The 55,798-nt window shown below is 59.3% G+C and carries 51 protein-coding genes, 1 tRNA gene and 3 pseudogenes (2 of these 55 running past the window's edge); 26 read left to right on the forward strand and 29 right to left on the reverse strand.

What is annotated here, in order from left to right; all coding sequences use genetic code 11:
• The 4 genes in view from ANTHELSMS3_RS15425 to ANTHELSMS3_RS15440 are tightly spaced (at most 3 nt apart) and all read right to left on the reverse strand, a layout consistent with a single transcriptional unit that may run on beyond the window.
• Positions 1-540: the 5' portion of a heme ABC transporter ATP-binding protein gene (locus ANTHELSMS3_RS15425; protein WP_094035650.1), read on the reverse strand. 246 nt of this gene lie to the left of the window's left edge; 540 of the gene's 786 nt are visible here — the first part of the coding sequence; it begins with the start codon at positions 538-540; its stop codon lies off the left edge, out of view.
• The gene (locus ANTHELSMS3_RS15430) at positions 537-1,601 is read right to left on the reverse strand and encodes a FecCD family ABC transporter permease (RefSeq protein WP_094035651.1); all 1,065 of its coding nucleotides are present in this window, start codon (positions 1,599-1,601) and stop codon (positions 537-539) included. The genes ANTHELSMS3_RS15425 and ANTHELSMS3_RS15430 overlap by 4 nt, the downstream gene beginning before the upstream one ends.
• 3 nt (positions 1,602-1,604) lie before the next feature.
• On the reverse strand, positions 1,605-2,501 hold the full coding sequence (locus ANTHELSMS3_RS15435; protein WP_254694749.1) for a heme/hemin ABC transporter substrate-binding protein: 897 nt from the start codon (positions 2,499-2,501) through the stop codon (positions 1,605-1,607).
• Positions 2,498-3,550, reverse strand: a complete 1,053-nt coding sequence (locus ANTHELSMS3_RS15440; protein WP_094035652.1) for a hemin-degrading factor — start codon at positions 3,548-3,550, stop codon at positions 2,498-2,500. The genes ANTHELSMS3_RS15435 and ANTHELSMS3_RS15440 overlap by 4 nt, the downstream gene beginning before the upstream one ends.
• Before the next feature lie 204 nt (positions 3,551-3,754).
• On the opposite strand from ANTHELSMS3_RS15440, the gene ANTHELSMS3_RS15445 reads away from it, so the two are divergent.
• Positions 3,755-5,779: a TonB-dependent receptor domain-containing protein gene (locus ANTHELSMS3_RS15445; RefSeq protein ID WP_094037162.1), complete on the forward strand. Its 2,025-nt coding sequence runs from the start codon at positions 3,755-3,757 to the stop codon at positions 5,777-5,779.
• A 335-nt stretch (positions 5,780-6,114) separates the two neighbouring features.
• Here the strand turns inward: ANTHELSMS3_RS15445 and ANTHELSMS3_RS15450 are convergent, their stop codons facing one another.
• The 7 genes from ANTHELSMS3_RS15450 to ANTHELSMS3_RS15480 all read right to left on the reverse strand — a co-directional run bounded on the left by ANTHELSMS3_RS15450 (position 6,115) and on the right by ANTHELSMS3_RS15480 (position 11,850).
• Positions 6,115-7,011: a nickel/cobalt transporter gene (locus ANTHELSMS3_RS15450; RefSeq protein ID WP_094035653.1), complete on the reverse strand. Its 897-nt coding sequence runs from the start codon at positions 7,009-7,011 to the stop codon at positions 6,115-6,117.
• Entirely contained in the window at positions 7,002-7,610 is a 609-nt protein-coding gene (locus ANTHELSMS3_RS15455) for a DUF1007 family protein (RefSeq protein WP_157733527.1), read from the reverse strand. The genes ANTHELSMS3_RS15450 and ANTHELSMS3_RS15455 overlap by 10 nt, the downstream gene beginning before the upstream one ends.
• A gap of 47 nt (positions 7,611-7,657) precedes the next feature.
• The gene (locus ANTHELSMS3_RS15460; protein WP_254694750.1) at positions 7,658-7,891 is read right to left on the reverse strand and encodes a DUF6525 family protein; all 234 of its coding nucleotides are present in this window, start codon (positions 7,889-7,891) and stop codon (positions 7,658-7,660) included.
• A gap of 61 nt (positions 7,892-7,952) precedes the next feature.
• A complete protein-coding gene (locus ANTHELSMS3_RS15465; protein WP_368074420.1) occupies positions 7,953-8,498 on the reverse strand; it encodes a DUF1826 domain-containing protein in 546 nt (181 codons plus the stop codon).
• A complete protein-coding gene (locus tag ANTHELSMS3_RS15470) occupies positions 8,393-9,613 on the reverse strand; it encodes a GTP-binding protein (protein WP_094035657.1) in 1,221 nt (406 codons plus the stop codon). The genes ANTHELSMS3_RS15465 and ANTHELSMS3_RS15470 overlap by 106 nt, the downstream gene beginning before the upstream one ends.
• Positions 9,610-10,701, reverse strand: coding sequence for a CobW family GTP-binding protein (locus ANTHELSMS3_RS15475; protein ID WP_094035658.1), 1,092 nt, complete (start codon positions 10,699-10,701; stop codon positions 9,610-9,612). Before ANTHELSMS3_RS15475 ends, ANTHELSMS3_RS15470 begins: the two co-directional genes overlap by 4 nt.
• 165 nt (positions 10,702-10,866) lie before the next feature.
• Entirely contained in the window at positions 10,867-11,850 is a 984-nt protein-coding gene (locus ANTHELSMS3_RS15480; protein ID WP_094035659.1) for a zinc ABC transporter substrate-binding protein, read from the reverse strand.
• Positions 11,851-12,608: 758 nt separating this feature from the next.
• On the opposite strand from ANTHELSMS3_RS15480, the pseudogene ANTHELSMS3_RS26020 reads away from it, so the two are divergent.
• The 7 genes and pseudogenes from ANTHELSMS3_RS26020 to ANTHELSMS3_RS15520 form a co-directional block, all read left to right on the forward strand.
• Positions 12,609-13,060: pseudogene (locus ANTHELSMS3_RS26020) on the forward strand (transposase); the annotation flags it as partial.
• 240 nt (positions 13,061-13,300) lie between these two features.
• Positions 13,301-14,308, forward strand: coding sequence for an ABC transporter substrate-binding protein (locus ANTHELSMS3_RS15495; protein WP_157733530.1), 1,008 nt, complete (start codon positions 13,301-13,303; stop codon positions 14,306-14,308).
• Positions 14,305-15,183: an ABC transporter ATP-binding protein gene (locus ANTHELSMS3_RS15500; protein WP_254694751.1), complete on the forward strand. Its 879-nt coding sequence runs from the start codon at positions 14,305-14,307 to the stop codon at positions 15,181-15,183. The genes ANTHELSMS3_RS15495 and ANTHELSMS3_RS15500 overlap by 4 nt, the downstream gene beginning before the upstream one ends.
• 1 nt (position 15,184) lies before the next feature.
• Complete coding sequence (locus ANTHELSMS3_RS15505; RefSeq protein WP_094035663.1) at positions 15,185-15,937, forward strand: ABC transporter permease; 753 nt, start codon at positions 15,185-15,187, stop codon at positions 15,935-15,937.
• A complete protein-coding gene (locus tag ANTHELSMS3_RS15510; RefSeq protein ID WP_094035664.1) occupies positions 15,934-16,719 on the forward strand; it encodes an ABC transporter permease in 786 nt (261 codons plus the stop codon). Before ANTHELSMS3_RS15505 ends, ANTHELSMS3_RS15510 begins: the two co-directional genes overlap by 4 nt.
• A 282-nt stretch (positions 16,720-17,001) precedes the next feature.
• Positions 17,002-18,075 (forward strand): Gfo/Idh/MocA family protein, encoded by a 1,074-nt coding sequence (locus tag ANTHELSMS3_RS15515; protein WP_094035665.1) that lies wholly within the window; start codon positions 17,002-17,004, stop codon positions 18,073-18,075.
• Positions 18,075-18,890, forward strand: a complete 816-nt coding sequence (locus ANTHELSMS3_RS15520; protein ID WP_157733531.1) for a sugar phosphate isomerase/epimerase family protein — start codon at positions 18,075-18,077, stop codon at positions 18,888-18,890. Before ANTHELSMS3_RS15515 ends, ANTHELSMS3_RS15520 begins: the two co-directional genes overlap by 1 nt.
• Here the strand turns inward: ANTHELSMS3_RS15520 and ANTHELSMS3_RS15525 are convergent.
• The 7 genes and pseudogenes from ANTHELSMS3_RS15525 to ANTHELSMS3_RS15555 all read right to left on the reverse strand — a co-directional run bounded on the left by ANTHELSMS3_RS15525 (position 18,875) and on the right by ANTHELSMS3_RS15555 (position 27,184).
• Positions 18,875-19,662 (reverse strand): annotated as a pseudogene (locus tag ANTHELSMS3_RS15525) (IS5 family transposase). The gene ANTHELSMS3_RS15520 and the pseudogene ANTHELSMS3_RS15525 sit on opposite strands and share 16 nt — an antisense overlap.
• A gap of 137 nt (positions 19,663-19,799) precedes the next feature.
• On the reverse strand, positions 19,800-20,852 hold the full coding sequence (locus ANTHELSMS3_RS15530; protein WP_094035667.1) for a histone deacetylase family protein: 1,053 nt from the start codon (positions 20,850-20,852) through the stop codon (positions 19,800-19,802).
• On the reverse strand, positions 20,849-22,954 hold the full coding sequence (locus ANTHELSMS3_RS15535; RefSeq protein ID WP_198319822.1) for an ABC transporter permease: 2,106 nt from the start codon (positions 22,952-22,954) through the stop codon (positions 20,849-20,851). Before ANTHELSMS3_RS15535 ends, ANTHELSMS3_RS15530 begins: the two co-directional genes overlap by 4 nt.
• Positions 22,941-24,029 (reverse strand): quaternary amine ABC transporter ATP-binding protein, encoded by a 1,089-nt coding sequence (locus tag ANTHELSMS3_RS15540; RefSeq protein ID WP_094035668.1) that lies wholly within the window; start codon positions 24,027-24,029, stop codon positions 22,941-22,943. The genes ANTHELSMS3_RS15535 and ANTHELSMS3_RS15540 overlap by 14 nt, the downstream gene beginning before the upstream one ends.
• A gap of 57 nt (positions 24,030-24,086) precedes the next feature.
• Positions 24,087-25,025: an ABC transporter substrate-binding protein gene (locus tag ANTHELSMS3_RS15545; RefSeq protein ID WP_094035669.1), complete on the reverse strand. Its 939-nt coding sequence runs from the start codon at positions 25,023-25,025 to the stop codon at positions 24,087-24,089.
• A gap of 1 nt (position 25,026) precedes the next feature.
• Positions 25,027-26,808, reverse strand: coding sequence for a choline dehydrogenase (locus ANTHELSMS3_RS15550; protein ID WP_094037165.1), 1,782 nt, complete (start codon positions 26,806-26,808; stop codon positions 25,027-25,029).
• A gap of 16 nt (positions 26,809-26,824) precedes the next feature.
• Complete coding sequence (locus tag ANTHELSMS3_RS15555; protein WP_094037166.1) at positions 26,825-27,184, reverse strand: cupin domain-containing protein; 360 nt, start codon at positions 27,182-27,184, stop codon at positions 26,825-26,827.
• 135 nt (positions 27,185-27,319) lie between these two features.
• On the opposite strand from ANTHELSMS3_RS15555, the gene ANTHELSMS3_RS15560 reads away from it, so the two are divergent.
• Both ANTHELSMS3_RS15560 and ANTHELSMS3_RS15565 read left to right on the forward strand, forming a co-directional pair.
• Positions 27,320-28,255 carry a LysR family transcriptional regulator gene (locus ANTHELSMS3_RS15560; RefSeq protein WP_198319823.1) on the forward strand — a complete coding sequence of 312 codons (936 nt, stop codon included), beginning with the start codon at positions 27,320-27,322 and terminating at the stop codon, positions 28,253-28,255.
• Positions 28,256-28,404: 149 nt separating this feature from the next.
• Positions 28,405-29,829, forward strand: a pseudogene (locus tag ANTHELSMS3_RS15565) (IS1182 family transposase).
• Between the two features lie 282 nt (positions 29,830-30,111).
• Here ANTHELSMS3_RS15565 and ANTHELSMS3_RS15570 read toward each other — a convergent pair.
• Together ANTHELSMS3_RS15570 and ANTHELSMS3_RS15575 are read right to left on the reverse strand one after the other, a co-directional pair.
• Positions 30,112-31,392, reverse strand: a complete 1,281-nt coding sequence (locus tag ANTHELSMS3_RS15570; protein WP_157733532.1) for a tyrosine-type recombinase/integrase — start codon at positions 31,390-31,392, stop codon at positions 30,112-30,114.
• A 91-nt stretch (positions 31,393-31,483) separates the two neighbouring features.
• Positions 31,484-31,573 (reverse strand) — tRNA-Ser (locus tag ANTHELSMS3_RS15575).
• Positions 31,574-31,775: 202 nt separating this feature from the next.
• Here ANTHELSMS3_RS15575 and ANTHELSMS3_RS15580 point away from each other — a divergent pair.
• From ANTHELSMS3_RS15580 to ANTHELSMS3_RS15610, 7 genes are all read left to right on the forward strand, one after another.
• Positions 31,776-32,630, forward strand: coding sequence for a DUF2059 domain-containing protein (locus ANTHELSMS3_RS15580; RefSeq protein WP_254694752.1), 855 nt, complete (start codon positions 31,776-31,778; stop codon positions 32,628-32,630).
• A gap of 232 nt (positions 32,631-32,862) precedes the next feature.
• A complete protein-coding gene (locus ANTHELSMS3_RS15585; RefSeq protein ID WP_094035672.1) occupies positions 32,863-33,576 on the forward strand; it encodes a 50S ribosomal protein L21 in 714 nt (237 codons plus the stop codon).
• A gap of 6 nt (positions 33,577-33,582) precedes the next feature.
• On the forward strand, positions 33,583-33,852 hold the full coding sequence (rpmA, locus tag ANTHELSMS3_RS15590; protein WP_094035673.1) for a 50S ribosomal protein L27: 270 nt from the start codon (positions 33,583-33,585) through the stop codon (positions 33,850-33,852).
• A gap of 156 nt (positions 33,853-34,008) precedes the next feature.
• Complete coding sequence (locus ANTHELSMS3_RS15595) at positions 34,009-34,548, forward strand: GNAT family N-acetyltransferase (RefSeq protein WP_094035674.1); 540 nt, start codon at positions 34,009-34,011, stop codon at positions 34,546-34,548.
• Positions 34,549-34,653: 105 nt separating this feature from the next.
• Entirely contained in the window at positions 34,654-35,703 is a 1,050-nt protein-coding gene (gene obgE / locus ANTHELSMS3_RS15600) for a GTPase ObgE (RefSeq protein ID WP_094035675.1), read from the forward strand.
• Positions 35,691-36,797 carry a glutamate 5-kinase gene (gene proB / locus ANTHELSMS3_RS15605; protein WP_094035676.1) on the forward strand — a complete coding sequence of 369 codons (1,107 nt, stop codon included), beginning with the start codon at positions 35,691-35,693 and terminating at the stop codon, positions 36,795-36,797. The genes obgE and proB overlap by 13 nt, the downstream gene beginning before the upstream one ends.
• 73 nt (positions 36,798-36,870) lie before the next feature.
• Entirely contained in the window at positions 36,871-38,136 is a 1,266-nt protein-coding gene (locus ANTHELSMS3_RS15610) for a glutamate-5-semialdehyde dehydrogenase (protein ID WP_094035677.1), read from the forward strand.
• 29 nt (positions 38,137-38,165) lie between these two features.
• Here ANTHELSMS3_RS15610 and ANTHELSMS3_RS15615 read toward each other — a convergent pair whose 3' ends face one another.
• On the reverse strand, positions 38,166-38,771 hold the full coding sequence (locus tag ANTHELSMS3_RS15615) for a histidine phosphotransferase family protein (protein WP_094035678.1): 606 nt from the start codon (positions 38,769-38,771) through the stop codon (positions 38,166-38,168).
• A 28-nt stretch (positions 38,772-38,799) separates the two neighbouring features.
• Between ANTHELSMS3_RS15615 and ANTHELSMS3_RS15620 the strand changes: the two genes are divergently transcribed.
• The 3 genes from ANTHELSMS3_RS15620 to ANTHELSMS3_RS15630 all read left to right on the forward strand — a co-directional run bounded on the left by ANTHELSMS3_RS15620 (position 38,800) and on the right by ANTHELSMS3_RS15630 (position 40,715).
• The gene (locus tag ANTHELSMS3_RS15620; protein ID WP_094037168.1) at positions 38,800-38,982 is read left to right on the forward strand and encodes a DUF3553 domain-containing protein; all 183 of its coding nucleotides are present in this window, start codon (positions 38,800-38,802) and stop codon (positions 38,980-38,982) included.
• A 124-nt stretch (positions 38,983-39,106) separates the two neighbouring features.
• Positions 39,107-39,859 carry a GNAT family N-acetyltransferase gene (locus ANTHELSMS3_RS15625; RefSeq protein WP_254694753.1) on the forward strand — a complete coding sequence of 251 codons (753 nt, stop codon included), beginning with the start codon at positions 39,107-39,109 and terminating at the stop codon, positions 39,857-39,859.
• Positions 39,860-39,866: 7 nt separating this feature from the next.
• Positions 39,867-40,715 carry a lysophospholipid acyltransferase family protein gene (locus ANTHELSMS3_RS15630; protein ID WP_094035680.1) on the forward strand — a complete coding sequence of 283 codons (849 nt, stop codon included), beginning with the start codon at positions 39,867-39,869 and terminating at the stop codon, positions 40,713-40,715.
• Between the two features lie 13 nt (positions 40,716-40,728).
• Here ANTHELSMS3_RS15630 and ANTHELSMS3_RS15635 read toward each other — a convergent pair whose 3' ends face one another.
• The gene (locus ANTHELSMS3_RS15635) at positions 40,729-41,355 is read right to left on the reverse strand and encodes a thiamine phosphate synthase (RefSeq protein ID WP_094035681.1); all 627 of its coding nucleotides are present in this window, start codon (positions 41,353-41,355) and stop codon (positions 40,729-40,731) included.
• Between the two features lie 131 nt (positions 41,356-41,486).
• Between ANTHELSMS3_RS15635 and ANTHELSMS3_RS15640 the strand changes: the two genes are divergently transcribed.
• Positions 41,487-42,236, forward strand: a complete 750-nt coding sequence (locus tag ANTHELSMS3_RS15640) for an RNA methyltransferase (protein WP_094035682.1) — start codon at positions 41,487-41,489, stop codon at positions 42,234-42,236.
• 73 nt (positions 42,237-42,309) lie between these two features.
• Here ANTHELSMS3_RS15640 and ANTHELSMS3_RS15645 read toward each other — a convergent pair whose 3' ends face one another.
• From ANTHELSMS3_RS15645 to ANTHELSMS3_RS15655, 3 genes are all read right to left on the reverse strand, one after another.
• Positions 42,310-42,678, reverse strand: a complete 369-nt coding sequence (locus tag ANTHELSMS3_RS15645; protein WP_094035683.1) for an SH3 domain-containing protein — start codon at positions 42,676-42,678, stop codon at positions 42,310-42,312.
• A 248-nt stretch (positions 42,679-42,926) separates the two neighbouring features.
• A complete protein-coding gene (locus ANTHELSMS3_RS15650; protein ID WP_094035684.1) occupies positions 42,927-43,256 on the reverse strand; it encodes an SH3 domain-containing protein in 330 nt (109 codons plus the stop codon).
• A 677-nt stretch (positions 43,257-43,933) separates the two neighbouring features.
• Positions 43,934-44,263, reverse strand: a complete 330-nt coding sequence (locus ANTHELSMS3_RS15655; protein ID WP_094035685.1) for an SH3 domain-containing protein — start codon at positions 44,261-44,263, stop codon at positions 43,934-43,936.
• Between the two features lie 235 nt (positions 44,264-44,498).
• Between ANTHELSMS3_RS15655 and ctaA the strand changes: the two genes are divergently transcribed.
• Together ctaA and ANTHELSMS3_RS15665 are read left to right on the forward strand one after the other, a co-directional pair.
• Positions 44,499-45,644, forward strand: coding sequence for a heme A synthase (ctaA, locus tag ANTHELSMS3_RS15660; RefSeq protein WP_094035686.1), 1,146 nt, complete (start codon positions 44,499-44,501; stop codon positions 45,642-45,644).
• Positions 45,645-47,120, forward strand: a complete 1,476-nt coding sequence (locus ANTHELSMS3_RS15665; protein ID WP_094035687.1) for a carboxypeptidase M32 — start codon at positions 45,645-45,647, stop codon at positions 47,118-47,120.
• A gap of 110 nt (positions 47,121-47,230) precedes the next feature.
• Here the strand turns inward: ANTHELSMS3_RS15665 and ANTHELSMS3_RS15670 are convergent, their stop codons facing one another.
• Both ANTHELSMS3_RS15670 and gyrA read right to left on the reverse strand, forming a co-directional pair.
• Entirely contained in the window at positions 47,231-47,803 is a 573-nt protein-coding gene (locus ANTHELSMS3_RS15670) for a hypothetical protein (RefSeq protein WP_094035688.1), read from the reverse strand.
• 24 nt (positions 47,804-47,827) lie between these two features.
• Complete coding sequence (gene gyrA, locus ANTHELSMS3_RS15675; RefSeq protein ID WP_094035689.1) at positions 47,828-50,581, reverse strand: DNA gyrase subunit A; 2,754 nt, start codon at positions 50,579-50,581, stop codon at positions 47,828-47,830.
• A 195-nt stretch (positions 50,582-50,776) separates the two neighbouring features.
• Between gyrA and ANTHELSMS3_RS15680 the strand changes: the two genes are divergently transcribed.
• Positions 50,777-51,046, forward strand: a complete 270-nt coding sequence (locus tag ANTHELSMS3_RS15680) for an usg protein (protein WP_094035690.1) — start codon at positions 50,777-50,779, stop codon at positions 51,044-51,046.
• A 59-nt stretch (positions 51,047-51,105) separates the two neighbouring features.
• On the opposite strand, the gene ANTHELSMS3_RS15685 is transcribed toward ANTHELSMS3_RS15680, so the two are convergent.
• Positions 51,106-51,657: a YSC84-related protein gene (locus ANTHELSMS3_RS15685; protein ID WP_094035691.1), complete on the reverse strand. Its 552-nt coding sequence runs from the start codon at positions 51,655-51,657 to the stop codon at positions 51,106-51,108.
• A 126-nt stretch (positions 51,658-51,783) separates the two neighbouring features.
• Positions 51,784-52,782: a porphobilinogen synthase gene (hemB, locus tag ANTHELSMS3_RS15690; protein WP_094035692.1), complete on the reverse strand. Its 999-nt coding sequence runs from the start codon at positions 52,780-52,782 to the stop codon at positions 51,784-51,786.
• Positions 52,783-52,912: 130 nt separating this feature from the next.
• On the opposite strand from hemB, the gene ANTHELSMS3_RS15695 reads away from it, so the two are divergent.
• Positions 52,913-53,434 (forward strand): component of SufBCD complex, encoded by a 522-nt coding sequence (locus tag ANTHELSMS3_RS15695; protein WP_094037169.1) that lies wholly within the window; start codon positions 52,913-52,915, stop codon positions 53,432-53,434.
• 66 nt (positions 53,435-53,500) lie between these two features.
• Positions 53,501-55,798, forward strand: the 5' portion of a protein-coding gene (gene mfd, locus ANTHELSMS3_RS15700) for a transcription-repair coupling factor (RefSeq protein ID WP_094035693.1). It continues 1,185 nt past the right edge of the window; 2,298 of the gene's 3,483 nt are visible here — the first part of the coding sequence; the start codon lies at positions 53,501-53,503; its stop codon lies beyond the right edge, outside the window.

Consider the following 55,798-nt stretch of genomic DNA (forward strand, 5'->3'; position numbering starts at 1 on the left):
CATGACTTGCAACTGGTGAGCAATGTCGAGACTGGACACCGGCTCATCCAGCAACAGCCAGCGCGGCTCTCCTTTTTCGATCGGCGACCAGACCTGCGCCAGAACGCGGGCCAGCATGACGCGCTGCGCCTCGCCTCCTGACAGTTCCTGAAAAGTGCGGTCCGCGTAGTGCGCCAGCCCGACCCGTGCCAAAGCCTGCATCGGCACCTCGGGACGGTCGCCAGCGGTGCCCGATTGCAGCCCAAGGCGCACGACCTCGATGACCGTAAACGTAAAGGCCAGCCGTGAGGCCTGTGGCAGCACGGCGCGTTGCGCCGCCAGTTCCCAGGGCTTCAGCGTCTCAATGTTGGTTCCATTCAGATGGACCGCGCCACGATAGGGCAGGGAGGCGGTGATGGCCCCAAGCAGGGTCGATTTGCCAGATCCGTTTGGACCGACGATGGCGGTCAACTCTCCGGCCTGAGCGGTCAGGTCAACGCCGCATAGCGCCTCGCGTTGACCGTAAGAGACGCGGATGCCTTCTGCGCTCAGGGTCTTCATTCAACCAGCCCCCGACGTTTGAGCAAGATCCAGAGAAAGATCGGAGCGCCCAGCACGGCAGTGACGATGCCGATGGGTAGTTCGGCAGGTGCAATCACCACGCGGGCGATCACATCCGCAAGGATCAACAGCGTCGCCCCCAGCAGGGCCGAATTCAGCAACAGCGTCCGATGATCCGGCCCAGAGGCCAGTCGCAACAGATGCGGTACGACAATGCCGATAAAGCCGATCCCGCCAGAGACCGCGACCGCCGCTCCGGTGGCGCCAGCAACAGACAGGATGGCGATGGATTTCATCCGCTGCACGTCGATGCCGATATGTGCTGCCGTCGCCTCACCCAAGGCCAAGCCGTTCAATCCGCGCCCCAACATCAGCGCTGTCCCAATCGCGAGCGCGATCATGGGGCCAGCCGCAAGGACCTTACCCCAGCTTGCCCCGGCCAGAGATCCCAAGCCCCAAAAGGTCAGATCGCGCAACTGCCGGTCATCGGCGATATAGACGAGGATTCCGGACAGCGCCCCGGCCAGTGCCCCCAGCGCGATCCCCGCCAGCAGCATGGTTGCGACAGAGGTCCGCCCGTGCCGCGTCGACACGCGGTATAGCAGAATGGTCGATCCCCAACCGCCTAGAAAGGCCGCAAAGGGCGTCAGTTGATTGCCGGTCATGTCGATCACCCAAGCAGGCAAAAGCGTGCCCAGGACAATGGCAAGGATCGCGCCCAAACCCGCCCCGGCGCCTACGCCTACAATACCCGGATCAGCCAACGGGTTGCGGAACAACCCCTGCATCGCCGCGCCCGACACCGCCAGCGCAGCACCCACAAACACACCCATCGCAAGGCGGGGCAGGCGGATGTCGAACAGAACAACACGCTCCATCTGGCTGAGCGCTTGCCCTTGGACCAGTTTGGCAATCAGCGAAGTCAGCGTCACATCCGTTGCGCCGACCTGCAGGCTGGCGCCGCAGGCCAGCAAAAGGGCCCCCACGAGGGCCCAATGCAATTGGCGGGCGCGTGTTTGCCGGTCGGATGGCGCGACGTTTACATCGGTCATCGCCGCCATGGGTCAGGCTCCATCGCCGTACAGAGCGGCGTTCAGGCTGCGGATGACCTCGGCTGTGCGCGGCCCGAACCCCAACATCAACAACCCGTCCATTCGGATCGACGAGCGGGTCTGTGCTGCTGGTGTCAGCTTGATTGCGGGCATGGCAAACAATTCGTCATCGCTTGCCCCGTGGTCGCCGCCCCGGTCCATCGTCAGGATCACATCCGGCGCCGCAAGGCCAACCGCCTCATCGGTGATTTGCTTGTAGCCTTCGAACTCTGTCACCGCGTTCACGCCGCCCGCCATGCGGATCAGCGCATCCGCTGCCGTTCCACTGCCAGAGGCATTGATGCGGCCGCCTTGTGTCGACAGGACAAACAACACACGTTTCTTTTCACTGTCAGGACGGTCAGTATCGGCCAGTGCCGTCGCCATCGCAGTTTCAATCTCGGCGGCAAGGCCATCAGCACGCTCTGGTACGCCAAGAGCGTCGCCAACGATTTCAATCTTCTGCAAGATACCTTCGGTGGTGAATGCGTCAGGCACTTCGACAAAGTTCACATTTGCAGCGCGGATCACGTCAAGCGCCTCGGGCGGGCCGGCACCTTCTTCCGACAGGATCAGGCTGGGTCCGACTGACAAAACCCCCTCAGGCGACAAGGCGCGCATATAGCCCACATCGGGCAAGTTGGTGACGTCGGGCGGATAGGTCGATGTGGTGTCGCGTGCCTTCAAACGGTGCTGTTGGCCAAGAGCCACCACGATTTCCGTCACGGACCCACCGATGGACAGGACATCCGCATGAGGATTTTGAATGTCGGCGCTTTGCTGGGCGCTGACGGTCAGGGCGACAAACGCCCCGAACATAGCTGTCATCAGCCCCATGGTGGCCGGTTTGGGTGTACGTCGGGATGTCATGCCGGCACCTGCTCAAGCTCGGGCAGGGCGTCGACAATGGCACGCCACGCGGGGCGGGAATCCCGGCCCTCTTTGCCCACGCCAAAGACCTGAAAGATGATCGCGCCATCTGCGTCAAAGGCTTCGACCGACACAGCCGGACCGCGCTGAGTGGGTTTTTCCACGGCCCAGACCTCGGCCACTTTGTCCAGACGCAGGTGCAGGTTGAACCGGGGGTCCATGACGTTCTGCCAAGGCCCCATGGCGCGCAAGTTCTTGATCGGCCCGGTGTGGATCTGGATACAGCCACGGTTGCCGACAAAGATCATCACCTCAATTCCCGACGCCTGTACCGCCTGCAGCATCGCATCAGCGGCATCGGTTGTCAGTTGGCGGACAAAGGGCGCCCCGGCGATCCGATAGGCCCCAAGACGGTTCATCTTCAGCTTGGAACAAAGCCGCAGGAATTGATGGGTGTCGGTCAGGCGGGACCATTCTTCGCGCAGTGTATCGACCTTGTCCAAACGGGATTTTGCGCCTTCGACAGGCTTGCGCGGTTCGACGTCCTGGCCTTCGGACTGGTCGTCGACCGCAAGCTCTGCGACGATTTCGGCCCAGTCATCGTGATTGGATCCATCGCGCAGATGGATCTTGTGCATCGCATCCCCCGCCGCGTCGAAAATCTGCAAGGACCGGCGCGGACCTTTGTCCGTTTGAGTCTCTACTGCAAAGGCATGAACCCACTGGGACGGAAAGATGCGCAGATCGATGTCATCGGTCAGTGTCATCGCCGCATGTTCGCCGGGGTGGTAGTTGCCGTAGCTGCCAACCTTTTCATGTACACAGCCCGCGACACGGGTCAGGGCCATGACCTCGCCCAGCCGTTCGGCGGCGGGGATGATCTGATCGGGATGCGCTGCGATGCGCGTGACCCCATGTCCGACGCGGGCCGCAACAAGCTGCGCCTCGGCGATGCCAAGCTGTTCCGCAGCGTCGCGGGCGCGCGTCTTGGGGTTGGCGGTCTCAAACGCGCGAATTTCTGCAGGCGTAGGAATGGGGTGCTCGGTCATGGGGCATCCTCGGAAGTAAGGGGTGATGGATCCGATGGCTGCGCCCGAAAATCCCGGTGCGTGGCTGATTTGAATTACTTGACTGTTTTAGTCTGGTTGCAGTAACACTGCAACCCGTAGCGAATAGGTTTCCCTCCCTTTCGCCAATAACTGCCGCGCCAGCCTTCGCAAGCTACGGCTCAAGACGCATGAAGGATGGTGCAAATGTTAACTCCCACGTTGCGCGGTACAACCGCGCTCGTATGTCTGTCGTTGGCCGCTCCGGCCGCTGCACAGGATGATCCCGGCTTTCTCGGCACATTGATTTTGACCGCAGGTAAACGCGACCTGACCTTTGGCACCGCACTTCCCCGTACGGTGATCGACGAAGAAGAAATTCAGGATCGGCAGGCCAGCACGGTCGCACAACTGTTCGATTCCGTTCCCGGCGTTACGCTGGTCAACGGCACGACACCACAAGGCTCGGGTATCAATATCCGAGGCTTTGGGGCCAATACCACCTATGGGTCGGATCAAAAGATCGCCGTTCTTGTGGACGGAGCTGCCGTCGGTTCCGAAGAATTGTACCGCATCGGCACGCAATTGTTTACCGATCCGATGCTGTATCGCAGCGCAGAGGTCCTGCGCGGCACTATTGGCAGCTTTGCCTATGGGTCGGGCATTGTTGGCGGGGTGGTCAAACTGGAAACCAAGGACGCCGCGGATTTTACCGATGGCATGCCCGGATTTGGTGGCGCGCAAACCTTCGAGTACAGCTCAAACGGCGACGGCATGGTCAGTTCCACCACTCTGGCGTGGATGCCGACAGAGCGGGCAGAGTTTCTGCTGAACTACACGATTCGCGATCAGGACGACCTGACAGCGGGCGACGGCAGCACCATCGGCAACAGCGCCTTCCGGACGCCGTCGGGTTTGGCCAAAGCGCGGTTTACCTTTGGCGAGGATGATTCCCATTCGCTGATGTTCAGCTATTCGCGCACCTTGGCCGACGATACAGATGTGCCCTATGACCAATTCGACACCTCCGGGGGCATGTTTGGAAATGTGGACCGGGTGACCGATACCGCACAATCCGTCATCGAGTATCGGTACAACCCGGTCAGCGATTTGGTCGATCTACGGGCAAACCTGTCTTATGCGGACCAAAAGATTGACTACAGCTATGTCGCGGGCTCGTCGCCGCTGGAGGGCACTCCGACCTTTCCGTTCCTTGTCGGCACTGTGAATGCTGACCAGCGCTATCAGACGACCAAATTCACCCTGTCAAACCGGGCCTTGTTTGAGACCGGCGTGATCGAGCATGACCTGTTGGCAGGTGCCGAGTGGATCAAGCGTGATCGCAAGGACAATGACGCTGCCGGGGCACCCGGCGGGACAGATCGTCGGTTCGCCATCTTTGCGGTCAACGAGATGAGCATCGGCGCCTTCACCGTGACGCCTGCGCTGCGGTATGAAACGTCCGAAGTCACCAGCGACGGTGTTTACGGCTCCTTCACGAATGATGCTTTGATGGGTGGGCTGGCTTTGGCCTATGACTTTGGCAACGGCGTGTCGGTCTTTGGCTCTGCCGCCTATACCGAAGGGCTGCCCATCATCGACGATCTGGGCGCCAGTGCCACGGCGCTGTACCGAATGGACACAACGGAAAAGTCCCACACCTTTGAATTGGGTGCGGAATACAGCGGTACGGATCTGTTTGCTCAGGGCGATAGCCTGACGGTACGCGGCAACCTGTACAAGACCCAGCTGTGGGACATCACCAGCTTTACCGTTTCAGGGTCTACCTCTTTGAACCTTGATCGTGTTGAAACCAAAGGCTTTGAGCTTGAGGCATCCTATGGCATGGAAAGCGGCATTTATGTCGATCTCGCCGGTCATTTGGGCGAAGGGCGCGAATACAACCCTGATGGCAGAAGCTCCGTCTGGCGCAACGCGGGTGCCAGCCGTTTGCAGGTGGCCTTGGGCAAAAAGTGGGACGACAAGCTCGATCTGAGCTGGGAGGTCGTACACACAACGGACAAACGCGATTCTCTGGGGGCGGATCTGCCCGACGATACGGTGACCAACCTGCGCGCGACATGGCGGCCTGATCAAGGGTGGCTGAACGGCAGTGAGGTGCGCTTTGGCATCGAAAACGCGCTGGACGTAAACTATGTCAGCCATCTGGCGTCTCCGACCCGTCAGGCGCCGGGCCGAACGTTCAAAGTGTCGCTGTCCAAGTCGTTCTAAGCAATCTCCCGGCACGGTCACGCGGATCGTGCCGGGGGTAAAATGAACGAGGGACGGGCGGGGGGCAGATCGGTGCGATGAGGTCTCATTCGGAAACCAACGTGATCAGGTTGATTGAGGCTCTGCCGTACTGAACCGATGTCATGGGCATCCATGTGATGGCCGCAGATCCATAGACCACCACATTCGTCGGACGAAATGCCTCGGGCGACCTAGCGGTTGCGGCCCTTCCGATTGTCCCGATGTGATGGTCAGGAGAAAATGTTCCGTGGTGAGCAACTGAACGTGACCGATAAGGTAGCGTTTGGAAAGAAGCATGTTTTTACAGTTGGTTCCTAGCCAGCCAGTTCAAGCATTGTCAGGCTGCCCCAGACGATCAGCCCCCCGGCAAGGATCTGCAGCACTGGCAGCACTTGGCTGACGACCAAGAGCTTGGCCACCGGGACAAGGCTCATCCTGCGGGCGGTGACGGTCGACACCGCAACAAGACTGGTGAATACGGCCGTGCCCAGGCCCATCACAATCACAGCTGCAGCACCGGCGGTGCGGATATCCATCTGCCACGCAATCACCAGCAGAAAAATCGCGCCAGTACAGGGGCGGATCGCGATACTGGCCACAAGCACGAATGCGTCTCTGAGCGAAGATAGCTTTGCGACGTCGCTGGGTGCTGGTCCATGTGCATGGCATCCGCAATGGTCGTGGTCGTGATCGTGATCGGCCTTTTGAAGGCCCAAAGCCTCCCTCTCTCTCCATAGACTCCGCCCCCCGCGCCAAACAAGAATGACGCCTATAGAGGCAATGGCAATGTAACTTGCCGGGGCCAAAACATCTTCTGCGAGCGTTGTCATGCGACGGGCGGATATCTCGACAAGGGCGAAACCGCCATAAACCAGAAGGATTGCCCAAAATGCCTGCAGGAGGCTGGAAACCAATGAGATGACAAGAAGCCGCGCCGTCGACACCGACGAGCCAAGCCCAACGCCCCCGATAAGTGCCTTGCCATGGCCCGGGCCGACCGCATGGACGAACCCATAGCTGGCTGCGGCGAACAACAGGGTAAACAAGGCGCCGGGATCACCAGTGCGCAGGGCGCGAACCGCCCCGGCCATCTGGTTCTGGAAACCGCGTTGATGTCCTGCCGCCCAGCGCGCCACAGCGTCGAAATCCACCGCCATGGAGATCGCGACCAAAGCGGCTAAAATCAGGCAAAACAACACGATTAATCGCATTTCACCACAATCCGATCTGCGAAAAATCCTCCGACATTCTCTATATCTGAAGTTTCTTCACGGCTTAGCTTGGCCAAAACATCCAACAGAGCCTTATCCTGTGCGGTAGGGTCAAAGGGGATGATCTCTGCCGCGCATCCGGTGGCCAATCCGCGGATTTCGGGTGTGTTGGTCACGGTGAAATCGAAAAAGTAGGTCCTCTCAAAAAAGGCCGCTTCGACCGCGTGTTCTGTCATTTTGATCGGATCCTGTAAAATCCGATCGAATGTCAGTTGCAGGCGGCCGTCGACCAATTCAGCGTCCAGATTTTGCGGCCAGTCCAATGCAACCGCCTCACCGCGCGAGGTCAGATGCGCCGAGCCGTCAAAGTCCGCTGGCCAATCACTCAACCGTCGTACCAGTTCTTGTCTGTCCGTCTCATCCAGCGCGCCTTGGGCGTTCAGGTCCATCCCATGGGATGCCAGCATGTAGAGCGTTTCGAATTCGTCGTAGAGCCATGTCACCTCAATCGCTTCAAGCTCGTGACCCGGCCCAACTACGAAATTGACCCCGCCATCAATAAAGACATGGGGGTGCGCAAATGCGGCGCTTGCCGACATAGCAAAAGCCAACGCACAAGGCGTGGCACGGTGTACGAGCTGCCGCGTCATGGGGCAGGCCGTCGCGGTGCGCCGGGATGGTTCTGCCCCCAGACCTTGACTGCGTCCCGCTTTAACAGGCTTTCTTGCAGGCGATCGAGTTCGTGCAACGCGCGATCCTTATCCGATGTTTTCGCGATGGCCTTGTCATAGGCACGCAAAACGGATCGCGGTGCCCAAGGAAGAGAGGCCGAGGCAAGCCACATGCGCAATTCTTGCGGTAGACGATCATAGTCTCGCATGGCGCAGGTTCTCCTTCGCCGACATTTGAGGCTGGTCCGGCCCCGGTTCCCTTTTGCCATGCTAGTGCTCGGGTTCCGCAACAGGATCGAGTACCTGCACATGGCGCGCCTTAACGGCGTCGATGTGAAACTTTCGGCATACATTTGTAGTCACTACGTCGAACCGCAGGCGCAAATAGGATACCCGCATAAGCCCGGCGAACGATGCCGCCAGTGATGTGGCATCGTCTATCAGCCAATCGCATTCCTCGCAATCCGGGGCGCCCGCTGTGGCAAAGATCCCGAAAAGGGGTTTGCGGACGGCCGTCGGGCGCACGACCATACGCTCTGTCGGCAATCCTTCGGCAGCCCGAGTATCAATCCAATCCCGGGACGCGGGCTGTGGACGTGGATGCCAGATCGCAGCAGTGCAGTCAGGATGATGACTGGCAGACAGTGCCTCCGGTCTGTCAACGACGCGCACTCCCGAAGGCCCGCCACTTAGGGGGATGAACACTTGGGTCATGCGGCCTCCGGGCCAGACTCCGGGCGTCGCCAGACCGGAAAGGGATCTGGAAGATCGGGTAGGGTTTCCGGGCCGGGCGCAATTTCCTTTGGCAACAGACATGCATCCAGCTTTGCCTTCAACTGCGGCCAGTCGATCCCGGCGCCGATAAAAACAAGTTCCTGCCGTCGATCGCCCCATGGCTCGACCCAATGCTCCGCGAAATACGCGCGCCCGCTTGCATGGTCGGGCCAGCGCTCTTTGGGAACGGTTGCCCACCAGGTTCCAAGAGGTTGCACCGAGGACAGAGCACCCGCCAGAGAAAACTCCGCCACCCAATCGGGCCGCGTGGCGATCCAGAAATGGCCCTTGGCGCGGATCACACCCGGCATGTCGCCGTTCAGAACGGCCATGATCCTTTCAGGTTCAAAGGGTTGGCGGGCACGGTAAACGTAGCTTGCGACCCCGTATTCCTCAGTCTCTGGAACGTGGTCGGCGAAACCGTACAATTCTTTGGCCCACATAGGGTGCTCATGCGCCCTTTCGAAATCAAAAAGGCCAGTGTCCAAGATTGTGTCGCTGGGCACATCCGAATGATTGGTTTCGACGATGCGGGCATCGGCGTTCAGGCTGCGGATAATTTTGCGTGCGGCATCAACCTGATGCGGCGCAGCGTCCGCAACCTTGTTCAGGATTACCACGTCGGCAAATTCGATCTGGTCTGTCAGCAGGTGCACCAAAGTGCGCTCGTCTTCCTCACCCAAGGTCTCACCCCGGTCGCTCAGGAAATCATGGCTAGAAAAGTCGCGCAGAAGGTTTACCGCATCAACGACAGTCACCATCGTGTCTAGCCTCGCCACATCCGAGAGGCTGTTGCCGTCGGCGTCGCGAAAATCAAACGTGGCGGCGACGGGAAGCGGCTCTGAAATGCCGGTGGATTCGATTAGCAAATAGTCAAAGCGCCCTTCACCCGCCAAGCGGCGCACCTCTGCCAATAGATCGTCACGCAATGTGCAGCAGATGCAGCCGTTCGACATCTCGACCAGTGTTTCGTCCGTACGGCTTAATTTGGTATCCGCACGGACAAGGTCGGCGTCAATGTTGACCTCGGACATATCGTTGACGATGACAGCGACCCGGCGCCCTTCGCGGTTGTTCAATACACGGTTCAAGAGTGTCGTCTTTCCGGCGCCAAGAAAGCCAGAGAGTACGGTTACAGGTAGGCGTGTGTCGGTCATGGATTGAGAGCCTCATTGCGGATGTCGTCGTTTTCTAAGCCGGGTAAGCGTGCGCGCAGCATGTCGAGGCTGCGTTGAAGTTCGGGACGGGACAGATCGCGGGCAATGACCACGATGCGAGAGCGCCGATCCATTCCCTGCCAATCGTGGAGCGGCACCGGAGCGTCAAAGATGTGTTGAACGCCGTGAAAGACGAAAGGCGTATTCAGCCCCTCTAGGAACACGATTCCCTTCACGCGCAGGATGTCCGGTCCACGCAGGGCGATCAGGGTGTCGAGCCAAAGATCAAAGACCGCATCCGGAATTGGATCTTCAAGGATGATGGAGGCGGTGCCGATGCGCGTGTCGTGCGGGGTCATACGTCCGGACGCTGGTTCTGCGCGCAGCAGACCCGAAAGATTTTCAAGTGGGTCGGACGCGGTCGACGGGGGGCTGGTCCATTCCAGAACCGTGTTTGGTGTGGTCCCCGCCCGCAATCCGCTTAGACCCCAAATGCTGCCAGCAACGCCTTTGCCCTGAACCGCATGCAGGATGCGCGCGCCGGGATTGATCGCCCTCAATCGCTCCTCGAAGGGAACCCATTGCTCTGGCGGCAAGAGATCTGTCTTGCCCAATATGATCAGGTCGGCCATGGCAACCTGCGAAACAGCCTCAAACTGCGCCGTCAATGTCGTGGGCCCATTGGCAGCGTCCACTACGGTGACAATGCCGTCCATCCGTGTGGTGCGTGAAAGATAAGGGTCAGTCGTCAGGGTCTGCAGTATCGGAGCCGGATCGGCGAGTCCGGTTGTTTCGATCACCACTCGATCAAAGTCCAGTTCGCCCCGGTCGCGCCGCGCGGACAGGCTTATGATGGTGCGGGCCAGATCTCCTCTGATCGTGCAACACAGGCAACCAGACCGCATCAAGACGATCTCTTCGCTGGTGCTTTCGATCAGGTCATGGTCAAGTCCGGCTTCGCCGAACTCATTTACGATTACGGCGATACGCCCGGCAGAAGGGTCCGAAAGCACAGCGTTCAACAGTGTCGTCTTTCCGGCGCCAAGAAAGCCGGTCAAGACAGTAATCGGCAATCGCTGGTCCGTCATGCCTGCCCCCCGAAGGGAGCAGGAACCGCTGCGGATTGGAGGCCTTGGCATTGTTTGCCGGGCATCCCGGAGGCGTCATATGGGATGGTCATCGCTGTGTGCCCCTTGATGCTGAGGAGAGATCGAAAAACTGGCCTTTGTGTCAGGTGTGACGGCTGCGCCCGGTCACATGCAGTCAGTAAGAGTGGACGCGATGTTCCGGATGAGTTGCGGAAAAAGCGCGGCACCCGGTTCTAGATTGGCGCCCAACGGATCAATCACTCCGGTCTGTACTTCGGTGCCTTCGGTTACGGCAGCGACAAGTCCCGGGTTGAATTGTGGTTCCGCCAGTACGCAATCCACGCCCTCGTATTGGACGCGTTTCTTGATTTGCGAGAGCCTTGCAGGGCTGGGATCTTCTGCATCCCCAAGAGAGATCGCCCCCGAAGCCGGAAAGCCAAAATCCGTTTCGAAGTATTGAAAGGCATCGTGGAAGACGATGAAACTGCCACCTCGCACTGGGGCCAGTGTCGCGCTGATCTCGGCAGTCAGGGTTGCTAGCTCATTTCGACCAGCCGCGGCATTGGCAAGATATGCCTCGGCGTGTTCCGGATCTTTCGAAGCCAGCTCTGCCGCGATCAGGTCAAGCCAAGTTGCCGCATTTGCCGGAGATAGCCAAGCATGCGGGTCATGTTGGCTGTGAACGTGTGCGTGTTCGTCATGCGATTTGTGGTGGTCGTCATCATGATCTTCGACATGTTCATGATGGTGATCTTCATGATCGTCGTCCGCTCCATGCGCGTGCTTCTCGAACAACGCATTTTCGCGGAACTCTAGCAGAGTTGTCTTGTCCGCCTCCAGTAGCGTCAGAACCGCGGCGTCTTCGGCCAATGTTTCCACCGCTCCTTCCATCCAAGGCGCGAGGTCCGCGCCCATCCAGACGACAATATCTGCATCCTGCAATGCTTGGGCTTCGGAGGGACGCATGCTGTATCCGTGCGGCGATGCGCCTGAAGGCAGGATCAGGTCCGGGTGGCCGACTCCTTCCATGACGCGGGCGACAAGGGAGTGGACCGGCGCGATGTCGACGGCCACGTTTGGCACATCGGCGATCGCGGTTCCGCCTATCAGTGCGGCGAAGGCGGCAAGTGAAATCGACTTGGTGGTCATCGGATATGTCCAGTTATGTTATAACATAACTTACACCATACTAAATGGAGTCAAGGATGACAAGAGGCCGACCAATTGCGTATCTGAGACCGTTTGGACGCATGACATTGTCAGAGAGGCCTTGCCTCGTCGTTTTTTAGTTGTTGATCCCAAGTCAGTGCAGCCGCCCAGCGTGGCAAAAATCAAACGGTTCCAATGCGTGGAATATTATGGATCAGGGTGTCGAGGCCGTTGATTTTTGCGATCAAGTTTACGGTCAGGACGACCGCAGGCGTGTTTTGGGCGATTTCGCCGCTGTTTTCCTTCGGGCTGAGTTGGTCGCAGACATCGCGGCGAGAGGGACGTTGTGGAGGGATGGAACCACACTCAAGACGGTTTGACGAATGAAACGCAAAAGGGACCATGGGTGGCAGGTGAAGAGGCGGCTGGTCGGCTCGTCTGGCGCCAGTGCCTGCGGCTGTTGAACCAGCGCGCGGGCCTTTAGTACTCTGAGCTACCCCTCGAAAACCGGACACTGATGTAAGCTGCTATTTGTTGTCTGATGGTCTTCACCAAGAATGAGATCAAAGATGTCGAAACGGAAGCAACATCACCCAGCCTTCAAGGCTAAGGGCGCGTTGGAAGCTTTGAAGGGCGAGGAGATGGTTGGCGACCTTGCGAGTCGGCTTGCGGTGCACCCGACAATGGCCCATCAGTGGAAGCGAGCATTGTTGGAGGGGGCGTCCGGCGTCTTCGAACGTGGTGGCCGGAAAGCCCCCTTCCTGAATCTGTTCGCCACCATGGACTGGCACACGCGCAAGGTGCTGGCTTGGCGGATCTCAACCACATTGGAAGCCGAGTTCTGCGTCGATGCGCTGAAAACGCCATCCACAAGTTAGGCCCGCCAGAGATCATAATACGGTCCAAAGCTGCCAGTTCACGTCATTTGCACGGACCGACCGCTTTCGCCTATCGGATTTCGATGGACTGCAGGGGGCGGTTCCTCGACAACATTTTTATCGAGCGGCTGTGGCGCACGCTGAGATACGAATGCGTCTACCTGCACGCATGGGAAACCGGATCAGAGGCCAAAGCTGGTGTCAGAAAATGGATGACCTTCTACAATCACAAACGCCCGCACTCTGCCCTTGGTGGCAAACCACCCGCCGTGGTCTGCTGGCAGACAAGTGAAACAACTTACCCCAATCAGCAAGTGCAGAGAGATGCTTGAATTACGCTGAATCCTTTCCAAGCATTGGGGCGTAGCTCACCGGCAACCGGGTGCGTTTCACGCTTGGTAAGCGCTGACCGCGTGACCAGACATGTAACTTTGAACAGCGATCTTTGAAATGTCTTGGACTTGAGCGCCCTGTTTAAAGAACATCTTTCCAGATTGAAAACGTCGTCGGGAGGCCAATCGATTTAAAATCGACCACTAACAACACTGACGATCAAATGGGAGGAAATGCGAATGCTGAATATTAGAGGATACGTCATGGGGGGCGTGTCAGCGGTGCTATCGACTGCGTTCTTGGTAGGGGGAGCGGCAAACGCCGAAGAAATCGAGATTTCAAACTATGGGGTCAGCACAAGTAGCATGCCCTATGCCGTTGCGCTGGGGGCGGGCTTCTTTGAAGAGGAAGGTTTGGATATCACGGGGATCCGCACCTCGCCTGGTGGTGCCGCGACAATCCGCAACCTTTTGGCCGGCGATCTTCCCTTTGGCGAAGCGGGCCTGACGGCCACGCTTGCCGCTATTCGCGGTGGCGCCGGAATTAAAGTGATCGGGACCACGGGCAACACAGTTGCGGAGATCGGCTGGGCCGTCATGCCAGACTCGCCGATCCAGTCGATTGAGGACCTGAAAGGTGCCACGGTCAGCTACACCAACCCGAATTCAACGACCCAGGCACTTGCCCTGATGTTGATCCAAGCTGCTGGTCTTGAACAGGATGATGTCGAGTTGCTGTCCACTGGCGGTGTGGGGCCCGGACTAGCGGCGTTGGAACATGGGCAGGTCGATGTCGCACCGATCACCGAACCCAATTATTCGCGAGAGCCAGACAAGTACCGGATTTTGGCATGGGCGCCGGACGTGCTGCCGCCTCTGGTGAGTGTTCTGGCGTTGACGACCGATGAGGTGATTGCTGAGCGACCGGAGTTTCTGAAATCTGTCATGCGTGCCCGTCAGAAAGCCGTGCAGCTGATGAACGACAACCCGGCCGAAGCGGCCAAGCATGTTGCGGAACCCTTTAAGATCACGCCTGAAACGGCCGAAGCACTGATCCGTCGTTTGCAGACCCCGACCGGTCCCGATCAGGTTCGGCACTGGAGCGAGGGCGCGATCTATCTCACCAGCATGACGAACCTTGCTGATGCGCAGATCCTTCTTGGTGTCGATTACAGCGACATCGATTGGGATGCGATAATCGACGACAGCTTCATGCCCGAAGATCAGAAGGGCCTGTACGACCAATGAGCAGACTTGAAGCACCAGGCACTATTCGCAGCCATGAACAAGAGCTGAAAAAGGCAGGAGACCCGACTGCGATGGGCACACATTGTGAACTGCGTGGCGCTACCAGAGTCTATCCCGGCAGTGCGGGTCGTCCCGCACTGCACGCTCTGGGGCCGATCGATCTGGAATTGGAGGCGGGCCGGTTCTATGCGGTTGTCGGTCCATCGGGTTGCGGTAAATCCACATTGCTGGAACTGCTCGCGGGGTTGGCGTCGCCAAGCGAAGGCGAGGTCTTCATCAACGGCCAGCCAATCGAGGGCAACGTTGCGGACGGTGTCGGCGTGGTGTTTCAGGATGACGCCAGCTTTCCATGGCTCACTGTCTGGGACAACATTGCCTTTGGCCTGCGCCAAAAGGGCGTCTCCGAGAACATAATCTCGGAAAAGGTCAAAGGCGCGACCAAGTTGATGGGGTTGACCGGCTTTGAAAGCGCCTATCCGGCGCAATTGTCGGGCGGTATGCGTCAGAGGGTTTGCATTGCGCGGACCCTCATGATGGAGCCGAAACTCATCCTGCTGGACGAGCCGTTTGGCGCTCTGGACCAGCAGACCCGGCTTTTGATGGGGGATGAACTTCTGAACCTGTGGCGTGAGACCGGGGCCACGGTCCTGTTGATCACCCATGCGCTTGATGAGGCGGCCATGCTGGCCGATGTTGTCTGCGTCATGTCGGCTCGGCCTGGTGTTTTGCTGGACGTCGTCGAGACGGGCTGGCCGCGGGACCGCGACAGTCGCATCGTGTCCAAGCCGGAATTCGGCGCGATAACCAGTCGACTCTGGTCCTTGCTGCGTGAGGAATCTCTGAACGCCTTGGACACGAAACAACGAGGGAGTTGAGATGAAGCGCGCTACAACCATCCGGATCCTCGTACTGCTCGGCGCGGTTCTCTTTGTTGAACTCCTCTGTCGTATCGGCGTGATAGTCCGCTTCACAATGATCCCGCCATCCGAAATGGTGGTCGGACTGTTCAACCTGCTCGTCTCGGGCAAAATGAACGACGATATGACAACGACGTTGTCGTCGGTGGCGATTTCGCTTGTTGCCTCGGTTATTGTCGGCACAGCGGCGGGTGCAATCATACATGCGCTGCCCCGCGTTCGCCGAACAATCGATCCGTTGCTTGCGACCTATTACTCGGTGCCGGTCTTTGTGTTCTATCCGATGTTCATCGTGCTTTTTGGGCTTAACGATGTTCCGAAGATCGTCATTGGCTTTCTCTATGCGGTGGTGGCCGTCATCATCAACACACTTAATGGGCTGGATCGGATTCCACCCGTTTTGGTCAAGACCGGCTTGGTCTACGGCATGAGCCGCGTGAGTATCGTGATGCGGATTCTGCTGCCTTTCGCGGCACCGTATCTGTTCACAGGTGTGAAACTTGCGATCGCGTATTCCTTCATCGGCATCATAGGGGCGGAGTTTATCCTATCTGCCAACGGTCTCGGGCATAGTATCTCATATGCGTATCATAACTTTGATAATGTCGCGATGTACTCGTTGATCCTGTTCATCCTGATCGTTGTTCTAACTATCAACATGTCTCTCCATGCTTGGGAAAAGATGTTGATGAAACGCCGAGGTTTCCAATGAGTACGAATACCGTGGTTCCACTGCGCGAACGTTTCGTCGATATCGCCGTCCTGATAGTGGTTTTTGTTGGAGTCTGGGAAGTTGCGCATCAATGGGCCGGTGACGTGGCCCTGACGTCTCCTTGGGATACCATCAAATATTCGATCCAAACGCTGTTTTCGGCATCGTTCTGGCCCCATGTGTGGGCGACCATGTCGTCGTTCGCCATCGCTATGGTGGTCGCAGCATTCAGCGGAATCCTGATTGGTGCAGTTTTGGGGTACAATCGGCTGGCGGGAGAGGTCGCCGAGCCGATCCTAGTGGGCGTCTATTCGATCCCCAAGGTCACGCTGTATCCGATCATCCTGCTGTTCTTTGGCATCGGTAGTGCCGCATCGGTGGCATTTGGGGCTTTGCACGGCATCGTTCCGATATCATTGTTCACCATGAATGCAGTCCGCAACATCAAGCCGGTCTATCTGAAGACGGCCAAGGTACTGCGGTTGACGCCGCGCCAACTTTTGCTGTCCATTTTGCTGCCGGCGTCGCTGCCCGAGGTGTTCACGGGTCTCAGGGTCGGCTTCTCGCTGACGCTGGTCGGAACATTGCTTGCCGAGATGTTCGGATCGCGTCAGGGTCTTGGACACATGCTGATGAATGCTATCGGGATGCATGATATGGATGTCATTATGTCCATTACGCTGTTGCTTGCTCTGTTTGCAGTCATCGTCAATTCGGGCTTGTTGTGGATAGATCGCAGGCTGCATCGAACGACAGTTAAGACCCCGATGGGCGGCGCATAGCTCGGCGCAGACTAAAGGTGGTGGCGCATGAGAAACCAGAATTCATGCGCCACCACCGTCAGCGGGCATTTCATCGCAGTCGCAACCGGCGCGGTGATTGGCACGGGCACACGTCTTGGGACCTTTTTCCATAGGCTGCGCTGCCAGCTCATTTCAGAACATTGTGGTTCGGACTCGCCGATTTGGCCCTAAAGACTTTCTGGTCTTTCTGAGGTCTGCGAGGCACCGCAGTTCACAATTCGAAACACAGGCAGAGCCGAAAAGTACTTAGGAGTACACTAAATGTCGAAGCTACGAATAGCCGTGATCGGCGCGGGCGTAATGGGGCGGGAGCATATATCGGCACTACAATCCTGCAACCGGGCCGAGTTGGTAGCAATCGCCGACCCCGTGGGTGGCAGTGATGTCTACGATTCAGGAGTCCCACGGTTCACAGATTATCAGCAGATGCTGAAGGCCGTTAAACCGGATGGTGCCATCGTTGCAACGCCACCGCACACACATGTCGAAATCGGGATCAAATGTATCGAGCTTGAAGTTCCAAGCTTGATTGAAAAACCGGTTTCCAGTGACCTTGCCTCGGCGCTTCGGCTGGAACAGGCCGCCGCCGACAGTGACGTGCCGGTATTGATTGGCCATAGTCGCCGCCACAATTCGATCAACACGGCCGCGAAGAGAGCTATCGAAGACGGGCAGCTGGGAGATATCTTGGCAGTCACCTCCATGCATCTGCGACATAAACCCGATCAGTACTTCGCCGACAAATGGAAAACCCAAAAGGGTGGCGGCGGAGTAATGTTAATCAATGTCGTCCATGACTTCGATTGCCTGCGCATGCTGTGTGGTGAGATAGACGAAGTTCATGCCATCACCTCAAACAAGGGCAGAGGGTTCGAAGCTGAAGATACCTGTGTCGTAATGCTGAAGTTCGCAAGCGGAGCGCTTGGAACGATGACAGTATCAGACGCCACGCAGGCGCCCTGGAGTTGGGAATTTACGTCCGGCGAAGATCCGAGGTTTGCGAAGCACGATGAAAACTCGATGCTGATTTGTGGAACCAAAGGCTCTCTTTCGCTGCCGTCGATGTATCTATGGAAAAACTCGAACGGCTTTAAGCGAGATGACCCACTTTCGCGTACTCGATTGCGGTGGGAGCCGAACACCCCCCTGCATGCCGAGCAGGAACATTTCCTGGACGTTGTCGAGAGAAAGTCCAAGCCAATCGTGTCAGTCGAAGACGGCAACCGGACGTTGGCCGCAACCTTGGCCGTCTGGGAATCGGAAAAGATTGGTGGATGGGTGTCTACCGACGAGATGATCCAGCGTGCCAAATTGGAAAAAACGGAGACGAATTAATGAGAGATTACACCCTAGGATTCCTTTCATTGGGCGCGATCCCAGCAGTGAACGTCTTGGAAGTGGCGGCGAAGGCTGGATTTTCGGCGGCTGGTATTCGCCTGACCGGACGCAGCAAAAACGACGCCGAGCCAACGATTGCAGGAAATCCAACGGCAATCAAGGAGTTGCAGGATACCTCCAAACAGCTCGGAGTCCGAATATCCAATGTCACGACCTACCACATCAGGCCTGAATCCCGTATCGAGGATTATTTACCTGTCTTGGAGGCGACCGCCGAACTTGGGTGTGACAAGATCGTAGCGGCCTCATATGATGTTGCCGATGATGTTCTTGTGGATTTCTTTTCCGAGTACGCTGATAGGGCGAACCAATTCGGTATTCGTATAGCAATTGAATTTCAACCGTACAGTGGGATCAAAACTCTCGGGCAGGCTGACCGCATTGTAAAGTTGGCAGGTCGCCAAAATGTGGGTTTCCTCATTGATGCGTTTCATTTGGCCCGGTCGGGTGGGGTGCCGAAAGACTTGTCGAGTATAGATCCGGATCGTATCTATTTCGCTCAGATCTGTGACGCATCAATTAATACGCCCGAAGGTATGGATTTGATAACCGAAGCCAGGTCTGGACGTTTGTATCTGGGCGATGGCGCGCTTCCCGTGGAAGGTTTGCTGAAACACCTTCCGGACAATGTCGAACTGGAGTTCGAAATTCCTGTGGTCAGCGACAAGGATCTTTCACCTGAAAAAAAGGCACAGATAATATTTGACAGAACGTCAGGATATCTTGCTGGCCTAGGTCATGTTGACAAATGACGCACCCAAAGCCGGATTGACGTTATGTCTATAAAGCCGAGGAACCTCTCGGCGGTTTTGTCGCAACGGGTTGCGACACGGCGGGCGTTCTTCATCTTATTGAAGCACCGTTCAACCATGTTGCGAAGTTGGTAGAGCGAGTGATCCACTCCGACCCGCATTCTGCGCGATTTCCGCATGGGGATCTGAGGCAGGATATTGCGCTTTTCCATAGTTTTGCGAATGCGATCAGCGTCATAGCCGCGATCCACCAGAAGAGCCGCCGGCTCAGGCAGGTTGTCCGCCATGACCATGTCAAAGCCAAGATAATCGGATGTTTGACCCGGTGTTATTTCAGACCTCATTGGCAGTCCTGCCGCGTTGACGCGGAGGTGGATTTTGGTCGTGAACCCACCTCTTGAGCGGCCAAAACCCTGTCGCGGAGTCGCCCTTTAGCGCCCGCTGCCTGATGGTGAGCGCGGATTACGGTGCTGTCGACCATTTGGAGGGCGTCCGGCACCGCTCCACAATGGTTCAGGCCCTCGAGAATGTCCTCTCACAGGCCTGAAAGTGTCCAACGTCGGAATTGCCTGTAGACGCTCGGCCATTTGCCGAATTCTTCCGGCAGGTCCCGCCACGGCGATCCGGTCCGGGCGATCCAGAAAATCCCATCCAGAACAATGCGATGATTGGTTGGCTTACGTCCGTTCGGGGCACGTGCAGCAAGGATGAAATGCTCAAAGAACGCCCACTCGTCGTCCGTCATCAGGTCTCGTGCCACGCTGGTCTCCATAGCAGATACCAGCTTGAATCACGTCAACGCCACACTGTGAATCCCTTTTGGCAACACGGCCTAGCTTGCAATTATGAAGGCAAATGCCGAGGCAACGAACGAAAGCCAGCCGATCTGGTCAAAGGTTTGAGAGCTCGTCACTGGCCGCCGGCCCCCGCTGCCATTTTGGAAAATCCCCCAATAAGGTTTGCAACGTTTTGTCCCAACGCGTCCATTGCATATCCGCCTTCCATAATAAAATGGGTCGGCAAGCCGAGTAAGGCGATGCGTGAACCGACATCGATGTAATCTGCGGTTTGCAGAACAAAACCGCCAACCGGATCGTCCTTGTAGGTATCCACCCCCAATGACACGACAAGCACATCCGGCGCATAGGCTTTTATGCGTTCGTGGGCCAGTTGCAAGGCTTTGGACCAGTCGTCATAGCCGGTGCCACGCGGCATGGGCAGGTTGACGTTATAGCCCTTGCCCGGACCGGCGCCCACCTCGGTGTCATAGCCCATGAGGAATGGGTATTCGTCCTGCGGGCGGCAATGCAGCGAGAGGAACAGCACATCGTCGCGTTCATAGAATATCCGCTGGGTGCCGTTGCCGTGATGATAGTCGATATCCAGAAGCGCCACACGTTTTGCGCCCGCATTCAGGTGCGCCTGAGCCGCGATGGCGGCGTTGTTGAGGTAGCAATAGCCGCCCGCAAGGTCTTGCGAGGCGTGGTGCCCGGCCGGACGGCAGACTGAAAACACCGAGCTTTCACCCGCCTGCATGAGGTCCACCCCTGTCAGGGCGATGTCCTTGGCCGCATTGATCGCAGGCCACGTGCCCTTCACGAAGGGGGCACAAACATCGAAGGTATAGCAACTTAGCATCGAATGAACCGACCCGTTGGGCACCTGATCCATACCGCGCATGCCAAAGGTATAGGCGGTCGCAAAGCCGCCCGGTCCGAACTCTTCTTCCCACAAAGGATAGCAGCGTTGCAGAAAGCTGACGAAGGCAGGATCGTGGATCTGGTGGACCACATCCAGCCCGTGCGCCGCGGGGGGCACCACATCGTCGAACCCGGCGGCGGCAAGCCCGCCCATGATCGCATCCATGCGTTCGGGGCATTCGGACATCGGGATCATTTCGTCATAGCGCATCTCCATGGCACCGGCATGGCCCCGGTGATCTTCGGAATAGATTAGCTTCATGATGTTCCCTTTGCGATCTTTGTTGCATGATTGCGCTGCCACGCAAGGCAGAACCTGTCGGCGGTGATGGCGATGATTGCCATGCCGATGCCTGCCACAAATCCCTGTCCGAAATTGCCGGCGCTCAGGCCGATATAAACCTCTTGCCCAAGGTCGCTGGTACCGACCAAAGCGGCGATGACCAGCATGGCGATCCCATACATAATCGTCTGGTTCAGGCCGAGCATGATATTGGGAAGAGCCAGCGGCAACCGGACCTGAAACAGCAATTGCCGTGGCGTCGCGCCAAGGCTTGTTGCTGCCTCAACCGCTTCGGCTGACACATGCCGTAACCCGTGTTCGGTATAGCGGAAGGCGGGCACGTAGGCATAGGAGATGATCGCCAGCAGGGCCGAAAAATCGCCGATTTTGAACAGCATGACCGTCGGTATCAACAGCACGAAGGGTGGCATGGTCTGCAACGTGTCGTTGATGGGACGCATGAACCGAGAGAACCAGTCCTTTTGGGACGCAACGATGCCAAGCGTCGTGCCGATCAGGAAGGATGCGAGCACAGCCATTGTCGCAAGGTGGATCGAGAGCATGGCCTTGTCCCATGATCCGGTCACCAGCAGGAAGGCCAAAGCCAGAGCGGTGCTGACCGCCAGTCTTGTCCCGCCCATGCGCCAGCCAAAAAATACCAGAATCGCGACCACCGCAAGCCAAGGCATGTCGGTAATCCCGACATAGAGCACGATACCTACCAGCACGATCCACACCGCCACCGATGTGCGCCCAGTGCGCAGGGCCAAGGCGGTTCCGGCCACTATGAGCATTGTATAGACCGCCGTGTGCCACGGTTGCAGTGCAAAGCCCCAAGTGAAGGGGCTGACCGCTTTGTCGAGGCCAATTTTAAGCGGCAGCATCGCAAAAAAGATCACGCTGTTCTTGATTGTCTCCAGCGCTGGTTTGAAGGTCAGGATAAAGCTTTGGATCGCAGTGTTCAGCGGGCTGGCCAAATTCACGTGCCAGCCAGCGGGCCAGTTCTCCAAAACAGGCAGGACGGGACGCAGTACAATCACGGCGATTGTCGCAGCCGCCAGTGCTATCCAGAAACCGTGGCGCGCGGCGTAGCCGCGGTGCTCCATGCCGCGGCCCTCGGTTTCTGCAAGTCCGGCTGTAAGGCGGTCAAGAACCATTGCTAGCAACGCGATAACGATCCCCGCAACAAGGCTGGCACCAAACTCAGCCTTGCGCATGGTGGACAGCACCTCCCAGCCGATATCGGCTGTGCCGCCAATGATCGACGCGATGATGACCATCGACAGTGATGCCATTGTGGTTTGATTGACACCGATCAGGATCTGGCGAAGCGCTGCCGGAACACGTACTCGCCAGAACAGTTGGCCACGGGTTGCGCCGGACATTTGGCCAGATTCTATGATTTCCGAAGGCACTTCGCGCAGGCCCAGAATGGTGTTGCGGACCATCGGCGGAAACGCAAACAATACCGAGGCGACCAAGCCAACAACCGGCCCAAATCCGAACAAGAGCAGAATAGGAAGAAGGTAAGCAAAGGCCGGAACCGTTTGCGCGACATCCAGCAGCGGCATCAACCCCCGTTCAGCTCGTGGCGAGACGAAGCCCCAGACCCCCAAACCAAATCCGACAAGCACCGCAAGCGGTACGGAAATAAAGACCAAAGCCAGTGAATTCATCGCAGGCGCCCAAAGCCCCACCATTAGAACATAGACAAAGCTAAGCGCGGTAAATGCCGCCAACCCCGGCCCGCGCACCTTGTAGGCGATACCGGCGATCACGAGGACTGTCGCGCTCCATGGCAGCCATTGCAGCAGGTCCCGGATCCAGGTCATCGGGTAAGTAAAGAGCAACGTAATCGCACGAAAGAACGGCCGGAAGTTGTCCACGAACCAGTCCATGACAGCGTTGAACCATGCCGCGACCGGCAGTTGCAGCGCGCTGGGATAATCTTGCAGCCAATCGACAGCACCTTGCGCCAGCACGCACAGCAAGGCAAAGAGGATAACCAGTGGCCACCCCAGCCAGCGCCGCGCCATCGGCAACGCAGAAAGCGGCGCCGAGTGTGCATCAACTTGCGTCATGGTCAGCCTCGCTACCCAATGCGGCAAGTGCCGTGATCAGTGACGCCGGAGTGATCTTGCCCAGAACGGCGCCTGACCCGTCACGGGCGGCCAGCCCATCGGGGTTCTTGGCCAGTTGTGCAATCAGATCCTCGGCCATCCCGTCGGCGGATACGGCTGGCAAGGCCGAGAGATCGCCCTGGGCTGGAACGGCGCAGGCGGCGGCCTGTAGCAACCTGATCCGCGGCACCTCGGAAGTGAACCGCGCGACGTAGTCGTCAGCGGGGTTCAATATCAATTCCGTGGGCGTGCCGATTTGCACAACTTTGCCATCTCTCATGATTGCCATGCGGTCGGCAATACGCAGCGCTTCCAGGAAATCATGGGTGATAAAGACGATAGATTTGCGCAAGACCCGCTGGATACGCAGGAACTCATCTTGCATTTGCCTGCGGATCAAAGGATCAAGCGCTGAAAACGGCTCGTCTAGGAACCAGACATCCGGCTCCACCACAAGCGAGCGGGCAATACCGACACGCTGTTGCTGACCGCCCGACAACTGCCCGGGAAAGGCGCCTTCACGCCCTTCGAGCCCGACCAGTTCAATGACGCGCTCGGCCTTCTGTCGCCGTTCCGCCAGCGGGATACCCTGCAATTTCAAGGGAAAGACAATATTCTCGATCACCGACAAGTGTGGCATCAGGCCGAAATTTTGAAAGACCATGCCCATCTTGTGACGCCGCACGTCAATCAGGGCTCTGGGGGACATTGCCAGAAGGTCTTCGCCGTCCAGCATCACTTCGCCATGCGAGGCATCCACAAGGCGCGACAGACAGCGCGCAACCGTGGACTTTCCCGACCCGGACAGCCCCATGATGACAAAGGTTTCTCCAACGTGCACATCAAAACCCACGTCAATCACCGCCGGAACGTGAGCCTCACGGCGCATCCGCTCGGCCAAACCCGGCACGTCGATCGCGTAGCCTGATGTGTCGAAATAATACTCCGGTCTTGGGCCGTAGACCTTCCAAAGGTTTCGACATGAAAGCTTTACTGCTGCTGCTGCTGTCGTCGAAGCAGGCGCTTGGTCTGTCATATCGTCTCTCCGGTCAATGCCTGCGCCCGACAACAAGGTCAGGCGCAGGCGAGACTGTTACTGGATCCACGTGGTCCATTTGTCTTCGTTCAGCGCAATCCACTCTGCGACGACCTCGTCGAGGGCGCGGCCGTTCTGGTCAATTTCGTTGATCATGGCGTTTTGCTCTGCATTGGTCAGTGCGAACTGGCTGACGAAAGCGGCAGCACCGGGCCACACCTCTGCGAAATTTTGGGACGCGATCTTGTTGACGTGGGCCTGCGCAAAACCGCAGGCGGTGTCGCGTTGCTGATTTTCCTCCACGCATTCGCCATCGGCTGGATTCCATTCCACCCATTTCACATCGATTTCAGCAAAGACCCAATGAGGCTGCCAGAACATCATCAGGATCGGTTCTTCGGAGGCGAGCGCACTTTTCAACTCCGCGATCATCGTGCCTTCTGAGCCGCCGGCGACCGGATCGAAAGGCAACTCGATACCTTCGACGACAGACTTTGATCGGGTGCCCCAATCCGCCGGATAAGTGATGAGACGCCCATTCGGAAAGGTCTCTGCGGTGGCAAAGGCTTGCGCGCAATCAAAGAGCGCCTGATAGCTCGGCAGGCCTGGGCATTGCTCTTCCATGTATGCGGGGTAAATCCAACCCTCACGCGGCTCGAGCCCCAGTTCACCCATATCCACAATGGCGCCAGAGGCGAGGCCATCGGTATAAGCGTCGGTGATAGAATTATCCCAAACCTCGGGGTTCAGGTTGATTTCGTTCTGCGCCAGCGCAGTGAACTGCGGCAGACCGCCAGCTGTGACCAACTCGACGTTATAGCCCATCTTCATTAGTAGTTCTGCGGCAATGGTCGCAGACAAATGCTGGCCAGTCCATTCATTGATCGCGATCTTGATAGGCTGATCTGTTTCGACTTCGGCCAATGCGACCGAAGCCCCGATAGTGGCGGCACCCATGGCAATTGCCGCGGTGACATTCATTAGTTTGCGTTGCATCTCACTCTCCTGTCGGTTGGTTGTTTTTTGGTGTTTTTGTGTTTTCCAGCAAGGCTGCGCGCAGCGTGTCGCGGTCCTGTGCGTAGTCGCGGGTGATCTGGGGTGACCGCTGGCATGTTGCCCAGTTTGGGTCCGCAAGTAGCGGCGCGTCTTCGGCAGAAGGAAGGCTTAACCCGCGGACCAGATCGGCGGCCCGCTCAGCCATGACCAGCGTCGGCGCGTTCAAGTCACCGGCGGTGGCCTGCGGCAACACCGAGCTGTCGACCACGCGCAGCCCCTCGATGCCCTTGAGCTTCATCGTTAAAGGGTCGACCACGGCGGCGTCATCGGTGCCCATCCGGCAGGTGCCGCAGGGGTGATAAGCGCTTTCAACCTTGTCTTTCAGGAATTGGTCAATACAGGCGTCGTCTTGGCAGTCGGCACCGGGGGCGAGCTCCTGTCCGCGATAGGGCGCGAACGCCTCTTGCGCGAAGATTTCGCGTGTGAGGCGAATACAGGCCCGCATTTCCTGCCAGTCGTCGGGGTGGGTCATGTAGTTGAAACGCACGCGAGGAAGGTCGCGGGCATCCGCGCTGCGCAGCTTCACCCAACCACGGCTCTTGGAGCGTTTGGTGCCGACATGGACCTGAAATCCATGGCCGCTGACCATCGATTTGCCATCATAGGAAACGGCAAGCGGCAGGAAGTGATATTGAATGTCGGGATAGACGATGCCGGCCCGGCTACGGATATGACCGCCACTTTCAAAGTGGTTGGTTGCGCCAAGCCCATCGCGCATCAGCATCCATCGCGCACCGAGCAAAGCCTTGCGAAGCGGGGACATGTGCGAAAAGAGCGTCACTGGCTGGCGGCACTCCATCTGAAGATAAATCTCCAAATGATCCATCAGATTGCCGCCGACTTGATCACGGTCGGCAATCACCGCTATTCCGTTTTCTTTCAACTCTTCGGCAGGTCCGATCCCCGACCGTTTGAGAATGGTCGGGGACATGATCGAACCGGCACTCAGGATCACGTCGCGTCCAGCCTGTGCGCGCATCGTCCGTCCGTTGCGCGTAAACAGAACGCCAGTGACCCGCCGGCCTTCGAGTATCAGCCGATCAACCTGCGCGTTCTGGATCACCCTGACATTCTTCCGCCGCATCGCAGGCCGCAAATAGCCGACAGCGGCGCTGGCGCGTTCGCCGCGGCCGACGGACATTTCCATCGGGCCAAAGCCTTCGTGTTGGAGGTCATTCATGTTGTCGCTGACCGCATAACCCGCTTGCTGCCCTGCCGCGACAAAGGCTTGGTAAAGGGGGTTGGACTGGCAGCCGCGACTCACCGAGATTGGCCCATCCGTGCCGCGCCTGTCGCCACCGTCGGGCACGTTCTCCAAACGCTTGAAATAGGGCAACACATTGGCCCAATGCCACCCTTCGGCCCCCAAGGCGGACCAAAGTTCGTAGTCTATCGGATTACCGCGAACCCAGCACATGCCATTGATCGACGAAGAGCCGCCCAAGCCCTTGCCGCGTGGCAGGTTCATAACCCGTCCGCCCAAACCCGGTTCGGGTTCGGTGGACATGCCCCAATTGAAGCGGCGGGTATTCATCGGGATCGAGAATGCCGTCGGCATCTGCACAAAAATCGACCGGTCCGAACCGCCGGCCTCCAGCACCAGGATTCGTGCGGCGGCGTCTTCTCCCAATCGCGCGGCCATGACACAGCCTGCCGATCCCGCTCCGATCACCACATAATCATAGGTGCCCAGGTCTTCGTCCGTATTGCGGGAAGCCGCCATGCCCATTGCCCGCCGTTCAATCGATCATCACGTAGTATTTCAGCATCGGCTCGGTCTGCTTCCAGTAGCCCCGAAATCCTTTGGGCACCAGAAAGGCATCGCCCTTGCGATAAGTCTCGGAAAACTCGTCGTTCTCGAGCGTGACAGAGCCTTCGAGCACGTACATGAATTCGTCGCAGGGGTAGTCTTCGTAGAAATCGGTGTAGGGTTCGGCCCGCCAGATCCCAGCACGCACTTCTGGCGCGCCGCGACTGAAGTAAATGTGGTCATGCCCCATCGCGTTCCCTTCGATGAGTTTCGCAGTCTCCAACGGGATGTCAGCCTCCGCCGCCCAGCCACGGGGTCCGTTGGCCGAGAACTTTACAGGGGTGGTCATTGCAGGCATCTCCGTACTTTTGTTTCGGCGTAACTGATCATGCGGGCCACGGTAGGCAAAAGAGCTTGGCTGCCAAAGCGAACAATAGTAGGTCTTGGTAACCTCAAGTTACGTGAGACGCGAGTGACCCTGCCTTTGACGGCCCTGCGTGCCTTTGATCTTGTTGCCCGTCATGGCAGCTTTACGCGTGCAGCAGCCGAACTAAACGTTACCCGTCCAGCGGTGAGCAAGCAGATCCGACTGCTGGAGGCGTCATTGGGCTGCCAGCTTGTCATCCGCGGTCGTTCGAATGAGTTGTTGACTGAAACCGGGCGCAACCTTGCCGCTGGTTTGCAGCAAGGGTTCGATTTGATAGGCACCTCGTATCAATTTGCAGGCGAGTTCGGGGGCGACGACAAAAGTCTACGTATCCTTGTGGACCGCGACTTTGCGTCATCCTGGCTGGCCAAGCGCATCGGAGGGTTCCTGATCGAGAACCCTGGCGCGACACTCGAGATCATTGCGGAGCGCAACGGTAACCTGAGATTGGAAGAGAACTTCAGCTTCCGCATCTTTTATGGTCCCGAGGGCAGTTTCGCATCGGACCAGCTTGACGAAACGGCGCTGTGCGACTGGATCGATCTCCCGCTTTGCACGCCTGACTATGCTGCAGCGAATATGGTTGGTGGCAAATTGGACCATCGGGTACGTTTCCTGATCGACCGCAATTACGACCCGCGCGAGGATTGGTTTCTCCATAGTGGCGTCACCGATCCCGACCAAGAAACCCAAGTCTCAAAGTTCGACGACACCTCCATGTGCCTGTCGGCGGCGCTCTCCGGGTCTGGCATCACCATTGGCGACAGCTTCATGGCGCTTGACGCAATCCGGTCAGGGCGGCTCATTGCGCCGTTCAAAATCGGCCTGCAGAGTGCCGAACGCTATGCAATATGCCGCGCGATGCGCCAGCCGCCGACACGGGTCGAAAAGGAATTCCGCAAGTGGCTGCTGCGCGAGATCGAAAGTTATCAACTTCGTGTCACTGAAATCATGGAAGAGAAAAGCGTGACGATCTTACCGCGCCTGAAATGACAACCAGATGACTGCTTTCAAAGGGCCTGCTACTGCCTAAGCATCCGCAGTGAATGACTGCCTCCCGCCGATGCTGTTGAAAAAGTCTTTGTTGCAGTGCGGCAAGTCCTTTGATTCACTGGATTATGAGGGGATTGGAGGATTTCGTCATGATGGGCATCCAAACGGCACCGGCACAGTTGTTCTATGTCTTCGATCTGGAGCGTCATGTTCCTTCCGGTCATATGCTTCGCGAGATCGACCGGTTCCTCGACGTGGATGGCATGCGGGAAGTCGTGCGCCCGTTCTACAGCCACATGGGGCGTCCCTCGATCGATCCTGAGCTGATCATCCGGATGCTGGTCATCGGTTATGTCATGGGAATCCGTTCAGAGCGGCGCCTTTGCGATGAGGTCCATCTGAACCTTGCATACCGCTGGTTTTGCCGTTTGGGTCTGGAAGGGAAGGTGCCGGATCATTCGACCTTTTCCCGGTATCGTCATGGCAAGTTCCGTGACAGTGATCTGCTCCGGAAGGTATTCGAGGCAACTGTCGAACGCTGCCTGAGAGAGGATCTGGTCGCGGGTGAAGGATTGGCCGTCGACGCAAGCCTGATCCCGGCTGACGCCAATAAGGTCCGGTCTATTGCGGCCGAAGACTGGAGCCCGGAGGTCGCGCGCGAGGCCGGAAACCGGGCGGCACGCGAATATCTGGAAACACTCGACGATGCCGCCTTCGGAGCCGCATCACCGGTCCAGCCGAAGTCGTGACCAGGTCCGATCCGGCTGCGCAATGGACCCGCGCCTAGGAAAGCCGCCCGTATTTTGCCTATGCGACCAACTACCTGATCGACACCAAGAGCTCGGTCATCATGGATGTTGAGGCGACACGGGCAATCCGGCAGGCTGAGGTTGGGGCGTCGCGCACGATGCTCGACAGAACCGAGAAACGGTTCGGGATCAGACCGGATTGGCTGACTGCCCCTCTCGTGACATCGCTGCGCGATGCACTGCCGGGCAGTGGACACCGCCTACGGCAATGCCGAGAACCTTGGATGGCTGGTCGAGAAGCGCAGCATCATCCCCTTCATCCCTGTCATCGACAAATCAGAGCGGACCGATGGCACCTGGTCCAGGTCCGACTTCGAATGGGACGAGGCGAATGATCAATACATCTGCCCCGAGGGTCACGCCCTCAAGCAATATCGCCGGAACTACTCCGATCCGAACCGGGGGCAGGACACCGGAGGGCGGAAGAAATATCGTGCCTTGAAGGCGACATGCCAAGCCTGTCCATCCAAAGAAATCTGCTGCCCGAAAGCGGAGGCCCGATACGTCACCCGAGAACCCCACGAGGAAGCACGCGAGTTCGCCCGCGAATGCCGCAAGACCAAGGCCTACAAGGTATCCCGAGACAAGCGGAAGAAAGTAGAGATGCTCTTCGCCCATCTGAAGCGCATCCTCGGCCTAAACCGGCTACGCCTGCGCGGCCCCAATGGCGCCAAGGACGAATTCCTGCTCGCCGCCATCGCCCAGAACCTCCGAAAACTCGCGAAGCTGCGGCAGCAGTGCGCCAACTCGGAGGCCGCGGCATGATCTAAGCGGCCAGATAAACGCCAAAAGGCGGCGCGACGGGCGATTGCCCGAACCAAACGGTGACACTCGAGGATGAGGGCAGCCCAAAACACGTTCTCAGGCCGACTTTTTCAACAAAATCTGCCCACTAAGCTTTGTGAAGCACTGGCTATACTAGGGGGCGTAGCCGATTGCCGGCATCGACAGACGCCGCCTCAGAAACCGTCCAGATAGCCAGACCGCTTTAGCTCGTCCCATATCTTTTGTTGTGCCTCCTCAAGTTGCTCCTTCAGGATGCCGTGGTCATAGGCGGAATTTGAAGAGCGAGGACCGGACCACCCCCCCCAGGTCGTTGATATCGGCTTCATTGACGCGGGCGCGTCGGGCGACTGTGCGCCATGTGTGTCTGATCGAGTGAAGAGATAAGCGGTGATCTGTTCCGGGGCCGAGGACTTGGCGACGGAAACGTGTGAACCACTGTGAGACAGCCGCAGCCTTGCCGGAGGCCCCCCTGATGGGCCACTCAGGGAAGATACGACCCGAAGGGTCATTGAGGGCGGCCCGCCGCTGTAGGAGCTCTCTGGCCTTTGCTGGGACAGGTACATACCGAAGCGCATTGCTGGTTTTGCCGTGGGTCAAATAGAACCCCGATCCATCTTCCTCTGTGTTTTCGAGAGAGATTGTGGCCAGTTCATCGGCACGACAGCCTGTAACTATCGCAAGGCGGATCAGGTCGCCTTTGTGCGTTCCAGCCGGGGCTGCCCGCAATAGCTTCGAAAACTCCGGCGGCGTGAAATCCTCCCGTGTCGGTTGGTCGGGCCTTGATGCACGCGGCACTGACTTCTGGAATATCCACGGGTTCTTATATCGGGCCATCGTGATCCGACGTTCGACTGCCCAAGCCCAGAATTGCGACAGAAGGGTGATGTTTTTCGACACTGTCTTGTGAGACATACCCTGCGGTGATCGGGGAGATTTCTGGTCCGGCAAGTAGTCGTCGCGGAAGACACGGGCTGCATTTGGGGTCACGTCCTCCATGCAGGCAATGTTTTGATGGTCTTCAAGGAAAGCCCTGAGATGACCTACGGCGGTCTTAAGGTTGCCAACGGTGGTCAACGCAAGCGGCTTGAAGTTGCGGCGATTGCCGGGGCTACGCTCTTCGATGTAGCGATCCAAGGCCGTCGTGATCGGGTAGCCTTTGCCGAGCGCAACACGGTTGAAACTCCTGAGTTTGGTTTCAGGTACGCCTCGTTTTGCCGCTTCTTCCAGTTTGTCGGACAGGATCAGTTCGATGCCATGCTCTTCACTGTCATCATTGGCGATCATCTCTCGCCATTCTTCTGCGGAGCTAAGGGTGAAACGGCCCTCATCGGACAATTCGGCAGCGGCTTTCCGTATCTCGCCAAGGGCGATGTCGCGCCGCTTGCGGGCTTCGACAGGGTGGCGAGTGCCCAAACCCTTCTTCACCTCTTTTCCGAATGGCTTTCCGGTCAGCGGGGTGGGCTTACCGATCAACTCAGTGGGAGTGATCATGCGGAACACCCAGCCGGTGCCGGGGCCGCGAGGTTGTACCAGATAGTTCATGTCCTCAGCCACCTTGTTGTGGTCCATTATGGACAACGGCTTCTTGGATGTCGTGCTATTTTCCTCTTTGTCATCAGTAACTTAGATGAAATGGCGGAGAGACAGGGATTCGAACCCTGGGTAGGCTTGCACCCACAACGGTTTTCGAGACCGCCCCGTTCGACCACTCCGGCACCTCTCCGCGGGGGTCTTGGTAGCGGGGCGTTTAGCCAATTCGTTGACGCTTCGCAACAGGGAAAAGGCAGGTTCTGGGCGACCCGTGCATTTTCGGGTCTTCGCGGTGGGTGCAAGAGGCGCATCGTCGCCGGGCATTGCGCTGTGAGGTTGTTGCGCGCCACTGAGTGCCCTACCTGTTGACCAGTCCCGTCATCTCTGAGGAACCCATGGACCAGATTTCCCCGTTTTCTGCGGCTGTGGCCGCCCACCGCCTGTTGTTGGGCGCTCTTGCCCTGCTGACCTGCCTTGTGGTTGCGCCTCCGGTGCGTGCCGAGCGGGTTGATGACCTGATGGATGCGCTACAGGTCGAATCCATGCTTGGCATCATGCGGACAGAGGGCCTGTCCTATGGGGAAGAGCTTGCAGCCGACATGTTGCCAGGCGGCAGTTCTGCGCCTTGGCGGGATTCATTGTCGCAAATCTACGACGCAGACAGAATGCGCGACGTCGTGCGGAGCGGATTCGCAGAGACCTTTGACGGCACCGATCCCGACCCCTTGATCGCATTCTTTTCGTCTGATCTGGGTCAGCGCGTTGTCCAACTGGAACTGGCGGCCCGAGAAGCCATGGTGGATGACGCGGTCGAAGAGGCTGCGCGAGAGGCCTATCAGGACTTGAAAGGCGACGAAGACCCGCGGCTTGATCAGTTGCGCCGTTTTGTCGAGGTCAACGACCTGCTGGAGGCCAATGTCACCGGCGCGCTGAATGCATCGTTCAAATTCTATTCCGGGCTGGTCGATGGCGGCGGCCTGCGAATGTCAGAAGGCGATATTCTGTCTGACGTCTGGTCCCAGGAGGAAGACACCCGTATGGATACCCGCGAATGGCTCTATGCCTATCTGCTGTTGGCCTATGAGCCATTGGAGGATGAGGAACTGGAAGCCTATATTGCCTTGTCCGAAACATCGCAGGGGCGCGCGCTGAACAGGGCTCTTTTTGCCGGTTTCAATGCGATGTACGATGAGATTTCTTACGCGCTTGGCCTAGCGGCGGCGCAGCAGATGAAACAGCAAGAGCTTTGAGCGACGAGCCCGGCGAAAATGGCCGCGACGCTGGTCCGGGGACTGAACAATCGCTTGACAAGGACGCGGCCACCGGACCATAAGCCGCGCACGAGAAAGACGGGGCTTTGGTCCCGCCTTTTTGTATTGTAAACGAACGTCCCTGAGGGGCGCGCTGTTCGGGGCGGGGTCTGGACCCCATGAACTCCTGCAAGGGGGCCAAAGAACGCGGCAGAAAAAGGAAAGACGCACCATGTTCGCGGTGATGAAGACCGGCGGCAAACAGTATAAGGTTCAGTCGGGCGATACGCTCCGGGTTGAAAAGCTGGCCGCAGATGCGGGTGAAACCGTACAATTCAATGACATTCTCATGCTGGGCGGCGACACCACCGTCGTCGGCGCGCCGACCGTGGCCGGTGCCGCAGTGCAGGCCGAGGTGATCGACCAAGTGAAGGGCGAAAAGCTTATTCACTTTGTGAAGCGCCGCCGTAAGCATGGCTCGCAGCGTACCAAAGGCCACCGCCAGCAGTTGACGCTGGTCCGCGTGACCGACATCCTCTCCGAAGGTGGGGACAAGACCGGCGTCAAGGCCGCCATCGGTGCAGGTTCCGTTTCGGCAGTTGCCGTTGAAGCAGCTGCTCCGGCCAAGAAGGCCGCACCCGCCGCGAAAAAGGCTGCGCCTGCCGCGAAACAGGCAGAACCCGCCACCGAAGTTGAAGGCGTCAAGCCCGCCAACCTGCTGACCGAGGCCCGTGGTGGCAAGCCAGACGATCTGAAAAAGATTTCTGGTGTTGGTCCCAAGCTGGAAGGTCTGCTGCACGAAAACGGTGTCTTCCACTTTGACCAGGTCGCCGCTTGGGATGCTGCAGAGATTGCCTATATGGATGACAAGCTGTCGTTCAAAGGCCGCATTGAGCGCGACAACTGGATCGAACAGGCGAAGACTTTCGCCGCAGAACAGGAGTAACACCCCATGGCACACAAAAAAGCTGGCGGTTCCTCCCGCAACGGACGCGACTCTGCCGGACGCCGCCTTGGCGTCAAACTCTACGGCGGTCAGGCTGCGATCCCCGGCAACATCATCGTGCGTCAGCGCGGCACCAAGTTTTGGCCGGGCGAAGGCGTGGGCATGGGCAAGGATCACACGATCTTTGCAACCGTCGAAGGCGGCGTGACCTTCCACAAGGGCCTCAAGGGCCGCACGTTTATTTCGGTGCTTCCAGTGGCGGAAGCCGCAGAGTAACGCCGAACACAATGTCACGGAAGCGGACAGGGGATCGGCGGCTGCGCCGGTCCCCTTGCCATTTTCCGGGCTCCGGATCGACTGCGCCGAAAATCAAGACGCCCTGCAAGGCGCAGGTGCCGTCGATCCCCGCCGTTGCACAGGAGGAGAGTGCAGATGGTCCTAGATACCACCGACAACCAGCCCATCGTGGCAACAGAACGGTTTGATTTGCGCCCGGTGCGCCAGTCCGACATCGGGTTGATGGAACATTACACCCGTGACGAACGGGTCGCGCGTATGACCACGTCCATCCCGCATCCATTGCCGCCCGGTGCGACCGAAGGGTTTGTCACCCGCGCCACCTCACCCGACCGGAGTGAGGATGTCTGGGCGATGGATGCCACCAAGGTCGGCGGGTCCGAACTGATGGGGCTGATCTCGCTGGAGCGGATGGACCGCAATCAGTCCGAAGTTGGCTATTGGGTGGCGCCAGCGTTCTGGAACACCGGGCTGGCCTCAGAGGCGGTGCGCGCACTGGTTGAGGCAAATCCGATGGGCAACGCCACCATGTTTGCCTCTGTTTTTCAGGACAACGCGGCCTCGGCCCGGGTGCTGGTAAACTGCGGGTTTGAGTACATCGGCGATGCCGAAGCCTATTCCGTCGCGCGCCAGTCCAAGGTGCCGACCTGGACCTATATTCGAAAACTGGGCTGATCGCGTCGGAGTGTCCGGCACGGCGGTCCGCGCATAGCGGGGGCGCTTGAGCGCCCTCGGAAACCACGGTAAACCGCCGCCTGTCCCTCGCCGAAAGCTCATTCCATGAAATTCCTCGATCTCTGCAAGGTTTATATCCGCTCCGGCGCAGGCGGTAACGGCTGCGTCAGTTTCCGCCGCGAAAAGTTCATCGAATACGGCGGCCCGGATGGCGGCGACGGTGGGCGCGGTGGGTCGGTCTGGGTCGAGGCGGTCGATGGGCTGAACACGCTGATCGACTTTCGCTATCAACAGCACTGGTTTGCTCAGAACGGCCAGTCGGGCCGGGGCCAAAACCGCACTGGCGCTGATGGCAATGACATCATCCTCAAGGTGCCGGTGGGCACCGAGATCCTTGAAGAGGATGAGGAAACGGTGATCGCCGATATCACCGAACTGGGACAACGGGTGCGGATTGCCAAAGGCGGCAATGGCGGCTGGGGTAACCTGCAATTCAAAAGCTCGACCAATCAGGGACCGCGCAATGCGAACCCGGGGCAGGATGGCGTTGAACGGACGCTTTGGCTCCGGCTCAAGCTGATTGCCGATGTGGGTCTGCTGGGTCTGCCCAACGCGGGCAAAAGCACCTTTTTGTCGGTGACGTCCAATGCGCGGCCCAAGATTGCCGATTATCCGTTTACCACGCTGCACCCCAACCTTGGGGTCGTGGCGGTCGACAACACCGAATTTGTCGTTGCGGACATTCCCGGCCTGATCGAGGGCGCGCATGAGGGCAGGGGGCTGGGTGACATCTTTCTTGGCCATGTCGAACGCAGCGCCGTGTTGTTGCACCTGATAGATGGCACATCTGGTAGCCTGATTGAAGATTATCAGACGATCTGCAACGAACTCGATGCTTATGGCGCGGGGCTGGCGGACAAGCCGCGCGTGACTGTGCTGAACAAGATCGACGCATTGGACGACGAAGAGCGCGTGTTCCTCAAGGACGAACTTGAGGCCGCTGGCGCAGAGAACGTGATGCTGATGTCCGGTGCCACCAAAGAGGGCGTAACAGAGGTGCTGCGCGCCCTGCGACCCCATGTCGAGGCGCGCCGCGCCGCTGACCGCCCGGCCCCGGAGGTCGAGGAAGGGGAGGATGGGCAATGGCATCCCTGACCTCGGCGCGTCGCGTCGTCGTCAAGATCGGGTCAGCCTTGCTGGTGGATCGCGCCAGCGGTGATTTGCGCACTGATTGGCTGACCTCAATTGCCGAAGACGTCGCCGAACTGAAGGCGCGCGGCGCGGATGTGGTGCTGGTGTCATCCGGGTCCATCGCGCTGGGGCGCGGCATCCTTCGCCTGCCGTCCAGCGTGCTACCGCTTGAACAATCGCAGGCCGCTGCTGCTGTTGGTCAAATCCGGCTGGCCCGCGCCTGGCAAGAGGCATTGGCCCCGCACGGTCTGATCACAGCGCAAGTGCTGGTAACGCTGGAGGACAGCGCTGACCGCCGCCGCTATTTGAATTCACGCGCGACGCTGGAAACCTTGCTGGGTTTTGGCGCGGTTCCCATCGTAAACGAGAACGATACCGTCGCGACGGATGAGATCCGCTATGGTGATAATGACCGTCTTGCGGCGCAGGTGGCGGTGACCGTGGGCGCGGATCTTCTGGTCCTGTTGTCGGATGTGGACGGGTTGTACACCGCGAATCCGACGACCGATCCTGCGGCAGAGCGGCTTGATATTATTGACGATATCACGCCCGAGATCGAAGGCATGGCAGGCGATGCCGGGTCTGGCCTGTCCAAGGGCGGGATGAAGACCAAAGTGATGGCAGCCAAGACGGCAACCGCCTCTGGCTGTGCGATGATCATCTCTCACGGGGCGGATCTGCATCCGTTGCGGCGGCTGATGATGGGCGCACCATCGACCTTGTTCACCCCGAAGCTTGACCCGCACGCGGCGCGCAAACGCTGGATCGCGGCGATGAAACCCCAAGGCACGCTGCGTGTGGATGAGGGAGCAGCGACTGCGCTGGCCTCTGGCAAATCGCTCTTGCCGGCTGGGTTGCGCGCGGTCGAGGGGGATTTCGGCCGCGGCGAACCGGTGACAATCCGCAGCTTCACGGGCACCACACTGGGGCAGGGGCTGACGCGCTATACCGCGACAGAGGCGCGCGCCATCGCCGGACACCACAGCCGCGACATCGAGGCGATCCTTGGGTATCCGGGACGCGCGGTATTGATCCACCGCGATGACATGGCGGTTTGACGTCACGCTTTGACCGTTCTGCTTCTTCTCTCTAGAAATACACATATCCACCATTGGCCAGAGGGTTCTTCCGATGAAAGATCTCGATAACATTCCCGCCCTGATGCAAGACATCGGTGAAAAAGCGCGCGCCGCCGCTGCGGATCTGGCTTTTGCCCCAGCCGAGCAAAAGCGCAAGGCGCTGGAGAGTGCCGCCGACGCTGTCTGGGCATCGCGCGCGCAGATCATCGAGGCGAACGCCCGTGATCTGGACTATGGCCGCCAAAAAGACCTGTCCAAGGCGATGATGGACCGGTTGATGCTGGATGAGACACGCATTCAGGGGATCTGTGACAGCCTACGCTCTGTCGCGGCGCAAGAGGATCCTGTGGGGGCTGTCATGGCCGAATGGGATCGGCCCACGGGTCTGCACATCCAGCGCGTGTGCACGCCGCTGGGGGTTGTCGGTGTGATCTACGAATCGCGCCCCAACGTTACAGCGGATGCCGGTGCTCTGTGCCTCAAGGCCGGGAATGCGGTGATCCTGCGCGGCGGGTCTGAGAGCTTTCATTCGTCCGGCGCAATCCACGCTTGTCTCGTTGAGGGGCTGCGCGCTGCGGGTCTTCCGGAGACGGCAATCCAGCTGGTGCCGACTCGGGACCGCGCTGCGGTCAGCGAAATGCTGAAGATGACCGACTATATCGACGTCATTGTGCCGCGCGGCGGCAAGGGCTTGGTGGGTCTGGTGCAGCGTGAGGCGCGGGTGCCGGTCTTTGCCCATCTTGAGGGGATCGTTCACATCTACATCGACAAGGACGCCGATCCGGTCAAGGCGCTGTCCGTCGTCAAGAACGCCAAAACCCGGCGCACCGGCATTTGCGGCGCGGCTGAATGCCTGCTGATCCACCGCGATGTGGCCGAAACCATCGGCCAAGGAGTGATCCGCACGCTGCTGGAGGCGGATGTCGAGGTGCGCGCCGATGCCGAATTGCAGGTGATCCCCGGAACCGTTCCGGCCACGTCCGAGGACTGGGGGCACGAATACCTAGACAGCATCATCGCCGCGCGGGTCGTGGATGACATCGACGCCGCTATTGCACATATCCGCCAGTATGGATCGAACCACACCGACTGTATCCTGACAGAGGATGACGCCACCGCCGCAAGGTTCTTTGAGCGGCTCGATTCGGCGATCCTGATGCGCAACGCCTCGACTCAGTTCGCGGATGGCGGTGAGTTCGGCATGGGGGCGGAAATCGGCATCGCCACCGGCAAGATGCACGCGCGTGGCCCGGTGGGTGCAGAGCAACTGACCAGCTTCAAGTACCTTGTGACCGGGGATGGCACAGTGCGGGCCTAATCAGGCCCGCAGCTGAGGCAGGTGAGGGGTCAGGCAATCTTTAGTAAGATGGTGTCGTCGCGCAGGGTTGCAAAGAGCTTGTGCCCCGCCGCCTCTGCCAGGATCGCCAACAGGGCGAAATGGACACGGTTGGCTGGGGGCTCTTCCAGCGCGGCACTGCCGTTCAGATGATCCCACAACGGCTGGTCAACCGTCAGTCGCGGGCCACTGGCACTCAGCGCCCAACCGGCGGCGTCCCGATCAAACCGGACCGTGCCGCCGGCCGGCAGCGCAGTTTCGCAGCACAGATAGGCCAGAAAGGCCAGTTGCACCTCAATACGGGGAAGATCGTCCTGCGGCATCCAGTCCGTCCGCAGCTTGCCGCCCTTGCCGAGGGCTGTCAGGGTGGACATGATCTCACGGCGGCCCATCATCTGTTGGGGGCCTGCCAGACCAAAGGCGACCCGGAAAAAACGGATGCGGGCCGCGGCGCTTTCGCAGCTTTCCTGGATCAGCGCCATTTCCGGGCTGGTGTCCGCAGGACCGGACAGGGCGATCAGTTCCAGGCCGTTCTGGATGGCGCCGATGGGGCTGATAAGGTCGTGGCATAGGCGCGACCCGACAAGAGCGGCAAGATTTGCGCGGGGCTCGGACATGTCTGGCTCCGTTCTGGAGGGAATTGGAATGGCGGATCTCAACTCTTTACTTGAACCGGGGATGCTGGTCCGGCACCCGGACCAGCCCGATTGGGGCACTGGCCAGGTTCAGTCGAACATCGGAGGCCGGATTACTGTCAATTTTCGGGAAGAAGGCAAGGTCGTGATCGACGGTGCCCGCGTGTCTCTCCTCCCGGTGTACGATGGTTAACGTATTCCAACACAGGTTGAGGAATGGTTAACCAGTGTCGCACTACCACGGGAAACATTGCACTCCAACGGCGGCTTGCCTATGACCACCAGACATCAGGCGGCCAGACGCGGGGGACAAAAGTGTGACAGAGGCCTTCACGGTCCGGCTTGCGGAAAACGCCAGGGATATCGAGGCGGCGCAACGCCTGCGCTATGAGGTGTTCGTGGCGGAACTGGGGGGCGATGGCGCGCTGGTCGATCATGAGGCACGTCTGGAACGGGACAGGTTCGATCCGTTTTTCGACCATCTTCTGATATGCGACAATCTGCGCGACAATGCGGTTGTCGGGGTCTACCGCGTCCTGCGCGAGGATCAGGCCAAGGCCGCAGGACAATTCTATTCTGAAGATGAATATGACCTGACCGCGCTCAAAAGCAGTGGCCGCAGGCTGCTGGAATTGGGCCGCTCCTGTCTGCACCGCGACTACCGTGGCGGGCCGGCCATGTTTCTCCTGTGGCAGGGCTTGGGTAAATACGTTCGGGAACATAGCATTGAGGTGCTGTTTGGCGTGGCCAGCTTTCATGGCATCGACGTGAACAAAATGGCCGAACCACTGTCCTTGCTGCACCATCGCCATTTGTCCCCGGCAGAACTGCGCCCGCGCGCGCGCGAGTTTCAGTCCATGGACTTGATGCCAGAGGATCAGATCGACCGCCGCCGCGCCATGCTGCAGGTTCCCGCGCTGATCAAAGCCTATCTGCGCTTGGGAGGATGTGTTGGCGATGGGGCCTTTATTGATCGTGATTTCAACACGGTAGACGTCTGCCTTGTGATGGACACGGAACGGATGAACGACCGCCAGCGCGCCCGGTATACTCAGGATCGCGGCCGGTGAGACGGGCATGAGTCAGACGTGGGAGGGGGCTGACCCGCCCGACTTGCCGCCGATCGATGCTCTGGGATGGCTATTGGTCGCCCTGCGAGCGCCCGTCATGGTGGTGGTGATATTCGGGTGTCTGGGCCTGCTGTTGCTGGCGCGGCTGATAGAGCGGCCACTGTTTGGTGCGCGCCGCCCGGTGACACCTTTGATCACGCAATTTGTCTGCCGCACGGTGCTTGTTATTATGGGGTTGCCAGTTGAAGTGCGCGGTCAGCCCATGACAGGGCCGGGCGCTGTGGTGGCCAATCACACGTCATGGCTCGATATTTTTGTGCTCAACAGCCGTAAGACGATCTACTTCGTCTCCAAGGCAGAGGTGTCGGGCTGGCCGGGCATCGGCTGGCTGGCGCGGGCGACGGGGACGGTGTTCATCAACCGCGACCGGCGTGAGGCGCGAGCGCAGACAGAGGTGTTCGAGGACCGTTTGCTACAGGGGCACCGGCTGCTGTTTTTCCCGGAAGGGACATCGACGGACGGACTGCGGGTCTTGCCGTTCAAGACCACGCTGTTCGCGGCCTTTTTTTCGGACAAACTGCGACACCAGATGCAGATTCAGCCGGTCAGCGTGGTCTACCACGCCCCGCCGGGCACGAATCCGCGTTTCTACGGTTGGTGGGGCGAGATGGAGTTCGGCCCCTCGCTGTTACGGATTCTGGCACAGCGGCGGCAGGGCCGCGTTGTGTTGGTGTATCATCCTGCCTTGCGGGTGGATGATTATGCCAATCGCAAGAGCCTGGCGCGTGCGCTGGAAACGCAGGTTCAGGATGGACACATCGCGGAACTGGGGCCACTTGATCCCGAAATGAGCTGACGGGCGGGCCGCGTCAGCCGCGCATGGCCTTTTCAAAGATCTTCAGCGTAGCGGCGGGGTCTTCGGTCGACCAGATTTCCTCACCAATTGAAAAGAAGTCGGTGATCGGGGCCAGTTGAGTGATCAGGTCCGCGTTCAAGCCACTTTCGGCCACCACAGGAAGTTCGATCATTTCGGTCCACCAGATGAACAGTTCAGGGTCGGCCAGTTCGCCGTCTTCCAGCGCACCAGAGACGGGGCCAAAGGACACATAATCTGCACCACCCTCGGCGGCGGACATGCCTTCATGCCGGGATTGGCGGCAGGATGCGCCGACAATCGCGTCAGGGCCCAGCGTCTTGCGGGCGAAACGGACAGTGCGCGCGCCGTCCAGGAGGTGCACCCCGTCCAGCCCCAGCCGTTCAGCCATCACAACATGGGTGTCGATCACCAGCGCCACATCGACCTTGTGCGCAACCTCGCGGACCGCATCGGCCGCGCGCAGCAGGCGATCCTCGTCCCGGGTGGCCAGGCTGAGGCGCAAGCAGGCAACGTCAATCTCACCCACAACCCGGGCCAATTGCTCGGGAAAGCTGCCAAGGTCAAATTCTGGCGGGGTCACTAGGTAGATTTGCGGGGCATCCCGGTCTTCGGTCGTCATGGCGCTCTCCTGGTCCGAACGCTCTCATAACGCGGCTCTGTCCCGTTTGCACCTGCGTTTTTCACATCCGGGTCGGGCTTGCCCCCGGCGTGCGGGGGCAGTACCCCTCCGCCGATCTTCAGGAGGGTTCCATGGCAACTGACAGACCGCAACCGGCCTTTGTGCTGGTCCGGCCCCAGATGGGCGAGAACATCGGCGCTGCGGCGCGGGCGATGTGGAACTTTGGCCTGGACCGGATGCGGGTCGTGGGCCCGCGCGATGGCTGGCCCAACCCCAAGGCGGTGGCGATGGCATCCGGTGCCGGTCGGCTGCTGGATGAGGCGATCCACACCGATACGCTGGCAGAGGCACTATCGGACAGCCATTTCGTTTTCGCGACCACGGCGCGGACACGCGACCTGACCAAGTCGGTCTATGAGCCGCGCGAGGCCATGGCTGAGGCGGCCCGCCGAATCGCATTGGGTCAGCGGGTGTCGGTCATGTTTGGCCCCGAACGGGCCGGACTGGAAAATGAGGACGTGGCCCAGGCGAACGCGATCATCACGGTCCCGGTCAACCCAGAGTTCTATTCGCTGAACCTTGCGCAGTGCGTGCTGTTGATGGCCTATGAATGGCAACGCGCCACTGCGCAGATCGCGCCCGTGACCGAGACTTTGGCAGGGACCGAGGTGGCGCAGGCGCATGAGGTCGAACATCTGGCCCGTCACTATGAGGACCGGCTGGAGGAGGCGGGGTTCTTTTATCCCGAAACCAAGGCCGATGGCATGAAGACCAATCTGCGTAACATGTGGTCCCGGCTGCCGTTGACCCGCGCGGATGTGCAGATGCTGCACGGCATGATGCGGCAGGTCGTGCGCTGGAAAGACAAAAAAGCGGACTGATCCTGAGGGGATCAATCCGCTAGTCGGCCGGGCCAGCCAGGGAGGAAAACCGGCGCCGGTGATCAGGGCAAAATCAGTAGTTGCTGCCGCCGTAGCCGCCGGACTTTTTCGGAGGCGTGTAGGTTTTCTTGGGCGGCGTATAGGTGGGCTTGGGCGGGGTGTAGGTGTGTTGCGGTGCAGTATAGGTGCAGGCGTGGTTCACCACATAATCCTGATGCACCCAGTAGTACTGGCCCTGATGCAGCACCTGAACCCAACCGTACTGGCGGTCATAGGTGTCCAACACATGGCAAGGCTGGAAAGTGCCGGCGACGGCGTAGTTCAGGCCGGGACCAGTGCGATAGTTCAGGTGGTTCTGGCCGACCCATGCCTGATCGGCAGAGGCGATCGATGCGGTCAGTGCGGCAGCTGCAAGGGTGGCGGAAATCAGGAAGGTTTTCATGATGCTGTTCCTTTGGGTCTATGAACTTGGCTGGTCTTTGAATGATTGTAGGCGCTTGGTAACCTGTAAGCACAATTTACGTTCTCCACCTCTTTACCATAAGTCAGGCATTCCTGACCGGCCAAGACTTTCCTGCGAGGGGTCTGTTTCCCAAGGTTCCAAAGAGAAACGGACCGATCCGGGGGGATCGATCCGCAAGGAGTCCGGGGCCGGTCCGGGAGGAGGAGACCGGCGCCGGGAGGGAGGGGTCAGTAGTTGTAGTGCTGGTTGTGGCGCTTCTGGTTGTAGTGCTTCTTGTGGTGCTTCTTCTTGGGTGCCCAATGGCAGGACTGGCCCTGCAGGTATTTGGCCGACACCCAGTAGTATTTGTGGTTGAAGTAGACCTTTGCCCAACCGTGGTTGTAGGCGACCACATGCACGGCGGTGCAGGGGTTGAAGGTGCCCAGCTTGTGATAGTTGGTGCCGGGGCCGGAGCGGGCGTTCAGGTGATAGTCACCGATCCAGGCCTGAGTTGCGGAAGCGGCCGAAGCGGTCATTGCGGCGGCGGCGAGGACGGCGGAAAGAATGAACTTTTTCATGGTGTTGATCCTTTTTTGAAGTCTTTGATCTGGTGGCCGGTTTGGCTTGGCTGCGGGTCTTTGGGGTCTTCGTATTCTGTGACCTCAATCTAGCGAAATGGCCTTCGAGCCATAAGTCAGGCATACCTGACGGAGGTATTCCCGACCCTTGGTGCGGCAGCGCTTTGTGATCGTGCCCGGTCTGGCCAAGAGGCACTGGTGCATGCAGCGGTAAATGATCTGGCTGTCCCGTGCGCCTGGTGGACATATCCTGCGGCCCCTGTGACGGGCCTTCGGGGTGCGGTGTCGCCGCTCATGATCGTGGCAGGACATCGATGCCCGCGACTTGACAATCGACGCCCCGCGCGTTGCCCGACATCCGTTTCATGGAATGACACGTCTGGAAGGCGGAGCCGCAGCCTTGCCATACGTCACGCCTGCTTTTCGCGGTGACCTCTCAGCTTATCCGGGGATCAATCCAGACCATCATCTGGCTATGGCGCGTGAGCATTTCATACCGGCTTGGCCAGTTTCCGCCCCTGCAGGTCGACGAACACGCCTGAGCCCCGAGATGGGTCGATCACGCGATCTGTTCTTCAGAGCCGGCGCAAACAAAAAACGGACCGATCCGGGGGAATCGATCCGCAAGGAGGCCGGGGCCGGTCCGGGAGGAGGAGACCGGCGCCGGGAGGGAGGGGTCAGTAGTTGTAGTGCTGGTTGTGGCGCTTCTGGTTGTAGTGCTTCTTGTGGTGCTTCTTCTTGGGTGCCCAATGGCAGGACTGGCCCTGCAGGTATTTGGCCGACACCCAGTAGTATTTGTGGTTGAAGTAGACCTTTGCCCAACCGTGGTTGTAGGCGACCACATGCACGGGGGTGCAGGGGTTGAAGGTGCCCAGCTTGTGATAGTTGGTGCCGGGGCCGGAGCGGGCGTTCAGGTGATAGTCACCGATCCAGGCCTGAGTTGCGGAAGCGGCCGAAGCGGTCATTGCGGCGGCGGCGAGGACGGCGGAAAGAATGAACTTTTTCATGGTGTTGATCCTTTTTAGAAGTCTTTGATCTGGTGGCTGGTTTAGCTTGGCTGCGGGTCTTTGGGGTCTTCGTATTCTGTGACCTCAATCTAGCGAAATGGCCTTCGAGCCATAAGTCAGGCATACCTGACGGTGGTATTCCCGACCCTTGGTGACGTGCCAAGACCTGGCTTGTGGGCGCTTGAAGGACAGGGGGGAGCGCACTAGTGTCCGGGGCAACAATACGGAGGCGGGCATGGCAGAGAAACGCAAGCTGTTTGAAGAAGTGGGCGACAAGGCACAGGTGCCGGCCCGACCGTCAGGGGGCATGATCGACTCTGGCAAGCGCGGTGCGCGCGGGGCTGTGCGGCTATGGCTGATGCTTCTGTTTGCGCTTGTGGTTGTGATGATTGCCGTCGGCGGGTTGACGCGGCTGACGGACAGCGGGTTGTCGATCACCGAATGGCGCCCCGTCACCGGCGCGCTGCCCCCGATGAACGCAGAGTCGTGGGCGGCCGAGTTCGAGAAATACAAACAGATCCCGGAATACCAGTTGCAGAACGCGGGCATGACCCTGTCCGAGTTCCAGTTCATCTATTGGTGGGAATGGGGCCACCGACAGCTGGGCCGGGTGATCGGTCTGGTTTGGGCGGTCGGTTTCTTCGGATTCCTTGCGGCTAGGGCGATCCCGCCTGGTTGGACTGGGCGGCTGCTGGGCCTTGGCGTGCTGGGCGGTTTGCAAGGGGCGATCGGCTGGTGGATGGTGTCATCCGGATTGGGCGGTGACCGGCTGGATGTCGCATCATACCGGTTGGCCACGCACCTTGGGCTTGCCTTTGTCATTCTCGGATTTATCGTGTGGTATGTGTACCGCTTGACCTATGAGGAACGCGCCCTGATGCAGGCGCGGCGCAGCGCCGAGCCAAAACTGTTTTCCATGTCCACCGGCTTGCTGCACTTCAGCTTTTTGCAGATCCTTCTGGGCGCACTGGTGGCTGGGATTGACGCGGGGCGCAGCTACAACGACTGGCCCATGATGGGCGGAGAGATTTTTCCGTCCAACGCGCTGGATCTGGAACCGCTGTGGCGCAATTTCTTCGAGAATGCGGGAATGGTGCAGTTCATCCACCGATTTGCAGGTTACCTGTTGCTGATCTTTGGCATTGTCGTCTGGCGGCGCGCGCGCCGGTCGCCAAACGGTGATACACGCTTTCGTTTCAATGCAGTCCTTGCTGCCTTGCTCCTGCAGGTTGCGCTAGGTATCGTCACGGTTGTGTATTCGGCACCGTGGCAGATTGCCATCCTGCATCAGTTGGGGGCAGTCGCGCTATGGGCATTGATCTTGCGGGCGCGCTTTGCCGCGCGATACCCCGCACCACAAAGTGTAAGAGGGACGTCCTGAATGGGTGTGTATGAAGAGTTGATGGCGTTCCAGCGCGATACAGAGGCGTTGGCGCAGGTTGCGGGGCGTCTGAGCTGGGACCAGGAAACCATGATGCCGCGCGGCGCGGCAGACCAGCGTAGTGACGAACGAGCAGCGATGGAGGCGGTGCTGCACCAGCGCCGGACAGATCCGCGTGTGGGTGACTGGCTGGCCGCGATTGCCGAAGACGAGCTGGACGCGGTGGCCCGTGCGCAGCTGCGCCACATCCGCCGCAGCCATGAACGCGCCGTGCGCGTCCCCGAACGGCTGGCGTCCGAAATCGCGCGACTGGTCAGCCGCAGTCATGTGATTTGGGCCGAGTCGCGCGCAGATGACGATTTTGCAGGCTTTGCACCTGTCCTGAAAGAGGTGATCGCCCTGCGTCAGGAAGAGGGCGCGGCACTGGCGGCTGGGGGCGATGTCTACGACGCGCTGCTGGAAGATTACGAACCGGGCGCCAAGGCCGCAGACCTAGAGGCGATGTTTGGCGCATTGCGGCCGCGTCTGGTTGCGCTCCGCGAGGCGGTGCTGGCGAAGCCGCAGCCCCAAGGTCTGTCCGGCACGTTTGACGAAGGTGGCCAGATGAAACTGGCGCGCCTGCTGGCCAAGACCTTTGGCTATGACATGAAACGCGGCCGCGTGGACAAGGCGGTGCATCCGTTCAGTTCTGGCTCTGGTGACGATGTTCGGATCACCACACGCACCATGCCGTTGGAGCCGTTCAACTGTTTCTATTCGACCATCCATGAGGTCGGACACGGCTGCTATGAGCAAAACATCGACACGCAGTACCGGCTGACGCCGCTGGGGGCAGGGGTGTCGATGGGCGTGCACGAAAGCCAGAGCCGCATCTATGAAAACCAACTGGGCCGCTCCCGTGCTTTCACCGGGTGGTTGTACCGCCAGATGCGCGACACCTTTGGCAACTTTGGCATCACGGATGAGGACGGCTTTTATGCCGCCGTCAATCAGGTTCGGAACGGCTATATCCGCACCGAGGCGGATGAGCTGCAATACAACCTGCACGTCCTATTGCGGTTTGATCTGGAGCGAGCGTTGATCTCTGGCGATCTGCTGGTCGATGATCTGGAGGCGGCGTGGAACGACCGGTTCAAGGCCGACTTTGGCTTTGCGGTGGACAAACCTTCGGACGGGGTGTTGCAGGATGTGCATTGGTCTGCAGGGCTGTTTGGCTATTTCCCGACCTATTCCATGGGCAATGTCTACGCCGGGTGCCTCTACAAAGCATTGCGGGATGCGGTTACCGATCTCGACGCGCAATTGGCTCAGGGCGATACTTCGGCCGCGACGGGCTGGTTGAAGGAGAACCTGCAACAGTACGGCGGGTTGTATACGCCGCGCGAAGTGATTGAAAAGGCCAGCGGCCGGGCGCCCACCGAAGCGCCGTTGCTGGACTATCTCGAAGAGAAATTCTCGGCGCTGTACGGGTTGTAAAGGGTACAAGCCCCTAAAAAGGGTAACAGCGCCGCGATACGGCGCTGTTGTTCTTTGCCTGTAACCGTTCTGTTGTTCTTTGCCTGTAACCGTTACCGCCAATCCGCCTCTCAGCTCTCTGGGTAGATGTAGCTTTTGCGCGCGTCTTCCAACGCGGACAGGCTGCGGTTGATGGCCGGTATGGCCCGGTTGATCAATTGTGCCACCTGCGGCGCCAGCGACGCGCGCGCCGAGGGACCGCTGGCCTGGATCATCAGGGTGTAGGCTTTGTCGAAATCATCGGACTGGCTGCGATAGACCTCTGCCAGGGCCCTGGATTCGGCCAACAGGCTGGCGCGGCCCGGTTCGGGGTCCTTGTCCGCAAGACGACTGATCAAGGCCCCCAGTTCATCCGCGCGTGTGACCATGCTGCTGGCGCAAGTCTCACTGAAGGAGATCGCGACATTGTCGGTGGTCGACGCCTCCGCGTATTGACCAGTGGTCAGCCCCACGAACCAATCCGAACAATCGCGCGACCGGCTATCAAGGCCGTTGATGGCCTTGACCAGTTTGTTCGAATCGGCCTTTCGGACATTCTGGGCCTCGATGCGTTGGTTCTGTTGATACCGATCATACCGAGCGTAGAAGAAAACGACACCAACGCCAAAGGCAACAAAGGCCAGAACAATAGATAGAATACGCATCGAAAGCCTGTTTTTCCTGTTTGATTAATCCTGTTCCGGGGCTGCGGTATCCCCGTCCTCATCCTCGTCGCCCTGATCGGCGATCCAGGCGACGGACACCACGGTTTCACCCGCCCCGGTGTTGAACACCTTCACACCGCCAGCGCTGCGTGACCGGAATGAAATCCCATCAACGGGCACACGGATCGACTGTCCCGTTGAAGTGGCCAGCATGATCTGGTCGTCCATTTCGACCGGGAAAGAGGCCACGATTTCGCCCCCGCGCATGGATTTCTCCCATGCGGTGACACCCATACCGCCGCGTCCGCGGACCGGGTAATCGTGGCTGGACGACAGTTTGCCGAGGCCCTTGGCAGTGATCGTCAGCAGCAGGTTTTCCGCCGCGGACATCTGGGCATAGCGCTCTGGCGGCAACTGGCTGTTGGCGTTGCCTTCTTCTTCGTCGGGTGTTTCCGCATCGTCAGCCAGCCCGGCCATGGCGCGGCGCATCTTGAGGTAAGAGGCGCGTTCATCGGACTCGGCCTCAAAGTGCCGGATCACCGACATGGACACAACTTCGTCGCCATTGGATAGGCGCACGCCACGCACCCCGGTGGAGTTGCGCGAGTTGAACACCCGCACCTCTGGCACCGGAAAACGGATCGCGCGGCCCGAGTTGGTCACCAGCATCACGTCGTCATCCTCAGAGCAGATGCGCGCGTTGATCAGGCGGGTGTTCTCATCATCCCCCTCGAACTTCATCGCGATCTTGCCGTTACGTTTGACGTTCGTGAAATCCGACAGAAGGTTGCGCCGGACGGACCCCTTGGAGGTCGCAAAGACGATTTGCAGATCGTCCCAGTCCTCTTCGGGGCGGTCCACAGGCATGATCGCCGCAATGGACACCCCTGTCGGGATCGGCAGGATATTGACGATGGCCTTGCCCTTGGACGTGCGTCCGCCCAGCGGCAGGCGCCATGTCTTGAGCTTGTAGGCCATGCCATCGGTGGTGAAGAACAGCAGTTGCGTATGCGTGTTCGCGACAAACAGAGTGGTGACCACGTCGTCATCTTTGGTCGCCATGCCCGACAGGCCCTTGCCCCCGCGTTTCTGCGCGCGGAAATCGGCCAGAGCGGTCCGTTTGATATAGCCGGACTGGGTGACGGTGACGACCATGTCCTCACGTTCGATCAGGTCTTCGTCTTCCAGATCACCGGCCCAATCAATGATCTGGGTGCGGCGGGGAACGGCGAATTCCTCACGGATGGCGCGCATTTCGTCGCCGATGATCGACATGATGCGATCCCGTGACGACAGGATTTCGAGGTAGTCCTTGATCTTGCCGGCAAGGTCTTCCAGCTCATCCGTGACTTCCTTGACGCCCAGTTGGGTCAGGCGTTGTAGTCGCAGTTCAAGGATAGCACGGGCCTGTGTTTCGGACAGGTTGTAGGTGCCGTCCTCATTGGCCTTGTGGGTCGGATCGTCGATCAGTGCGATATAGGGCAGGATCTCTCCGGCGGGCCAGCGCCGTTCCATAAGGCGGGTGCGCGCCTCGGCGGCATCGGCAGAGGAGCGGATGGTGGCGACCACCTCATCGACGTTTGAGACCGCAACCGCCAAACCGCACAAGACATGCGAACGTTCGCGTGCCTTGCGCAGCAGATAGGCGGTGCGGCGCGCCACAACCTCCTCTCGGAAGTCAATGAAAGCGCTCAGAAAACCATAAAGCGTCAGTTGCTCGGGCTTGCCGCCGTTCAGTGCCAGCATGTTACAGGCAAAGCTGACCTGCATGGGCGTGAACCGGTACAACTGGTTCATCACCACCTCGCCGGTGGCATCGCGCTTCAGCTCGATCACGACGCGTACGCCGTCGCGGTCGGATTCGTCCTGAACGTGGGCTATGCCCTCGATCTTTTTGTCGCGGGCCGCCTCGGCGATGCGTTCGATCATCGTCGCCTTGTTGACCTGATAGGGGATCTCATCAATGACGATGGCGTAGCGGTCTTTGCGGATCTCTTCGATCCGGGTCTTGGCGCGGATGATGACGCTGCCACGCCCCTCAAGATACGCCTTGCGCGCGCCAGAGCGGCCAAGGATTACGCCGCCGGTCGGGAAATCCGGGGCAGGGATGTATTCGATCAATTCTTCGATCGACAGATCCGGGTTTTCGATCAGCGCCAGCGTCGCGTCGATCACTTCACCCAGATTGTGCGGCGGAATGCGGGTCGCCATACCGACGGCGATGCCCTCGGCACCGTTGACCAGAACGTTGGGATAGCGCGCGGGCAGGACCGTGGGTTCCCGTTCCTTGCCGTCATAGTTGTCCTGAAAATCAACGGTGTCTTTGTCGATATCGGTCAGCAGGGCCAATGCGGATTTCGCCAGACGGGATTCCGTGTAGCGCATCGCCGCCGGGCTATCGCCGTCCATCGAGCCAAAGTTGCCCTGACCATCGATCAGCGGCAGGCTCATGGAAAAATCCTGCGCCATGCGGACCAGCGCGTCATAGATCGCGCTATCACCGTGCGGGTGATAGTTACCCATCACCTCACCAACTGATTTCGCGGACTTCCGATAGCTTTTGTCGGGCGTGTAACCGCCGTCAAACATGGCATACAGGATGCGCCGGTGCACAGGTTTTAGGCCATCGCGCAAATCGGGAATCGCACGGCTCACGATCACGCTCATCGCGTAGTCGAGATAGCTGACCTTCATCTCGTCTTCGATAGAGATCGAAGGGCCGCGATAGACGGGGCGCATTTCGTCTTCGTTTTCAGGGGGTTCTGGCGTGTCGTTCACGAAATGAGCCTGCTGGTTGTTCTGCCATATCTTGTTGAGGCGCTTATATCAGAGACTATCTGTAGGGTGCAATGGCAGCGCGATGGGCGGACATTGGCAGCCACCGAGAGACAGTGCTAACATGCTGTTTTTATTGAAAAGTAAAGATTTGCTTGGCAAGATTTATCGGCGATCTGACAACACGAGGTAAAACCGATGCAGGAGTCTGAAACAGAGCTGATGCTCAAGGGCTACGGGCTAACCACGGCAGAGTTCTTCTACCACATGCCCGACTACGCGCATGTCCTCAATACCTTCATCTGGCAGGAGTACGATCTTGCACCAGATCACCCCAAACTCTTTGAGTTCATCGAATTCTGGCACGATGAGATTGAGGGATCGTTGCATTCCGTCCGGTTCACCCATCGCAAGATGATCTCGGCCGGGGAATGGCGCAATATGGTGGGAGAGTTCCGCTATCACTGAGACGCGCGGCGGATAAATGTAGGCGACAGAGAGGTTGGACCCCTCTGTCGCGGGTCAGATCAGGGAATGATCCGGGTGTATTTCACGCCTTCCAGCGTTGCGCCGACGCGCAGGCCGGCCTGACCGAAGATCACCGCGATCACGGGGGCCAGCGACGTGGTGGTTTCCGCCGCCAGCGTCTCTCCGCGTTCAAGCACCGCGTATTCGAGGTTCGCGCCCGCCGCAAAGCCGGGCGACCGGCGGAAGTTTTGCAATGCGTCGTTGGTCATGAAGAACAGGACATGCGAATACTGCTGAGCGCCGATCTGAAGGCCACCGCTGGCCTTGGCGACAGAGTAATAGTCCACCGTCGCGCCGCCGACACGCAGCGCGCCACGACCGTAACCGCCGCCAAATCCCAGTCCCGCCTCGGTTACTACCGGCATGACCAGCATGCCTACGGATTTCCCGGAAAGATCGCGGGTCGCGGGATAGTCACTGTACAGTCTGGACAGCGTCTGATCGACACGGGCGTCGATACGCGCGTCGCCATTGCTGCCTACGCCGTTGCATGCGCCCAGCAGGGCAGTTGCGCCCAAGCCAAAGGTCACGTTTCGTCTGGTGAGTGTCATCGGTCCGCCTGTTCTTTGAAATGCCTCATGGTCCGGCTTTTTGCCGGTTGGGGCGCAATATAGTTGGAGAGACAAGGGTTGTCACGACATCTTGTGTTTTCTCGGCGGCGCTTTGCCACGCGGCGATCAGCCGTTCAACAAACGCGCCGCAGCGGGGGCGAAATAGGTCAGGACCCCATCACATCCCGCACGTTTGAAACTGGTCAGGCTTTCCATCATAGCCTTGTCGCCGTCGATCCAGCCGCGTTCCCCTGCGCCCGCAATCATCGCGTATTCTCCGGACACCTGATAGGCAAAGGTTGGAGCGCCGAACATCTCATGCGCGCGGCGGCAGATGTCCAGATAGGGCATCCCCGGTTTGACCATGATCATGTCCGCGCCTTCGGCTAGATCGCGTGCAATCAGGCGCATCGCCTCATCTGAATTGCCGGGGTCTTGCTGATAGGTCTTCTTGTCGCCTTGCAAGGCACCGCTGGCACCCACTGCATCGCGAAACGGCCCGTAAAAGGCCGAGGCGTATTTGGCCGCATAGCTGAGCAACAGCACGTTTTGATGCCCAGCACCCTCTAGTGCGCTGCGCAATGCGCCGATGCGGCCATCCATCATATCGGACGGCCCGATGATGTCCGCGCCCGCGTCTGCCTGGCTGAGGGCCTGCTTTACCAGTGCCTCGACCGTGCGATCATTGACGATCTCGCCCGCCTCGACAAAGCCGTCATGCCCGTTGATATTGTAAGGGTCCAGCGCCACGTCGGTCATGATGGCGATATCCGGCACCGCCTGCTTGATCGCGCGCGTAGCGCGGTTAGACAGGTTGTCAGGGTTCCATGCCTCGGCGCAATCTTCTGTCTTCAGCGCGGGATCAGTGTAGGGAAACAGGCAGATCGCCGGGATGCCCAAGGCATGTGCCTCTGTAGCGGCCTCCACCACCTTGTCCACGGACAGGCGGTTGACGCCAGGCATGGAGGCGATGGGTTCAACCACGCCCTCACCATCGCGCACAAAAACCGGCCAGATGAAATCCGCGGGGCTGATCGTGGTTTCCTGCACCAGAGCGCGAATGGCGGGCGTGCGGCGCAGACGGCGCAGGCGGGTGGCGGGGTAGGGGGCAAGCGTCGGCTGCATCTGTGTGGTCCTTCTCAGCGTTACCTTTGGGTGACACGGAAAAACGCAGGCGACAAGCCCATTGCAGACCCGGCAGGTGCAGGCCATAAGCGGACCGCTGGGAACAAAACAACCGGGAAGAGAACAGGCATTGGACTGGTACAGCACCGTTTTCGAAGTCATCGACATGCGGTCCTTTTCGAACCTCTGGTTCTGGGTCATGCTGGCGGTGCTGTGGTCGTCGACCAGCCACTGGGTGCTGGGCGTGCCCTATGACATGGTGGCACGCGCGCGTCGTGCGGGCGGGCAGGCGTCGCAGGATCTAGAGGATCTGGTGCGGATCAACACCAACCGGCTGCTGTTCATCGTCGAGGAATCGGGGCTGTGGATCGTGGCGATCGGCTCTGCCTTTCTCAGCGGGACAGCCATCCTTGGCTTTTTTTACTGGGTAGAGTTCGCGCAGGCCGTTTTCATGTTGGCCTTTCCGATGATGTTTGTCGGGCTGCTCAGCATCAGTTCGGCCCGGCGCATTCAGGCAGGTGAGAACGCGGGTGAGGCGCTGTGGCGGCGGTTGCGCCTACACCGGATGCTGACGCAGTTCATCGGTGTCGTGTCGATTTTTTGCACCGCGCTGTGGGGCATGTACATGAACCTGACGGTTCTTGCCTTCTGATCGTATCGGTTTGATCCGGCCTGTGCGCGGTTGACGCGGCGCGCCCGGCGCGCCATTTGAGCCATCATGACAGAACATCGTATCATCATGGGCGGCGCGCCCGAGGGCTATGACGCCCGTCTGGTGCTGCGTGAGGTGGCGCGGGCCAAAGGTCCGGTGATCCACATCGCGCGCGACGACAAACGGCTGGCGGCCATGCGCGATGCGCTGACCTTCTTTGCGCCCGACATGCCGGTGATGGTGTTTCCCGCCTGGGACTGCCTGCCCTATGACCGGGTGTCGCCCAATGCCGATATCTCGGCCGCGCGCATGGCGACGTTGGCGACCCTGGTGCATGGCGGGCCGACGCATTTTGTCTTGCTGACGACGCTCTCGGCGGCGATGCAGTACCTGCCCGCCCGCGACGTTCTGCGCGAGGCGGCCTTTACCGCGCGGGTCGGTGACCGGGTGGACGAGGCCGGGCTGCGCGCCTTTTTGGTACGCATGGGATTCAGTCAGGCACCCACGGTCACGGAACCCGGTGACTACGCGGTGCGCGGCGGCATCATCGATATCTTTCCGCCGGGGGACGGCGGGCCGGTGCGTTTGGATTTCTTCGGTGATGTGCTGGACGGAGCACGGCGGTTCGATCCGGCGTCGCAGCGGACGACGGAAAAGCTGGACGTGGTGGAACTGGCGCCCGTGTCCGAGGTGATCCTAGACGAGGCGGCGATCACGCGGTTCCGCCAGAATTACCGGATCGAATTCGGTGCGGCGGGCACCGATGATCCGCTGTATGAGGCGGTTAGTGCTGGTCGCAAGCATCAGGGTGTCGAACACTGGTTGCCGTTCTTCCATCAGCGGCTGGAAACTTTGTTCGACTATCTGCCCGGCGCGCCGGTTGTGCTGGACGATCAACTGACGCCTTCGCGCCTGTCGCGCTGGGACAGCATCGCCGATCAGTTCGATGCACGCCGACACGCCATGAGCCAGAAAAAGTCTCTGGGCAGCACGGTTTACAAGCCGATCCCGCCCGGATCCCTTTATTTGGACGATGATGCATGGTCTGCCGCCCTTGGTGCGCGGCGCGAGGTGCAGTTTCATCCGCTGCCACAGGCCACTGGCCCCGGTGTCGTGGACGCAGGCGGGCGTATCGGGCGGAATTTCTCGCCTGAGCGGCAACAAGAAAACATCAGCCTTTTTAGTGCCTTGGCTGCCCATGTTAAGGCGAGATTGCAGGACGGACCGGTTGTTATCGCCTCCTATTCCGAAGGCGCGCGCGAACGCCTGACGGGCCTGATTGAGGACGAGGGGCTGGCCGAGGCGATCCCCGTTACCAACGGCACCCGGATTGGCAAGCGCGGGCTGCATCTGGCGGTCTGGCCTTTGGAGGCGGGCTTTGTCGCCCCTTGGGAGACGGGGGACGACAAGGTGCGCCTGACGGTCATTTCCGAACAGGACGTGCTGGGCGACCGCCTTATTCGGCAGCCCAAGAAACGCCGCAAGGCCGAGAACTTCCTGACTGAACATCAATCGCTGTCACCCGGCGATCTGGTAGTCCATGTCGACCACGGTATCGGCCGGTATCTGGGGATGGAGGTGGTCACCGCAGCAGGGGCAGCGCATGAATGCCTACTACTGGAATATGCTGAAAGTTCAAAGCTGTATCTGCCGGTCGAGAACATCGAACTGTTGTCCAAATACGGTCACGAAGAGGGCCTGCTGGACAAGCTGGGCGGCGGCGCGTGGCAGGCCAAAAAGGCCAAGCTGAAGGAACGCATCCGCGAGATGGCGGATCGCCTGATCCGCATCGCTGCCGAACGTGCCTTGCGCAAAGCCCCGATCATGGACCCGCCACCGGGCGCGTTTGAGTCCTTTTCCGCGCGCTTTCCCTATCAAGAGACGGATGACCAGCTAAAGGCCATCGAAGATGTCATGGAGGACATGCATTCCGGCCAGCCGATGGACCGCCTGATCTGTGGCGACGTGGGCTTTGGCAAGACAGAGGTCGCCATGCGCGCCGCCTTTGTGGCGGCCATGTCCGGCGTACAGGTCGCTGTGATAGCACCGACTACGCTGCTGGCACGCCAGCACTACAACAGCTTTGCCGAACGGTTCCGCGGCTTTCCCGTGCAGGTGTCGCCCTTGTCGCGTTTTGTCGGCACAAAACAGGCGGCACTGACCCGTGAGGGCATTTCCAAGGGCACCGTGGACATTGCGGTCGGCACCCATGCGCTGCTGGCCAAGGGCATCCGGTTCAACAACCTTGGCCTGTTGATCATTGATGAAGAGCAGCGCTTTGGCGTCCAGCACAAGGAACGGCTAAAGCAACTGCGGTCGGACATTCACGTCCTGACCCTGACCGCGACTCCGATCCCGCGCACA

It is taken from the genome of Antarctobacter heliothermus, from assembly GCF_002237555.1.
Lineage (GTDB): Bacteria > Pseudomonadota > Alphaproteobacteria > Rhodobacterales > Rhodobacteraceae > Antarctobacter > Antarctobacter heliothermus_B.

What these genes read in the sequence shown, in the direction of transcription:
- ANTHELSMS3_RS15540 (WP_094035668.1), bottom strand. Translation starts at nt 24,029, where the DNA reads ATGACAGACCAAGCGCCTGCTTCGACGACAGCAGCAGCAGCAGTAAAG.
- ANTHELSMS3_RS15530 (WP_094035667.1), bottom strand. Translation starts at nt 20,852, where the DNA reads ATGAAGCTAATCTATTCCGAAGATCACCGGGGCCATGCCGGTGCCATG.
- ANTHELSMS3_RS15455 (WP_157733527.1), bottom strand. Translation starts at nt 7,610, where the DNA reads ATGTCGGCAAGCGCCGCATTTGCGCACCCCCATGTCTTTATTGATGGC.
- ANTHELSMS3_RS15645 (WP_094035683.1), bottom strand. Translation starts at nt 42,678, where the DNA reads ATGAAAACCTTCCTGATTTCCGCCACCCTTGCAGCTGCCGCACTGACC.
- ANTHELSMS3_RS15585 (WP_094035672.1), top strand. Translation starts at nt 32,863, where the DNA reads ATGTTCGCGGTGATGAAGACCGGCGGCAAACAGTATAAGGTTCAGTCG.
- ANTHELSMS3_RS15655 (WP_094035685.1), bottom strand. Translation starts at nt 44,263, where the DNA reads ATGAAAAAGTTCATTCTTTCCGCCGTCCTCGCCGCCGCCGCAATGACC.
- ANTHELSMS3_RS15440 (WP_094035652.1), bottom strand. Translation starts at nt 3,550, where the DNA reads ATGACCGAGCACCCCATTCCTACGCCTGCAGAAATTCGCGCGTTTGAG.
- ANTHELSMS3_RS15515 (WP_094035665.1), top strand. Translation starts at nt 17,002, where the DNA reads ATGTCGAAGCTACGAATAGCCGTGATCGGCGCGGGCGTAATGGGGCGG.
- ANTHELSMS3_RS15460 (WP_254694750.1), bottom strand. Translation starts at nt 7,891, where the DNA reads ATGCGAGACTATGATCGTCTACCGCAAGAATTGCGCATGTGGCTTGCC.
- ANTHELSMS3_RS15630 (WP_094035680.1), top strand. Translation starts at nt 39,867, where the DNA reads ATGAGTCAGACGTGGGAGGGGGCTGACCCGCCCGACTTGCCGCCGATC.
- ANTHELSMS3_RS15510 (WP_094035664.1), top strand. Translation starts at nt 15,934, where the DNA reads ATGAGTACGAATACCGTGGTTCCACTGCGCGAACGTTTCGTCGATATC.
- ANTHELSMS3_RS15535 (WP_198319822.1), bottom strand. Translation starts at nt 22,954, where the DNA reads ATGACGCAAGTTGATGCACACTCGGCGCCGCTTTCTGCGTTGCCGATG.
- ANTHELSMS3_RS15635 (WP_094035681.1), bottom strand. Translation starts at nt 41,355, where the DNA reads ATGACGACCGAAGACCGGGATGCCCCGCAAATCTACCTAGTGACCCCG.
- ANTHELSMS3_RS15520 (WP_157733531.1), top strand. Translation starts at nt 18,075, where the DNA reads ATGAGAGATTACACCCTAGGATTCCTTTCATTGGGCGCGATCCCAGCA.
- ANTHELSMS3_RS15545 (WP_094035669.1), bottom strand. Translation starts at nt 25,025, where the DNA reads ATGCAACGCAAACTAATGAATGTCACCGCGGCAATTGCCATGGGTGCC.
- ANTHELSMS3_RS15620 (WP_094037168.1), top strand. Translation starts at nt 38,800, where the DNA reads ATGGCGGATCTCAACTCTTTACTTGAACCGGGGATGCTGGTCCGGCAC.
- ANTHELSMS3_RS15550 (WP_094037165.1), bottom strand. Translation starts at nt 26,808, where the DNA reads ATGGCGGCTTCCCGCAATACGGACGAAGACCTGGGCACCTATGATTAT.
- ANTHELSMS3_RS15430 (WP_094035651.1), bottom strand. Translation starts at nt 1,601, where the DNA reads ATGGCGGCGATGACCGATGTAAACGTCGCGCCATCCGACCGGCAAACA.
- ANTHELSMS3_RS15475 (WP_094035658.1), bottom strand. Translation starts at nt 10,701, where the DNA reads ATGACGGACCAGCGATTGCCGATTACTGTCTTGACCGGCTTTCTTGGC.
- ANTHELSMS3_RS15470 (WP_094035657.1), bottom strand. Translation starts at nt 9,613, where the DNA reads ATGACCGACACACGCCTACCTGTAACCGTACTCTCTGGCTTTCTTGGC.
- ANTHELSMS3_RS15570 (WP_157733532.1), bottom strand. Translation starts at nt 31,392, where the DNA reads ATGAACTATCTGGTACAACCTCGCGGCCCCGGCACCGGCTGGGTGTTC.
- ANTHELSMS3_RS15580 (WP_254694752.1), top strand. Translation starts at nt 31,776, where the DNA reads ATGGACCAGATTTCCCCGTTTTCTGCGGCTGTGGCCGCCCACCGCCTG.
- ANTHELSMS3_RS15465 (WP_368074420.1), bottom strand. Translation starts at nt 8,498, where the DNA reads ATGTCTGTTGCCAAAGGAAATTGCGCCCGGCCCGGAAACCCTACCCGA.
- ANTHELSMS3_RS15650 (WP_094035684.1), bottom strand. Translation starts at nt 43,256, where the DNA reads ATGAAAAAGTTCATTCTTTCCGCCGTCCTCGCCGCCGCCGCAATGACC.
- ctaA (WP_094035686.1), top strand. Translation starts at nt 44,499, where the DNA reads ATGGCAGAGAAACGCAAGCTGTTTGAAGAAGTGGGCGACAAGGCACAG.
- ANTHELSMS3_RS15480 (WP_094035659.1), bottom strand. Translation starts at nt 11,850, where the DNA reads ATGACCACCAAGTCGATTTCACTTGCCGCCTTCGCCGCACTGATAGGC.
- ANTHELSMS3_RS15665 (WP_094035687.1), top strand. Translation starts at nt 45,645, where the DNA reads ATGGGTGTGTATGAAGAGTTGATGGCGTTCCAGCGCGATACAGAGGCG.
- rpmA (WP_094035673.1), top strand. Translation starts at nt 33,583, where the DNA reads ATGGCACACAAAAAAGCTGGCGGTTCCTCCCGCAACGGACGCGACTCT.
- ANTHELSMS3_RS15435 (WP_254694749.1), bottom strand. Translation starts at nt 2,501, where the DNA reads ATGACATCCCGACGTACACCCAAACCGGCCACCATGGGGCTGATGACA.
- ANTHELSMS3_RS15555 (WP_094037166.1), bottom strand. Translation starts at nt 27,184, where the DNA reads ATGACCACCCCTGTAAAGTTCTCGGCCAACGGACCCCGTGGCTGGGCG.
- ANTHELSMS3_RS15450 (WP_094035653.1), bottom strand. Translation starts at nt 7,011, where the DNA reads ATGCGATTAATCGTGTTGTTTTGCCTGATTTTAGCCGCTTTGGTCGCG.
- ANTHELSMS3_RS15680 (WP_094035690.1), top strand. Translation starts at nt 50,777, where the DNA reads ATGCAGGAGTCTGAAACAGAGCTGATGCTCAAGGGCTACGGGCTAACC.
- ANTHELSMS3_RS15595 (WP_094035674.1), top strand. Translation starts at nt 34,009, where the DNA reads ATGGTCCTAGATACCACCGACAACCAGCCCATCGTGGCAACAGAACGG.
- ANTHELSMS3_RS15495 (WP_157733530.1), top strand. Translation starts at nt 13,301, where the DNA reads ATGCTGAATATTAGAGGATACGTCATGGGGGGCGTGTCAGCGGTGCTA.
- ANTHELSMS3_RS15640 (WP_094035682.1), top strand. Translation starts at nt 41,487, where the DNA reads ATGGCAACTGACAGACCGCAACCGGCCTTTGTGCTGGTCCGGCCCCAG.
- hemB (WP_094035692.1), bottom strand. Translation starts at nt 52,782, where the DNA reads ATGCAGCCGACGCTTGCCCCCTACCCCGCCACCCGCCTGCGCCGTCTG.
- ANTHELSMS3_RS15505 (WP_094035663.1), top strand. Translation starts at nt 15,185, where the DNA reads ATGAAGCGCGCTACAACCATCCGGATCCTCGTACTGCTCGGCGCGGTT.
- ANTHELSMS3_RS15610 (WP_094035677.1), top strand. Translation starts at nt 36,871, where the DNA reads ATGAAAGATCTCGATAACATTCCCGCCCTGATGCAAGACATCGGTGAA.
- obgE (WP_094035675.1), top strand. Translation starts at nt 34,654, where the DNA reads ATGAAATTCCTCGATCTCTGCAAGGTTTATATCCGCTCCGGCGCAGGC.
- proB (WP_094035676.1), top strand. Translation starts at nt 35,691, where the DNA reads ATGGCATCCCTGACCTCGGCGCGTCGCGTCGTCGTCAAGATCGGGTCA.
- ANTHELSMS3_RS15500 (WP_254694751.1), top strand. Translation starts at nt 14,305, where the DNA reads ATGAGCAGACTTGAAGCACCAGGCACTATTCGCAGCCATGAACAAGAG.
- ANTHELSMS3_RS15615 (WP_094035678.1), bottom strand. Translation starts at nt 38,771, where the DNA reads ATGTCCGAGCCCCGCGCAAATCTTGCCGCTCTTGTCGGGTCGCGCCTA.
- ANTHELSMS3_RS15685 (WP_094035691.1), bottom strand. Translation starts at nt 51,657, where the DNA reads ATGACACTCACCAGACGAAACGTGACCTTTGGCTTGGGCGCAACTGCC.
- ANTHELSMS3_RS15445 (WP_094037162.1), top strand. Translation starts at nt 3,755, where the DNA reads ATGTTAACTCCCACGTTGCGCGGTACAACCGCGCTCGTATGTCTGTCG.
- ANTHELSMS3_RS15670 (WP_094035688.1), bottom strand. Translation starts at nt 47,803, where the DNA reads ATGCGTATTCTATCTATTGTTCTGGCCTTTGTTGCCTTTGGCGTTGGT.